Source organism: Plantactinospora sp. GCM10030261, from assembly GCF_042666615.1.
Lineage (GTDB): Bacteria > Actinomycetota > Actinomycetes > Mycobacteriales > Micromonosporaceae > KBS50.
Genome location: NZ_JBHTDD010000013.1, coordinates 114,279 through 168,869, shown reverse-complemented (window position 1 = coordinate 168,869; position 54,591 = coordinate 114,279). Strand labels below are relative to the sequence as shown.

General features: G+C 71.0%; 58 protein-coding genes (2 of these 58 running past the window's edge). 31 read left to right on the top strand and 27 right to left on the bottom strand.

The genetic code is table 11. The annotated features are described in order from the left end of the window. Positions 1-265, top strand: the 3' portion of a protein-coding gene (locus ACFQUZ_RS17530) for a YciI family protein (RefSeq protein WP_377443367.1). It extends 101 nt beyond the left edge of the window; 265 of the gene's 366 nt are visible here — the last part of the coding sequence; its start codon lies beyond the left edge, outside the window; it ends in the stop codon at positions 263-265. 592 nt (positions 266-857) lie between these two features. On the opposite strand, the gene ACFQUZ_RS17525 is transcribed toward ACFQUZ_RS17530, so the two are convergent. Further along, entirely contained in the window at positions 858-1,253 is a 396-nt protein-coding gene (locus ACFQUZ_RS17525) for a winged helix-turn-helix transcriptional regulator (RefSeq protein WP_377443365.1), read from the bottom strand. Between the two features lie 207 nt (positions 1,254-1,460). On the opposite strand from ACFQUZ_RS17525, the gene ACFQUZ_RS17520 reads away from it, so the two are divergent. After that, complete coding sequence (locus ACFQUZ_RS17520) at positions 1,461-2,300, top strand: NAD(P)H-binding protein (RefSeq protein WP_377443363.1); 840 nt, start codon at positions 1,461-1,463, stop codon at positions 2,298-2,300. A gap of 39 nt (positions 2,301-2,339) precedes the next feature. Beyond that, positions 2,340-2,822: a hypothetical protein gene (locus ACFQUZ_RS17515; RefSeq protein WP_377443361.1), complete on the top strand. Its 483-nt coding sequence runs from the start codon at positions 2,340-2,342 to the stop codon at positions 2,820-2,822. Between the two features lie 122 nt (positions 2,823-2,944). Here ACFQUZ_RS17515 and ACFQUZ_RS17510 read toward each other — a convergent pair whose 3' ends face one another. Continuing rightward, positions 2,945-7,429 (bottom strand): AAA domain-containing protein, encoded by a 4,485-nt coding sequence (locus tag ACFQUZ_RS17510; RefSeq protein ID WP_377443359.1) that lies wholly within the window; start codon positions 7,427-7,429, stop codon positions 2,945-2,947. Between the two features lie 259 nt (positions 7,430-7,688). Here ACFQUZ_RS17510 and ACFQUZ_RS17505 point away from each other — a divergent pair, with 259 nt between their 5' ends. The 4 genes from ACFQUZ_RS17505 (at position 7,689) to ACFQUZ_RS17490 (ending at position 11,140) form a co-directional block, all read left to right on the top strand. Further along, the gene (locus ACFQUZ_RS17505) at positions 7,689-8,654 is read left to right on the top strand and encodes an RNA polymerase subunit sigma-70 (protein ID WP_377443437.1); all 966 of its coding nucleotides are present in this window, start codon (positions 7,689-7,691) and stop codon (positions 8,652-8,654) included. Positions 8,655-8,770: 116 nt separating this feature from the next. Continuing rightward, the gene (locus tag ACFQUZ_RS17500; protein ID WP_377443357.1) at positions 8,771-9,652 is read left to right on the top strand and encodes a YybH family protein; all 882 of its coding nucleotides are present in this window, start codon (positions 8,771-8,773) and stop codon (positions 9,650-9,652) included. Between the two features lie 59 nt (positions 9,653-9,711). Next, positions 9,712-10,179: a GNAT family N-acetyltransferase gene (locus ACFQUZ_RS17495; RefSeq protein ID WP_377443355.1), complete on the top strand. Its 468-nt coding sequence runs from the start codon at positions 9,712-9,714 to the stop codon at positions 10,177-10,179. Between the two features lie 58 nt (positions 10,180-10,237). After that, complete coding sequence (locus ACFQUZ_RS17490; protein WP_377443353.1) at positions 10,238-11,140, top strand: DUF5996 family protein; 903 nt, start codon at positions 10,238-10,240, stop codon at positions 11,138-11,140. A 124-nt stretch (positions 11,141-11,264) separates the two neighbouring features. On the opposite strand, the gene ACFQUZ_RS17485 is transcribed toward ACFQUZ_RS17490, so the two are convergent. Beyond that, positions 11,265-12,170 (bottom strand): alpha/beta fold hydrolase, encoded by a 906-nt coding sequence (locus tag ACFQUZ_RS17485; protein ID WP_377443351.1) that lies wholly within the window; start codon positions 12,168-12,170, stop codon positions 11,265-11,267. 428 nt (positions 12,171-12,598) lie between these two features. Here ACFQUZ_RS17485 and ACFQUZ_RS17480 point away from each other — a divergent pair, with 428 nt between their 5' ends. Further along, the gene (locus tag ACFQUZ_RS17480) at positions 12,599-14,656 is read left to right on the top strand and encodes a cellulase family glycosylhydrolase (RefSeq protein ID WP_377443435.1); all 2,058 of its coding nucleotides are present in this window, start codon (positions 12,599-12,601) and stop codon (positions 14,654-14,656) included. A gap of 67 nt (positions 14,657-14,723) precedes the next feature. On the opposite strand, the gene ACFQUZ_RS17475 is transcribed toward ACFQUZ_RS17480, so the two are convergent. Continuing rightward, positions 14,724-15,107 carry a hypothetical protein gene (locus ACFQUZ_RS17475; protein ID WP_377443349.1) on the bottom strand — a complete coding sequence of 128 codons (384 nt, stop codon included), beginning with the start codon at positions 15,105-15,107 and terminating at the stop codon, positions 14,724-14,726. A gap of 508 nt (positions 15,108-15,615) precedes the next feature. Between ACFQUZ_RS17475 and ACFQUZ_RS17470 the strand changes: the two genes are divergently transcribed. From ACFQUZ_RS17470 to ACFQUZ_RS17455, 4 genes are all read left to right on the top strand, one after another. Beyond that, positions 15,616-16,155: a SigE family RNA polymerase sigma factor gene (locus ACFQUZ_RS17470; protein ID WP_377443433.1), complete on the top strand. Its 540-nt coding sequence runs from the start codon at positions 15,616-15,618 to the stop codon at positions 16,153-16,155. Further along, entirely contained in the window at positions 16,155-16,979 is an 825-nt protein-coding gene (locus ACFQUZ_RS17465) for a hypothetical protein (RefSeq protein WP_377443347.1), read from the top strand. The genes ACFQUZ_RS17470 and ACFQUZ_RS17465 overlap by 1 nt, the downstream gene beginning before the upstream one ends. A gap of 125 nt (positions 16,980-17,104) precedes the next feature. Next, entirely contained in the window at positions 17,105-17,458 is a 354-nt protein-coding gene (locus tag ACFQUZ_RS17460) for a VOC family protein (protein ID WP_377443345.1), read from the top strand. 367 nt (positions 17,459-17,825) lie between these two features. Beyond that, the gene (locus tag ACFQUZ_RS17455) at positions 17,826-18,155 is read left to right on the top strand and encodes a TraR/DksA family transcriptional regulator (RefSeq protein WP_377443343.1); all 330 of its coding nucleotides are present in this window, start codon (positions 17,826-17,828) and stop codon (positions 18,153-18,155) included. A 111-nt stretch (positions 18,156-18,266) separates the two neighbouring features. Here ACFQUZ_RS17455 and ACFQUZ_RS17450 read toward each other — a convergent pair whose 3' ends face one another. From ACFQUZ_RS17450 to ACFQUZ_RS17420, 7 genes are all read right to left on the bottom strand, one after another. Further along, entirely contained in the window at positions 18,267-18,923 is a 657-nt protein-coding gene (locus ACFQUZ_RS17450; protein WP_377443341.1) for a dihydrofolate reductase family protein, read from the bottom strand. A 62-nt stretch (positions 18,924-18,985) separates the two neighbouring features. Next, the gene (locus ACFQUZ_RS17445) at positions 18,986-19,312 is read right to left on the bottom strand and encodes a hypothetical protein (protein ID WP_377443339.1); all 327 of its coding nucleotides are present in this window, start codon (positions 19,310-19,312) and stop codon (positions 18,986-18,988) included. Between the two features lie 41 nt (positions 19,313-19,353). Continuing rightward, entirely contained in the window at positions 19,354-20,424 is a 1,071-nt protein-coding gene (locus ACFQUZ_RS17440; protein ID WP_377443337.1) for a hypothetical protein, read from the bottom strand. 275 nt (positions 20,425-20,699) lie between these two features. Continuing rightward, positions 20,700-22,076: a GH1 family beta-glucosidase gene (locus tag ACFQUZ_RS17435; protein WP_377443431.1), complete on the bottom strand. Its 1,377-nt coding sequence runs from the start codon at positions 22,074-22,076 to the stop codon at positions 20,700-20,702. 110 nt (positions 22,077-22,186) lie between these two features. After that, entirely contained in the window at positions 22,187-23,071 is an 885-nt protein-coding gene (locus ACFQUZ_RS17430; protein ID WP_377443429.1) for a carbohydrate ABC transporter permease, read from the bottom strand. Between the two features lie 16 nt (positions 23,072-23,087). Then, on the bottom strand, positions 23,088-24,107 hold the full coding sequence (locus tag ACFQUZ_RS17425) for a carbohydrate ABC transporter permease (protein WP_377443335.1): 1,020 nt from the start codon (positions 24,105-24,107) through the stop codon (positions 23,088-23,090). 70 nt (positions 24,108-24,177) lie between these two features. After that, a complete protein-coding gene (locus ACFQUZ_RS17420) occupies positions 24,178-25,476 on the bottom strand; it encodes an extracellular solute-binding protein (protein WP_377443333.1) in 1,299 nt (432 codons plus the stop codon). 560 nt (positions 25,477-26,036) lie between these two features. Between ACFQUZ_RS17420 and ACFQUZ_RS17415 the strand changes: the two genes are divergently transcribed. Further along, positions 26,037-27,047, top strand: coding sequence for a LacI family DNA-binding transcriptional regulator (locus ACFQUZ_RS17415; RefSeq protein WP_377443331.1), 1,011 nt, complete (start codon positions 26,037-26,039; stop codon positions 27,045-27,047). A 260-nt stretch (positions 27,048-27,307) separates the two neighbouring features. Beyond that, the gene (locus ACFQUZ_RS17410) at positions 27,308-30,280 is read left to right on the top strand and encodes a glycosyl hydrolase (protein ID WP_377443329.1); all 2,973 of its coding nucleotides are present in this window, start codon (positions 27,308-27,310) and stop codon (positions 30,278-30,280) included. Positions 30,281-30,398: 118 nt separating this feature from the next. On the opposite strand, the gene ACFQUZ_RS17405 is transcribed toward ACFQUZ_RS17410, so the two are convergent. Next, positions 30,399-31,157 (bottom strand): alpha/beta fold hydrolase, encoded by a 759-nt coding sequence (locus tag ACFQUZ_RS17405; RefSeq protein ID WP_377443327.1) that lies wholly within the window; start codon positions 31,155-31,157, stop codon positions 30,399-30,401. 108 nt (positions 31,158-31,265) lie between these two features. Between ACFQUZ_RS17405 and ACFQUZ_RS17400 the strand changes: the two genes are divergently transcribed. Then, positions 31,266-32,096 carry a metallophosphoesterase family protein gene (locus ACFQUZ_RS17400; RefSeq protein ID WP_377443325.1) on the top strand — a complete coding sequence of 277 codons (831 nt, stop codon included), beginning with the start codon at positions 31,266-31,268 and terminating at the stop codon, positions 32,094-32,096. Positions 32,097-32,104: 8 nt separating this feature from the next. Further along, a complete protein-coding gene (locus ACFQUZ_RS17395; protein ID WP_377443323.1) occupies positions 32,105-32,809 on the top strand; it encodes a 4'-phosphopantetheinyl transferase in 705 nt (234 codons plus the stop codon). 110 nt (positions 32,810-32,919) lie between these two features. On the opposite strand, the gene ACFQUZ_RS17390 is transcribed toward ACFQUZ_RS17395, so the two are convergent. The 4 genes from ACFQUZ_RS17390 to ACFQUZ_RS17375 form a co-directional block, all read right to left on the bottom strand. Further along, the gene (locus ACFQUZ_RS17390; RefSeq protein ID WP_377443321.1) at positions 32,920-33,138 is read right to left on the bottom strand and encodes a hypothetical protein; all 219 of its coding nucleotides are present in this window, start codon (positions 33,136-33,138) and stop codon (positions 32,920-32,922) included. Positions 33,139-33,263: 125 nt separating this feature from the next. Next, positions 33,264-33,620 carry a nuclear transport factor 2 family protein gene (locus ACFQUZ_RS17385; protein ID WP_377443319.1) on the bottom strand — a complete coding sequence of 119 codons (357 nt, stop codon included), beginning with the start codon at positions 33,618-33,620 and terminating at the stop codon, positions 33,264-33,266. A gap of 24 nt (positions 33,621-33,644) precedes the next feature. Continuing rightward, positions 33,645-34,082 (bottom strand): SRPBCC domain-containing protein, encoded by a 438-nt coding sequence (locus ACFQUZ_RS17380; protein ID WP_377443317.1) that lies wholly within the window; start codon positions 34,080-34,082, stop codon positions 33,645-33,647. Further along, complete coding sequence (locus ACFQUZ_RS17375) at positions 34,079-34,426, bottom strand: ArsR/SmtB family transcription factor (protein WP_377443315.1); 348 nt, start codon at positions 34,424-34,426, stop codon at positions 34,079-34,081. Before ACFQUZ_RS17375 ends, ACFQUZ_RS17380 begins: the two co-directional genes overlap by 4 nt. Positions 34,427-34,666: 240 nt before the next feature. On the opposite strand from ACFQUZ_RS17375, the gene ACFQUZ_RS17370 reads away from it, so the two are divergent. Continuing rightward, positions 34,667-35,443 (top strand): GAF and ANTAR domain-containing protein, encoded by a 777-nt coding sequence (locus ACFQUZ_RS17370; protein ID WP_377443313.1) that lies wholly within the window; start codon positions 34,667-34,669, stop codon positions 35,441-35,443. Here the strand turns inward: ACFQUZ_RS17370 and ACFQUZ_RS17365 are convergent. Further along, on the bottom strand, positions 35,428-35,835 hold the full coding sequence (locus ACFQUZ_RS17365; RefSeq protein WP_377443311.1) for an STAS domain-containing protein: 408 nt from the start codon (positions 35,833-35,835) through the stop codon (positions 35,428-35,430). The two genes, ACFQUZ_RS17370 and ACFQUZ_RS17365, sit on opposite strands and share 16 nt — an antisense overlap. A 202-nt stretch (positions 35,836-36,037) precedes the next feature. Between ACFQUZ_RS17365 and ACFQUZ_RS17360 the strand changes: the two genes are divergently transcribed. Beyond that, positions 36,038-36,256: a hypothetical protein gene (locus ACFQUZ_RS17360; protein ID WP_377443309.1), complete on the top strand. Its 219-nt coding sequence runs from the start codon at positions 36,038-36,040 to the stop codon at positions 36,254-36,256. Positions 36,257-36,363: 107 nt separating this feature from the next. Further along, the gene (locus tag ACFQUZ_RS17355; protein WP_377443307.1) at positions 36,364-36,675 is read left to right on the top strand and encodes a hypothetical protein; all 312 of its coding nucleotides are present in this window, start codon (positions 36,364-36,366) and stop codon (positions 36,673-36,675) included. A 112-nt stretch (positions 36,676-36,787) separates the two neighbouring features. Here ACFQUZ_RS17355 and ACFQUZ_RS17350 read toward each other — a convergent pair whose 3' ends face one another. Continuing rightward, positions 36,788-37,600, bottom strand: a complete 813-nt coding sequence (locus ACFQUZ_RS17350; RefSeq protein WP_377443305.1) for a D-Ala-D-Ala carboxypeptidase family metallohydrolase — start codon at positions 37,598-37,600, stop codon at positions 36,788-36,790. Positions 37,601-37,735: 135 nt separating this feature from the next. Further along, positions 37,736-38,917, bottom strand: coding sequence for a low temperature requirement protein A (locus ACFQUZ_RS17345; protein ID WP_377443303.1), 1,182 nt, complete (start codon positions 38,915-38,917; stop codon positions 37,736-37,738). 78 nt (positions 38,918-38,995) lie between these two features. Between ACFQUZ_RS17345 and ACFQUZ_RS17340 the strand changes: the two genes are divergently transcribed. Then, positions 38,996-39,751 (top strand): MerR family transcriptional regulator, encoded by a 756-nt coding sequence (locus tag ACFQUZ_RS17340; RefSeq protein ID WP_377443301.1) that lies wholly within the window; start codon positions 38,996-38,998, stop codon positions 39,749-39,751. 40 nt (positions 39,752-39,791) lie between these two features. Then, complete coding sequence (locus ACFQUZ_RS17335; RefSeq protein ID WP_377443299.1) at positions 39,792-40,802, top strand: hypothetical protein; 1,011 nt, start codon at positions 39,792-39,794, stop codon at positions 40,800-40,802. 49 nt (positions 40,803-40,851) lie between these two features. On the opposite strand, the gene ACFQUZ_RS17330 is transcribed toward ACFQUZ_RS17335, so the two are convergent. From ACFQUZ_RS17330 to ACFQUZ_RS17310, 5 genes are all read right to left on the bottom strand, one after another. Continuing rightward, positions 40,852-41,034: an antitoxin gene (locus tag ACFQUZ_RS17330; protein WP_377443297.1), complete on the bottom strand. Its 183-nt coding sequence runs from the start codon at positions 41,032-41,034 to the stop codon at positions 40,852-40,854. A gap of 129 nt (positions 41,035-41,163) precedes the next feature. After that, on the bottom strand, positions 41,164-41,346 hold the full coding sequence (locus ACFQUZ_RS17325) for an antitoxin (RefSeq protein WP_377443295.1): 183 nt from the start codon (positions 41,344-41,346) through the stop codon (positions 41,164-41,166). Between the two features lie 59 nt (positions 41,347-41,405). Beyond that, the gene (locus ACFQUZ_RS17320) at positions 41,406-42,113 is read right to left on the bottom strand and encodes a hypothetical protein (RefSeq protein WP_377443293.1); all 708 of its coding nucleotides are present in this window, start codon (positions 42,111-42,113) and stop codon (positions 41,406-41,408) included. Positions 42,114-42,115: 2 nt separating this feature from the next. Next, on the bottom strand, positions 42,116-42,913 hold the full coding sequence (locus ACFQUZ_RS17315) for an ABC transporter permease (RefSeq protein ID WP_377443291.1): 798 nt from the start codon (positions 42,911-42,913) through the stop codon (positions 42,116-42,118). Beyond that, the gene (locus tag ACFQUZ_RS17310; protein WP_377443289.1) at positions 42,910-43,809 is read right to left on the bottom strand and encodes an ABC transporter ATP-binding protein; all 900 of its coding nucleotides are present in this window, start codon (positions 43,807-43,809) and stop codon (positions 42,910-42,912) included. Before ACFQUZ_RS17310 ends, ACFQUZ_RS17315 begins: the two co-directional genes overlap by 4 nt. Before the next feature lie 131 nt (positions 43,810-43,940). Between ACFQUZ_RS17310 and ACFQUZ_RS17305 the strand changes: the two genes are divergently transcribed. From ACFQUZ_RS17305 to ACFQUZ_RS17290, 4 genes are all read left to right on the top strand, one after another. Beyond that, entirely contained in the window at positions 43,941-45,221 is a 1,281-nt protein-coding gene (locus tag ACFQUZ_RS17305) for a sensor histidine kinase (protein ID WP_377443287.1), read from the top strand. Next, on the top strand, positions 45,200-45,940 hold the full coding sequence (locus ACFQUZ_RS17300; RefSeq protein WP_377443427.1) for a response regulator: 741 nt from the start codon (positions 45,200-45,202) through the stop codon (positions 45,938-45,940). Before ACFQUZ_RS17305 ends, ACFQUZ_RS17300 begins: the two co-directional genes overlap by 22 nt. A gap of 74 nt (positions 45,941-46,014) precedes the next feature. Then, the gene (locus tag ACFQUZ_RS17295; protein WP_377443285.1) at positions 46,015-46,458 is read left to right on the top strand and encodes a nitroreductase family deazaflavin-dependent oxidoreductase; all 444 of its coding nucleotides are present in this window, start codon (positions 46,015-46,017) and stop codon (positions 46,456-46,458) included. A gap of 99 nt (positions 46,459-46,557) precedes the next feature. Next, on the top strand, positions 46,558-47,601 hold the full coding sequence (locus ACFQUZ_RS17290) for a hypothetical protein (RefSeq protein WP_377443283.1): 1,044 nt from the start codon (positions 46,558-46,560) through the stop codon (positions 47,599-47,601). Here the strand turns inward: ACFQUZ_RS17290 and ACFQUZ_RS17285 are convergent. Beyond that, a complete protein-coding gene (locus tag ACFQUZ_RS17285; protein WP_377443281.1) occupies positions 47,552-47,920 on the bottom strand; it encodes a cupin domain-containing protein in 369 nt (122 codons plus the stop codon). The two genes, ACFQUZ_RS17290 and ACFQUZ_RS17285, sit on opposite strands and share 50 nt — an antisense overlap. A 73-nt stretch (positions 47,921-47,993) precedes the next feature. On the opposite strand from ACFQUZ_RS17285, the gene ACFQUZ_RS17280 reads away from it, so the two are divergent. The 3 genes from ACFQUZ_RS17280 to ACFQUZ_RS17270 all read left to right on the top strand — a co-directional run bounded on the left by ACFQUZ_RS17280 (position 47,994) and on the right by ACFQUZ_RS17270 (position 49,260). Next, positions 47,994-48,476 carry a MarR family winged helix-turn-helix transcriptional regulator gene (locus tag ACFQUZ_RS17280; RefSeq protein ID WP_377443279.1) on the top strand — a complete coding sequence of 161 codons (483 nt, stop codon included), beginning with the start codon at positions 47,994-47,996 and terminating at the stop codon, positions 48,474-48,476. 209 nt (positions 48,477-48,685) lie between these two features. Then, positions 48,686-48,994 (top strand): DivIVA domain-containing protein, encoded by a 309-nt coding sequence (locus tag ACFQUZ_RS17275; protein ID WP_377443277.1) that lies wholly within the window; start codon positions 48,686-48,688, stop codon positions 48,992-48,994. Beyond that, a complete protein-coding gene (locus tag ACFQUZ_RS17270; protein ID WP_377443275.1) occupies positions 48,991-49,260 on the top strand; it encodes a hypothetical protein in 270 nt (89 codons plus the stop codon). Before ACFQUZ_RS17275 ends, ACFQUZ_RS17270 begins: the two co-directional genes overlap by 4 nt. A 119-nt stretch (positions 49,261-49,379) precedes the next feature. Here ACFQUZ_RS17270 and dacB read toward each other — a convergent pair whose 3' ends face one another. Beyond that, positions 49,380-50,963, bottom strand: a complete 1,584-nt coding sequence (dacB, locus tag ACFQUZ_RS17265; RefSeq protein WP_377443273.1) for a D-alanyl-D-alanine carboxypeptidase/D-alanyl-D-alanine-endopeptidase — start codon at positions 50,961-50,963, stop codon at positions 49,380-49,382. A gap of 84 nt (positions 50,964-51,047) precedes the next feature. Then, complete coding sequence (locus ACFQUZ_RS17260) at positions 51,048-52,664, bottom strand: helix-turn-helix domain-containing protein (protein WP_377443271.1); 1,617 nt, start codon at positions 52,662-52,664, stop codon at positions 51,048-51,050. Between the two features lie 241 nt (positions 52,665-52,905). Between ACFQUZ_RS17260 and ACFQUZ_RS17255 the strand changes: the two genes are divergently transcribed. The 3 genes from ACFQUZ_RS17255 to ACFQUZ_RS17245 all read left to right on the top strand — a co-directional run. Further along, positions 52,906-53,091 (top strand): hypothetical protein, encoded by a 186-nt coding sequence (locus tag ACFQUZ_RS17255; RefSeq protein WP_377443269.1) that lies wholly within the window; start codon positions 52,906-52,908, stop codon positions 53,089-53,091. A 91-nt stretch (positions 53,092-53,182) separates the two neighbouring features. Further along, on the top strand, positions 53,183-53,746 hold the full coding sequence (locus ACFQUZ_RS17250) for a TlpA family protein disulfide reductase (RefSeq protein WP_377443267.1): 564 nt from the start codon (positions 53,183-53,185) through the stop codon (positions 53,744-53,746). Between the two features lie 8 nt (positions 53,747-53,754). Further along, positions 53,755-54,591 carry the 5' end (the start) of an ABC transporter ATP-binding protein gene (locus ACFQUZ_RS17245; RefSeq protein ID WP_377443265.1) on the top strand. The gene runs 984 nt beyond the window's last position, so 837 of the gene's 1,821 nt are visible here — the first part of the coding sequence; its start codon is at positions 53,755-53,757; its stop codon lies beyond the right edge, outside the window.

The window sequence follows — 54,591 nt, the reverse complement described above, 5'->3', positions numbered from 1 at the left end:
GATGAACGCAGGGGTGCTGCTGGCGGCCGAGGGGTTGAGACCCACCTCGGAGGGCGCCTCCCGGATCACCGTCTCCGGTGGCAGGAAGACCGTCACCGATGGGCCGTTCATCGAAACCAAGGAGCTGATCGCCGGGTTCGCCATGATCCAGGTGCGGTCGCACGACGAGGCCGTGGAGTGGGCTCGTCGGTTTGCCGACCTGTTCGTCGGCTACATCGACGACATGGAAATCGACGTGCGCCGGCTCGCCGAACAGCCGGCCTGAGTCGCCACCGGCGCCGTGCCCCGGATGCACCAGGAAGGGCCGGTGAGGTGTGCACGATCGCAGTCCGGCCCCGGCCGGGCAACTCTCTGCCCGGCCGGGTTCCCCGTGGGACGGATCAGGGCTCGATGGGCCCGGCGGCCTCGTCGGCGCGCAGCCTGTGAACGGTGATGACATCGGCGATGTTGAGGCCCAGCCGGACCCGTCGATGTTCTGGCCCAGGTCGATCTCGTCGTTGCCGGCGACGGCGTTTGTCGGCTGCATTGCCATTCCACAACGGATGGTCAGGCAGCGAAGAATGGTTTATGAGCGTCTCCAGAAACGTCTTGATCTGCAAGGAATCGCGCGACGATCAGCACCGTGTCGCGGGCGTGATGACCCCCGCGACACGGCGATGACGTGCGGAAAGATCCCCCGTTGACTCTCCGCTGATGGCGGCCCGCCCCCGTCGGGCCGCCGAGCCAACAATTGATGTCGGCCTACCTATGGTTGGCGTGAACTGTGCGGTGAGTCAAGAAGCTTCAGGCGGTGGTAACTGTCGGGAGTCGGCCACAGTCAGTGAGGTCGACCGCCGTCGGCGGCTGCCGGGAAGTGGTCAGCGGACAGCTCCGGCGTCGTGGGCGTGGCGCGCCCGTTCGACCTTCGGCAGGTTGGTCGCGGCCCACTCGGCAAGCGTGGCGAACAGGGGTGCCAGGCTGCGGCCCAGTTCGCTGATCTCGTACTCCACCCGAGGTGGAACCTCGGGGTGGTAGGTGCGGGTGATCAAGCCGTCCCGTTCCAGCTGGCGTAGCCGCTGGGTCAGCACCTTCGGCGTGACGTTTGTGATTCGCCGCTCAAGCTCGACGAACCGCTGCCGGCCGTACTCGTGGAGGCTCCACAGGATCGGTGTCGTCCAGCGACTGAACACGATGTCCACAACGGGGGCGATCGGGCATGCCAACTCGGGATCGGTGGATCGGGTCGCCGCCGACCAGCTGACTTCCGCGCTCATCCGATCCCCTTCGGATAGTCACTTTCCCCTAGGTACCTACTATCTCCACGATGCTAGCTTCCCTCGCGTCGCGTGCACCGACCGGTGCGAGGCTCCTGGCCGACCCGTGCCAGGGTCTTGGCCGACCGTGCCAGGGTCTTGGCCGGCCGGTGTCCCGCGATCCAGGCCACCTATCCGGTGGCAACCGACGCGACCAGGGGAGTCGTTGTGATCGTTGTTGTGGGAGCCACCGGAAATGTCGGTGGGCCGCTGGTGGGGGCGCTCGCGGCGGCGGGTGCCCGGGTTACGGCCGTGTCGAGGGGAACCCCGGAGGTGCCGGTTCCGGACGGGGTTCAGCACCTTAGGGCGGACCTCGTCGAGCCGGCGAGCCTGCGGCCGGTGCTCGACGGCGCCGACGCCATGTACCTGATCGTCTCCGGAGCCGGTGCGCACCTCAGCCCGCCGGACATCATGGCCGTCGCGAGGGACGCCGGGGTCGGACGGATCGTCCTGCAGTCCTCCCAGGCGGCCGGAACGCGGCCGGATTCGCCGTCGCACGCGCCGCTTCGGACGCTGGAGGACGCCGTCCGCCAGTCCGGTCTGCGGTGGACCATTCTGCGGCCGGGCGGCTTCCACTCCAACGCGTACGCCTGGGTGGAGTCGATCCGAACCAGCCGCACGGCCGCCGCGCCGTTCGGCGATGTCGGGCTTCCCATGATCGACCCGGTCGACATCGCCGAGGTCGCCGCCGCCGTCCTGACCACGGACGGCCACGCTGGTCAGGTGTACGAGCTGACCGGTCCAGCACTCGTCTCGCCCCGGCAGCGGGCGGCGGCGATCGGTGATGCGCTCGGCGAGCCGGTGCGGTTCGTCGAGCAGACCCGGAACGAGGCGCGCGCGGACCTGCTGCGTTTCATGCCGGAGCCGGTGGCCGACGGCACGCTCGCGATCCTCGGCATGCCCAGCGAGGCCGAGCGGCGGGTCAGCCCCGACGTCGAGAAGGTGCTCGGCCGACCGCCACACGCGTTCGCCGACTGGGCGGTGCGCAACGTCGCAGCATTCCGTTAGATGATCCTCACCGGTGGCCGACGACGAGTAGGGGCGTCCATGGGATACACGCTGGAGGCGGTGATCGGCCGGGCCGACACGTTGCGGTCGGCCGTGCGCGGCCAGCCCACGGCGGTGCTGGTGCCGTTGGCGCTGGACGTGATGATGGTGCCGATGACCGATCGGCTATTCGACTCGGTGGGGGACGGCAGCCAGGACTCACCGCTGGGCTTCGGGGGCGTTCCCGGAGGATTCGACCGGGTGCTGGCAGCCTGGTCGGTGGCGGGACCGGTCGGGTACGTCGAGGCCGACTTCTTCGGTGGCATCGGCACCCAACGGGCGGCAATGTGGAACGGCGGCGAGTTGGTGGTGGGGCCCCTGTCGGTCGACGTGAACGAGCGGTTTCCGGCCGCCGGCAGCCCCATCTCCCAGATCCTCCGACGGCTCGGAGTGGTACGGGGAAGTCACCGGGACGAGTTCGACGCGGTGGGCCTCGGCCGCCATCGGGACACATCGGACTGGTTGCCGATGGCCGGCAACTGATCGACTCGATATCGGCGAAACAGGGGTGTCGAGGACGCCTCAACCCCCCCAACTTCGCCGACATCGAGTCGATCTAGGGTCCGGGGTCCGGGGCCGGCGATCCTGGCCCGGACTGCGTGGCGTCAGCGGGCTTCCGGACGGCGGGCGTCGGCGATGGCGGTCCGCAGGGCGGCGACAATCCGCGACCCGCGCTTGCGGAAGCCCAACTCACCGATCGCCTCAGTGAGGATCTCGTCTTCGGTGCGCAGCCGGCCGTCGCTCTCGATCCAGCGCACCAGGTCGGCCAACTCCCACCGGTGGTACTCGGTTATCGGCGAGCCCGGTGACAGCCGCGGCCGGGGCAGGGCCCGTTCCGGCTCCGGCGACGTCCGTTCCAGGTTCGGCGCCAGGTCCGGCAGCGGCAGCGTCCGTTCCAGGTCCGGCAGCGTCCGGTCCCGGTCCGGCAGCGTCCGGTCCCGGTCCGGCACCGACCGGTCCGGCTGTTCCGGCAGCGCCCGCGCCGGCTCGGGCAGCGCCGGCTGCTCCCGAACCGGCCGCGCCAAGGCCGGCCCCGCATCGCCGCCCGCGTCCGGCGAGGAGACAAAGACGTCCTCCTGGTCGGGACAGGTCGGGCGGGGCGTGGCGGTCCGGACCGCGTACCCGTGGTCCGCGTCGGCGATCGCGGCCTCGTACGCGGCCCGCACCCGGGCCACCTCGGCTTCGGCGTCCCGGAACCACGCGGTGGACCAGATCCGGTGGAACCGCCAGCCGAGCCGTTCCAGGTGCTCCTGGCGGAGCCGGTCACGGTCGCGGGCCGTCGGCGAGGAGTGGTACGACGCGCCGTCCGCCTCGATGGCGAGGACCATCTCACCGGGCCGGTGCGGGTGCGGCACGGCGAAGTCGATCCGGTAACCACTCGCGCCGTACTGCGGGACGACGGCGATTCCGGCCCCGGCGAGCCGGTCCCGGACGTCGGCCTCGAACGGGTTGAGCGGCGGCGCGGAGGACGGGTCGAGCCGCTCGCCGCGCAGTTCGGCGTACTCCAGGTAGGCGCGCAGCAGCTTCGCCCCGAACGCGCCCAGCCGACCCGGATCCAGGTCCCGGGCCGCGAACGAGCTGACCACTGTGGCCCGCCGCCGGGCCCGGGTGACCGCCACGTTGAGCCGGCGATGGCCACCGGCGTTGTTGATCGGTCCGAACCGGTAGAGCATCCGACCGTCCGGGGTCCTGCCGTAGCCGACGGACAGGATGATGGCGTCCCGCTCGTCACCCTGCACCCGCTCGATGCTCTTGACGAAGAACGGCTCGCCGGCCCGGTCGCGGAAGTACGGGTCGAGGTCCGGCCGGTCGGCCAAGGCATGCCGCAACGCCACGTCGACCCGCTCGGCGTGGGTGAGGCCCATGGTGATGACCCCGAGGGACTCGTCGGGGCGGTGCGTCGCGTGGTCGAGGACCAGCCGCACCACCCGGTCCACCTCGGCCGTCACCGACTCGGTGCCACCGCCACCGACACCGCCACCGGCACCGGCACCGGTGATCCGGCCGGTGCCGGACGCGTCGGCGCCGCCGCCCGCCGCGGGCGGGGTCAGGATGTGGTCGATGCAGTCGCCGGTCGCCGCCCCGGGGAAGGTGACCAGCTCGTTGCCGTTCGGCGCGTAGATGTGCCGGTTCGAGAACGCGATGAGCCGTTCGTCGCGGCTGCGGTAGTGCCACGCCAGGTGCTTGTTCTGGGTCAGCGGCAGGGCGGCCGCGAACGCCTGGAGCAGTGACTCCACGTCGTCGGTGAGCGCGCCCTCGTCGTCGTCCGTCGGGTCGTGGTCGCTGGCGAAGAACCGGGTGGGCGGGAGCTGATGCTCGTCCCCGGCCACCACGACCTGCCGTCCCCGCATGATCGAGGTGATGCCGTCCACCGGTTCCACCTGGCTGGCCTCGTCGAACACGACGACGTCGAACAGCCGCTGCGCCGGCAGCACCTGGCTCACCAACAACGGGCTCATCGCCCAGCAGGGCTTGACCGCGAGGAGCACCTCGGGCGCGTCGCGGAACAGTTCCCGTACCGGCCGGTGCCGGGCCTTCTTCGCGGCCTCCCGGCGTACCAGCTGCTGCTGGTCCGGATATCTGTCCAGAGTGGCCACCAGGTGGGCGGCGGCGGCCCGGCGGATCCGCGCGGGCGTCGCCGCGATGTGCGCCCGATCGGCCCGGCGGAACCCGGCGGCCGCGGTGGTCAGCACGTCCGGGTCGGCGGCCGCGTACCGGGCGTCGGTGAGCGCGATGTGATCGAGGATCGAGTGCAGCCAGGCGTACCGGACAAGGCGCTCTGCCTCGGCGTCGCCGGCGCGCCGCTGCGCCAGCTCGCCCAGCAGCGGCGTCAGGTGCCAGCCCACAAGCGTCGCCCGCAGCTCGTTGCGCCGGGCCACCCGACGCAACCCCCGCTGGTCGGCGGCGAGCGCCTCGACCTCGGTGGACAGCCGGTCCGGCGGGCCGTCGAGGTCGGGCAGCGCCGCGCGTACCGGTGCCAGCGTCCGCTCCAGGTCGGCGAGCGCGGCGGTGGCCGCCGGCAGGGTCGCCGCCGCCCGCGGTGGGCCGCCGTCCGCGGTCGCCCGCCGCCACCGGTCCCGTTGTTCCGCCGCCAGTCGCAGCGCCGCGTTCAGCTCCTCCCGGGTGGGCCGGTCGGTGCCGCGCCACAGCGCGCGGATCTCCTTGGTCGCCGCGCGGCGCTGCCACCAACCCAGCGACACGGTCGCCGAGCGGCGCGCCGGACGGTCCGCGGTGGCCGCGAGCCAGCGGTCCAGATCGCCGTCGAACACCGCCGGCGCGAACCGGCGCAGCGTCCCGGCAACGGCGTCGAGCAGGTCCATCCGGTCGCGCCACTCCCGCCGGTCGGCGGGCGGGCGCAGACCGACCTCCGCGAGTACGTCGTCCAGCGCACGTCGCGCCCGCGGCAGCACCTCGTACGCCGCCCGCCCGGCCGCCGTCAGCGCCTCCGGCACGTCCGACGGGTGGGCGATGGTGGCGGCCCGCCACGGCGTGTCCGGCAGGCTGCCGTCGAAGTCACCCAGCCGGGCCAGTTCACCAGCCGCTCCGACCACGTCCTCGACGGTGTCCGGGTCGAGGCCGTGCAACGTCGGCGCCTGCCAGCGGAAACCTGTCCCGGCCGGGCCGAGGGCCAGCAGGCTCTCCTGGATCTGGGACGCGGACAGTCCCCACGGCTGATGCCGGCGGTGCAGGGCGTCGTGGTGGCCGACCAGTTCCCCGCGCCGGTCGGTGAGCTGCCGGCCGAGGTCGGCGACATCGGGCTGCCGTTCCTGGGCGATGCGCTGCAACCGGCCCCCGAGGGCCTGGGCCAGTTCCCGCCGGCTCGTGCCGCCGCCGTGCAGGTTCATCACCAGGTCGTCCAGGCCGACCGAGGCGAGACGGTGCAGCACCGCCTCGATCGCCGCCCGTTTCTCGGCCACGAACAGGGTGGTGCGTCCCCGGGCGGCAAGCGCGGCGATGATGTTGGCGATGGTCTGGCTCTTGCCGGTGCCCGGCGGGCCCTTGACCACCAGATGTTGGCCGGCCACCACCGCGTTGACGACATAGTTCTGGGAGGAGTCGGCGTCCAGCACGAGGAACTCGTCCTCCGGCGGGACCGAGTCGGGGGCGTCCACCGGCACCGGTACGGGTGCGGCGAGCGCGGTGGCGGCGGCGACGTCGCCGGCCAGCGCGGCCACCACGTCGCTGCCGGCGAGCAGGTCGGCGTTGCGCTCGATGTCCTGCACCATGGGCAGCTTCTCGTAGACGAAGGTGCCGATGACGCGCGCCCGGCTGGTGCGGAACCCGTCGATCCGGCCGGTGGCCGCGGCCTGTAGCCGGTCCAGCAGGGGCCCCGGGTCGATGTCGCCTTCCGGCAACTCGGACAGCAACTCGTCCTCGGTCAGCCCCACCCGGTAGTCGCGGGCCAGCTTCACCAGCAACACCGGGTTGACGATCGGGGTGGGATCGACCCGCAGCCTGAAATCGGTCTCGGTGGCGGTGAGCGCCTCGATCCGCAGCGGATACAGCAGCACCGGCGCGTCGGGGTTGCCGGTGCTCTCCGGCTCGGGCCAGCTGGCGAACCCGGAGACCAGGTAGCCCGCGTCCAGACCGCGTTCCTCGGCCAGCTCCCGCATCCGGGCCCGAATGGTGCGTAGCCGCCGCCGCGCGTCCGCCTGCCGCTTCCCGCCGTCGGTGCCGTTCTCGTCGGTTCCGTTGCCACCGTGGTCGGGCTCGTCGCCGTGGATCGTGGCGCCGGGTGCTGGCTCGAACGCCGGCCGGTCCGGCGTCGGCCGCTCGATCGCTGTCGGGTGCCTCGGTCGATCGAGTGCCGACTGGCCCGGTACCGGCCGTGCGCGTGCCGGCTGGGCCGACGTCGTCGGTCGATCGGGTCCCGTGCGACGGGTCGGGAAAAGCTGGCCCAGCGTCTGCGACCGCCCGGCGAGCAGCCGGCCGACCGCCGCCTGGTCGGCCCCCGCCAGGTCCAGCGTGCCGGCTCGCAGGTGCCGGAAGAACAGCAGACGGTTGCTGCCGGAGGTGTCGACGAGCGACCGGGCCCAGCGTTCCGCCGCGTCGGCCACGCGTCGGCCGCGCTCCCCGTCCAGCATGGTCATCGGCTCCTCCGGCCCGGGACGAAACGGACCCGGATCCGCCACGATAACGAATTCCGATGGTCGGCGGGACGGACGTGCGGCACCACCGGGCCGGGCCGGTCCGCTCGCCCCCACCGACCACGGTTCTCGCCGGGTGCGCTCAACCGTCGGCACGACGACCCGTCGGGTCTCCGGTCGGCGCTGACGTAGCCTCGGTCGGGTGAGCGGTGATGGAGTGGCGACCGGAGAGCGTTCGGCGGACGTGCCCCCGGACGACCTGCTGGCGGCGGCCCGGGCCGGGGACGGAGCGGCGTTCGGCCGGCTGGTGGGTCCGCTCCAGGACGAGCTGCGGGCGCACTGCTACCGGATGCTCGGCTCGGTGCACGACGCGGAGGACGCCGTGCAGGACACCCTCGACCGGGCCTGGCGGGCGCTGGACCGGGTGGACGGCGAGGCCGCCCTCCGGCCCTGGCTCTACCGGATCGCCACCAACCGGGCGTTGACCCTCATCGAACGGCGCGGCCGACGGGAACTGCCCGCCGACCTGAGTCCCGGTGCGCCGCTTGTCGAGCGGGCGTGGCTGGAGCCGTACCCACAGCGGACGCTGGCCTGGACCGCGGAGCTGAGCCCGGAGGCGCGGGCCGTGGCGCGGGAGAGCGTGGAGTTGGCGTTCGTGGCCGCGGTGCAGCACCTGCCCGGCCGGCAGCGCGCCGCGCTGCTGCTCTGCGACGTCCTCGGCTATCCGGCGCGGGAGGCCGCCGAGATGCTGGAGACGACGGTGGCGGCGGTGAACAGCGGCGTGCAGCGGGCCCGCCGGACCCTGGCCGGGCTGCGGCCCGCGACCAGCCAGCGACGGGCGTTGGCCGAACTGGGCGAGACCGGGCAGCGGAGACTGGTACGCCGGTACGTGGCGGCGTGGGAGGCCGGCGACGTGGACGCCATCGTCGCGACGCTGACCCACGACGCGCGGTACTCGATGCCTCCGCTGACGCAGTGGTACGCGGGCCATGACGCGATCCGGGGCTTCCTCGTCGACGGGCCGCTGCGACAGCGGTGGCGGATGGTGCCGGTCCTCGCGAACGGGCAGCTCGCGGTCGGCACGTACCGGTGGGACACCGCCCGCGGGGTCTTCGTCCCGGGCGGGCTCGACCTGCTCCTGCTGTGCGGCGCCGAGATCGCCGAGGTGGTCTCGTTCCTCGACGCGCCCTTCCCGACACACGGACTGCCGGCGACCCTGGCGCCATGACCGGCCGTCCACCCGCAGCCGGGCAGAGCCGACCGGGTGGGCGTCGCGACGCTGAGCGATGACTTTCCGGCCCGGCCGGGGTTGTAGTGCCGACGGCACTCACCGAAGGGTTGACCATGAGCGACGACGAGAAACAGATCCGGGCGCTTGTCGAGCGTTGGACCGAGGCGGTGCACCGCGGCGACCTCGACACCGTCCTGGCCGACCACGCGCGGGACATCGTGATGTACGACGTACCGCCGCCGTACCAGGGGGTGCGGGGCATCGACGCGTACCGGGAGACCTGGCCGCCGTTCTTCCGCTGGCAGGCGTCCGGCGGGTCGTTCGAGATCGAGACGTTGGAGATAACCGCCGGGGTGGACGTCGCGTTCGCGAACGCGTTGCTGCGCTGCGGCACGCCGGCCGATTTCGCCGCCAACCCCGCCAACCGGTTGCGCCTGACGCTGGGGTTGCGCAAGGAGAACGGCCGCTGGGTGGTGGCCCACGAACACCACTCGTTCCCGCTGGTCGACGAGGATCCGGCCGGGGATTCCGGCACGGCTGACGGTCCCGGCGTGGCCGGCGATTCCGGCGCGGCCGAACGGGAGGTGCTCGGGGTGCACGAGCGGTGGTCCGCCGCCGCGGCGGCGAAGGACCTGGACGGGCTGATGTCCGTGATCGCCGACGATGTCGTCTCCTACGAGCACGAGGCTCCGCTAGAGTACGTCGGGGCCGAGACGGTCCGTGAGGTGTGTGCGCGCAACCTCGACGCCGGCGGCGCGGCCGTCACCTTCGACACGCCCGACCTGCGGGTCCTCGTCCAGGGGGACCTGGCGGTGAGCTGGGGTCTCAACCACGTCCGGGTCGTGCCGGCCGGGGGCGAGCCGGTCGACAACTGGTCCCGCGGCACCCGGGTGTTCCAGCGGCGCGACGGCCGGTGGTGGTTGATCCACCAACACGTCTCCGTCCCGCTCGATCGCAGCACCGGCGCGGCCCGCACCGACCTGCGACCCCGGTAACCGGCTGGCGGATGCCACCCGGCTCCGGCATCGTGTCCCGGGCTGGGGAAGGGACTGCGATGACGGACATGGTGGAGACGGTGACGGTCCGGCGGGCGGCTGCCGGCGACGTACCGGCGCTGGCGGACCTGCGGCGGGCCTGGACGGAGGAGACGGTCGGTCCGGTCGCGGACCCGGAGTTCGCCGACCGCTTCGCGGCCTGGTACGCGGCCGAGGCGCCGACCCGGTTGTTCTGGCTCGCGGAGATCGATGCCCGGCCGGTCGGCATGGTGAACCTGGTGGCGTTCACCCGGATGCCGCGGCCGGGTCGGGAGTCGAGCCGGTGGGGTTACCTGGGCAACGCGTTCGTGCTGGAAGAGCACCGCAACGCGGGGGTCGGGGCGAAACTGGTGACGGCGCTGCTGGCGTACACGGACGCCGAGGGCTTCGCTCGGGTGGTGCTCAGCCCGAGCGAAGCCTCCCGGCCCTTCTACGGTCGGGTCGGGTTCGGACCGGCCGACATGCTGCTGGCCCGGGTGCCGGGCTAACCAGCGCGGGCGGTGGCAGGATCGGATGTGACGGAATCCATCCGTCGGAGGAGGCCAGATGACACACCTGTTCCCGCCGATCCCGCTGTCCGAGTGGGCCGATTCGAAGGAGACGCTGCACCGGTTCACACAGATCGTGGGCAAGGTGCGGCTGGCCGTGGCGCCGCCGCGTAACCACTGGTGGCACGTGCCGTTCCACCTGACCGGTCGGGGCATCACCACCCGGCCGATGGGCTGGGACCCGGGATTCGCCATCGACTTCGACTTCGTCGACCACCGGCTCGTGGTAAACACGCTCGCCGGTGACACGGTGTCGTTCGGGTTGCCAGGGCTGTCCGTCGCCGCCTTCCACGAGAAGCTGTTCGCCGCGCTCGGGCAGTTCGGGATCGAGGCGCGCATCCTGGCGAAGCCGTTCGACCTGACCGACGAGGTGCCGTTCGCCGAGGACACCGCACACCGGTCGTACGACCCGTTCTGGGTGAACCGGTACTGGCAGGTGCTCAGCCAGGTGGCGCTGCTGCTGGAGGAGTACGCGGGCCGATGCAACGCCAAGGCGAGCCCGGTGCACCACTTCTGGCACACGTTCGACATCGCGGTCACCCGGTTCTCCGGTCGGGAGACGCCGCAGCCGGACACCGTCGACCCGGTGACCCGGGAGGCGTACTCGCACGAGGTGATCAGTGCCGGGTTCTGGTTCGGCGACGACAACATCGCCGAACCCGCGTTCTACTCGTACACCGCACCCGAGCCGGACGGGCTGACCGAGGAGCCGCTGCGGCCGGCGGCGGCGCGCTGGGTGCCGAGCCGGGGCGCGCACCTCGCGTTGCTGCGCTACGACGACGCCCGCGCCGCCGCCGACCCGCGCGGCACGGTGCTCGACTTCCTGGAGAGCGCGTACCAGGCCGGGGCCCGCCGGGCCGGCTGGCAGACCGACAAGCTCCGGACGCCGTACGCGCCCTGACGGCTAGGAGCCGTTGATTGCCTGCGTGGCACAGCCGCATCGGACGTTGCCAGCTCGGCTCCGTGAACTGCGGCCAGTCGACAGGGGAATGGTTGGGGGGAGCCATCCCCCAACCATTCCACATTCAGCTAAGCCGGGGCAGCGCGTCGAGGAAGGCGTCGACGGCCGCCCGGAACGGCGCCGGCAGCTCCACCCACGGGAAGTGCCCGCACTTGTCGATCACCACTGTGTCGGCGGCCGGGAAGAGCGTGGCCAGGGCCCGCACCGGGGCAACTCCCACGCTGCAGTCCGCCGCTCCCGCGATGACCAGGACGGGAGCGGTGACCGCGGCGAGGTGGGCCGCGAGGTCCGACGGCGGGTCGACGCTGAAGTACGCCCGGGCGGCCGCGAAGCTGTACCGGAACGCGGACGCGTGCGCCTGCTCGGCGTCGCCCCAGGACGCGTAGGCGAGCGGGGACGTCCGTTGCTGCCAGGCGTTGAACCCGGCGTCGTCCAGCACCTCGGGTCCGGCGTCCCGGGCGGCGACGGCATCATCGAACGCCGGCTCGCCACGCCTGCGGTCGATCATCGGCTGGGTGTCGGCGGGCTCGTCGACCAGGTAGGCGGCGGGCGGAGTGACAAGCACCAGGCCGCCGACGCGATCCGGGAACCGGGCCGCGTAGGCGATCGCCAGCCGGGTGCCGGCCGAGTGACCGAGCAGCAGGACCCGGTCCAGCCCGAGGTGGGTGCGCAGCCGTTCGATGTCCTCGGCCTGCCGCCAGTACGAGGCCACCTCGGCATCCGTCGGGAGTGGAGTGCTTCCCACGCCGCGCAGGTGCGGCACGATCAGGTGATGACTGCCGCCAAGCCCGGCCAGGTCGCCGAGGTAGTCGGGGTGCAGCGCGGCGCCGCCGGCGAGGACGATGATCGGCGTACCCAGGTGGTGGTGCCCGTCGTCGTTGCCCGCGCCGGGCAGGCGGTCGTCGCCCGCCGTGGCGGGCCGGTCTTCGTAGTGCAGCGTGGCCCCGTCTGAGCCGGAGTAGGTGGGCATGGCTGGATCCCTTCGTCGCTTCGGATTCGGCGCAGGGTGGCCACTGCCGATGCCACGTCCGGTGTGGACGGTTGGGGCACGTGGGTGATGTGTCCGACGACGCGGTGGGTGATGCCGTCGGGACGCCTCGGGGCGTCCCGGTCAGCGGGACCGTACGTGCGTGCCGGAGGGGAGCGCCCACCCTGCTGTTGCGGTAATGGGTCTCACCTCCTCGGGTCGGTCACGTGCCGCTGACGCTATCAAAGATCGATCCGCTCGGTGGTCCACCGCCTCGCGTCGATGCTTCCCCTCCGGCCATGACGCGTCGTAGTCTGTCGATGGAAGCGCTCCCATAGCGACGCCGAGTACGTCGGCCGTCGCGTACCCCACGCCACCATTTGCAGAGGAGCACCTCGATGCGTGTGTTGTCGAGAATGCGGGTCGCCGGCATGGCGGCCTGCGCCGTCCTCGGGATGACCGCCGTCGCCCCGGTCGCGGCCGCCGACGCCGCCGGCCCCGACTCCGCGGCCCGAACACCTCCGGCCAGCGCACCCGCCGGGTCAGCCCGCACGGCCGCGCCGGCCGATGGTCCGGCGTCGGCCGGGTCGTCGGTCACCGGATCGACCGCCGTCGCCGCCGCCCCGAACGACGACTGGCTGCACACCGACGGCAACAAGATCGTCGACGCGGCCGGCAACCAGGTCTGGCTCACCGGCGTCAACTGGTTCGGCTTCAACGCCAGCGAACGGGTGTTCCACGGGCTGTGGTCGGCCAACATCAGGACCATCACCCGGCAGATGGCCGAGCGTGGCATCAACACCGTCCGGGTGCCGATCTCCACCCAGCTTCTGCTGGAGTGGAAGGCCGGCCAGGCGGTGACGCCGAACGTCAACACGTACGTCAATCCGGAACTCGCCGGCCTGAACAACCTGCAGGTCTTCGACCACTGGCTCGGCCTGTGCGCGGAGTACGGACTGAAGGTGATGCTCGACGTGCACAGCGCCGAGGCGGACAACTCCGGGCACGTCTATCCGGTGTGGTGGAAGGGCACCATCACGTCCGAGCAGTTCTACCAGGGTTGGGAATGGGTGACCAACCGGTACCGCACCAACGACACCATCGTCGCGATGGACATCAAGAACGAACCGCACGGCACGCCGGACAGCGCGCCCCGGGCCAAGTGGGACGGCAGCACAGACCAGGACAACTTCAAGTACGCCTGCCAGACCGCCGGCCGTCGGATCCTGGCCATCAACCCCAACCTGCTCATCCTCTGCGAGGGCATCGAGGTCTATCCCCGCCCGGGGGAGACGTGGCAGTCGCCGAACACGGACCCGGACCGCAGCCCCAACTACTTCTACAACTGGTGGGGCGGCAACCTGCGCGGCGTCCGCGACCATCCGGTCGACCTGGGCGCGAACCAGGACCAGCTTGTCTACTCACCGCACGACTACGGTCCGCTGGTCTTCGAGCAGCCCTGGTTCCAGAAGGACTTCGACAAGGACACCCTCGCCAACGACGTGTGGCGGCCCAACTGGCTCTACCTCCACGAGGAGAACACCGCGCCGCTGCTGGTCGGCGAGTGGGGTGGCCGCCTCGGCCAGGACGCCCGGCAGGACAAGTGGCTGGAGGCGCTGCGCGACCTCATGAACGACTACAAGATCCACCACACGTTCTGGTGCCTGAACCCCAACTCGGGTGACACCGGTGGCCTGCTGCTCGACGACTGGCAAACCTGGGACGAGGCGAAGTACACCCGGATCCTCAAGCCGGTGCTCTGGCAGCACAACGGCAAGTTCGTCAGCCTCGACCACCAGGTGCGTCTGGGTGGGGCCAACTCCACCACCGGCATCAACCTCACCGAGCGGTACGCCGGCGGTGGCGAGAACGACACGACCACCCCGACCGCACCGGGCCGTCCCGTGGCCAGCGACCTCACCGCCACCGCCGTCACCCTCAGCTGGGCTGCTGCCAGCGACAACGTCGGCGTCACCTCGTACGACGTGCTCCGGGCGACCGGCAGCGGCCCGGCGGCGGTGGTGGGCACCGTCTCCGGCACCACCTTCCGGGCTGGTTCACTCACCCCGAGCACGACGTACACGTTCACGGTCCGGGCCCGGGACGCCGCCGGCAACGTCTCGGTGGCCTCGCCGGGGCTGACCGTCACCACACCGACCGGCGGCGGCGGGGAGGATCAGGGCTGTACGGCGACGTACACCCTGGTCAGTTCCTGGCCGGGAGGCTTCCAGGGCCAGATCGAGGTGAAGAACACCGGACCCAACGCGGTCGCCGGTTGGCGACTCACCTGGACCAATCCGACCGGCACGGCCATCGGGTCGCTGTGGAACGGCACCCTGACCACCTCCGGCGGGCGTAACACCGTGACGAACGTGCCGCACAACGGCGCGCTGGCGCCGGGCGCCACCACCACCGTTGGCTTTACCGGCACCGGCACCGGCACCGGAGCCGGCACCGCCCCGACCGACCTGAGCTGCGCCGCCTCCTGACCGGGACGCGGCCGTCCGACGCCAGCCAGCCTGGCGTCGGACGGCCCGGTGGACGGCCCTCCGGTAGTCAGCCCTCCGGCGCCGGAGTCGGGGCCGCGTCGACCGCCGGGCAGTCGGTCAGCCAGCACCGTTGCCGGTCGCGGTGCGACCACACCTGCTCGTACGTCGCCGCCACCACGATGATCTGGATGGGATGGGGCGTGGGCAGCCGCCCGATGCCGACATAGCCGTTCCAGGCGTGGTCGCGACTGCGCACCGCGTGCTCCAGCCTCGGGAAGAAGCCATGCAGGCCGTGCGACCTGTCCCGCCACTCCATCCGGAGCGAGTAGCCGGGCGCCTGCGGCTCCGGGTGCCGGCGGGCCGCGATCTCCTCGATGATCCGGTCGCGCACGGCGAGCGCCTCCGGACGGGACAGCCGGCTGCGCATCCGTTGCCAGTAGAACCTCAGCACGGCACGCCCTCCCCGGTTCGATCTCCCTCCATTGTCCGGACCGGTCTGACATTCCGCTGACCGGTCGAACGCTCACCGTGACCGGAAAGCTCGGCTCGATCCGGTCGTCCCACCGAAGACCGAGACGTCATCGGCGACCGCCACGGCCGGCTAGGCTGCCCGGCGACGCATCCTGGTACGACGGGATCGACGTCGACGCGCTCCGAGCCGTCGACGACCGCGGCAACCAGTATCCGACGCGCAACGCCGGGGGCCGGTCGGACGAGTTCCGGACCGAGGCGACGCTGAGGTGTGCCGTACCGCTGCATCCTGGCGCCGTAGCGCTTCGCCTACACCTACCCGAGCTGGTGTGGACCGTCGGTGCCGGGCCGCGCCAGGAGCCGATCCGGATTACTGGCCCGTTCGACGTCGTCTTTCCGCTCCGATGATTCTGCTCCACTTGTGGAACCTGCCGGCGCGCCCGCTCCGTGTCTCCTGACGAGAGGGAGGGAGCGATGTGAGGAGAAGCCTGTTCGGTGGTCCTGACGATCGCGACCGCGAATTCACGGAGTACTACGTGGCTCGCGGGAGCCGGCTGAGAGCCACCGCATACCTGCTGTGTGGTGACTGGCATCAGGCTGAGGATCTGACCCAGATCACCTTCGCCAAGCTGTACCGCAACTGGCGCCGGATCGCGCACCGCGAGGTGCTTGACGCGTACGCGCGGAAGGTGTTGTTACGCGCGTTCCTGGACGAACGGCGGCGGCCGTGGCGGCGCGAACACATCACCGGCCACGACAGCCCCGAACTGGACTACGCCGTCGACGCGGTCGACGTCGAGAGCCGGATGGTGCTGCGGGCTGCCCTCCTGGCGCTACCGGCGCGGCAGCGGGCGGTGCTGGTGCTGCGCTTCTGGGAGGACCTGCCGGTGCAGCAGGTGGCCGAACTGCTCGGGCTGGCCACCGGGACGGTCAAGAGCCTGAGCGCCCGGGGTCTGAACCGGTTACGGGCCGCCCTCGACACCGATGACGCCAATCAAGACCGAAGACTGCTGGAGGGACTCCGGTGATGGAAGCCAGGGAGATGTTCCACGACCTGCTGAGCGCGCCGAATCCGCCGATGACGCCACCCGCCGAGACGCTCGCCGCCGCACGGCGCAGCCAGCGTGCGCATCGGGTCCGGCTCGGGGCGTCGGGTGCCGTGACGGCGGCGGCCGTCGTGGTCGCGACGCTCGCCGCCGTGCCGGCCATCACCGGTTCGCCCGCGGACGACGGGGCCGCCACCGAGGGACTGGTCGCGGCGAGCCCGGCCGATTCCGCCGTACGGGTCAACGACGGTTCGGACCTGCTGGACGCGGTGAGTTCGGCGATACCGTCCGGCTACCTGCTCCGCGTCGGGGACAAGGCCGCGACCGTCGCGGACGTGGGGAGCCTGCGGCCCGGGCAGGGACTTGAGGGGGTCCGGCTCGTCCAGCTTGAGGCCAAGCTGTACGGCTCCGAACAGATCGATGATCTACAAATCTCGATCACGGACTCCACGGCGGCCGCCGACCCGATTCGTCGAACCGCCGCGCCGCCGACCGGTGACCTGTGTGCGCGGCGCCCGGCGCCCCCCGGCATGTCGAGCCAGCGTACGGGGAGCGGGCCGGAGGATTGCCGGACGGTGTTTGTCGGTGACGAACCGATCCGGACCCATACGGAACGTGTCCCGGCCGGTGCCGGTGTGGGTGGGACGGTGTCTCGTTGCTTCTTCGCCAGTCGGTTCGGTGCCGGCTTCGAGGTGAGCGCTCAGATTTGCCCGGAACCGGCCGCACCACGCGCCGGTGCCGAGTCGCCGATGCTCACTGTGGAGCAGCTTGCCGCGATCGCTGCCCGACCCGTCCCGGCGGGCTGAGCCGGCACTGATACCCCGCATCGGGCCGCGGTCGGTCCTCGCGCCACCCGACGACGGCCGCGGCTCGCCGCGACAGGACGCTGCGGCCTCCCGACATTGACGTACCGCCTCACTAGCATGCCGACATGGCTGTTGACCTGTTCGCCGGAATACCGGTCACCGACTACTCCGCTGCCCTGAGCTGGTACGAGAAGCTGCTCGGCCAGCCACCGTCATTCATCCCCCATGACACGGAGGCGGTGTGGGAACTCGCCGAACACCGGTACCTGTACATCGAACAGCTCCCCGAGCACGCCGGTCACGCCCGGCACACCGTCTTCGTTGACGATCTGGACGCCATCGTGACCGCGATCGCCCGCCGGGGCCTGGAGCCGGCGAAGCGGGAGACCTACTCGAACGGCGTACGGAAAGCCACGTACACCGACCCCGAAGGCAACGAGATCGGGTACGGCGGCGCCCCCGTCGGGAGCCCGGAATGACCGGCCGCCCGGGGCCACGGCGAGCGGTTGCCGGCGCAGGGCGTGCGGAGGACAGCGGCGGACTGGCAGGATATCGAACTCTTTCGAGGTGGCTTCCCCGCCGTGCTCGGCCTATGGTGGGCGGATGCCGATGGTGAGGTTCCGCCTGCCTGCCGTCACGAACGTGACGGCGATTCGGCCTGCCCACGGGCTGCCGAACCCGGCACCCGCCGGTCGCCGTAACCCGGCACCCGCCGGTCGCCGTAACCCGGCACCCGCCGGTCGCGGTCCACCGGCGGGCACCTCCATTCCAGGAACGACCGCCAGGGCGAAGCTTCACAGCTTCGGCCCTTTTTCTTTATCCCTCTGACGAGCACAGGACAGGAACATGACAGTAGACACGAACTCCGCCGCCCAGGGTTGGCTCGCCGACCTGCGGGCGTCGCTGGAGCAGGACCTCGCGGTCCAGACCGCCCGGCTCAAGGAACTCACGGAACTCACCGCGGACACCGGTGACCCGGGCGAGGCGCACACCCAGGCGGCGCTGCTGGCGGCCACCCGGCACAGTGTCGAACGGATCACCGGCGCCCTGCGGCGGATCGCCGAGGGTCGGTACGGTCGCTGTGAGCGTTGTGACGCCCAGATCCCGCCCGAACGGCTCGAGGTGCTGCCGCACGCCCGCTACTGCGTGCCCTGCCAGCAGAAGCACAACGGATAGGGCACGCGTATACCTCTGAGGCATTTCGATGCCTCAGAGGTATAACCGCCCAGGCGGGCCCACGTTAAGGGCCGGCTCGGTTCCGACGCCGAGATCACGGCTGCTGCCGGCTCATTCCACGATGGTGCCGAGGACCGGCGCGCCGGCGTTCTCGTAGGTCATCAGCGCCACTCCGCTGCCGGTGGTCCGGTTGTCCACCAGCTTGAGTCCGGCGGGCGGCACGCCATCGGCGAACAGCCGCCGGCCGCGGCCCAGCACCACCGGGAAGACCAACAGGTGGTACGCGTCGATCAGGCCGTCCGCCATCAGCGACCGGGCGAGCGCGCTGCTGCCGTGGATCTGTAGCTCGCGGCCGGGCTGGTTCTTGAGCTCGGTGACCGCCTTTACCACGTCTCCGTCCAGGCGTCGCGCGCCCGACCAGGTCAGCTCGTCGGTGCGGCTGGTGGCCACGTGCTTCGGCAGCCCGTTGAGCGCCGTCGCGACCGGATCCGCCGGGTCGGTCACCTGGGGCCACCAGGCGGCCATCAGGTCGTACGTGTGCCGGCCGAGCAGGAAGGCGTCGGCCCGCCCGAAGATCTCGCTGACGAACCCGCCGACGGCCTCGTCGAAGTGCGCCGGCAGCCAACCGCCCAGGTTGAAGCCGCCGCTCGGGTCTTCCTCGGGCGCGCCGGGGGACTGGGTGACGCCGTCGAGGGTGATGAAGTTGGTCAGGGTGAGTCGCATCGTCGTGCCTTTCGTCGGCTGGTCCGGCCCAGTGCCGGTCCTCACCGAGCCGACGGTCGGCCGGCCGGCGATTCGACAGCCACCCCATCGTAATAGTGTGATGTGGCTCACTTTTCTCGGCGTTTCGGGTGGTTCATGTTGATCACCGTGTGGGTGTCCCCCTCGCCGCCCTTGACAATGGTGCCGGTCCGCCAGGCCAGCAGTGGATGGAACGACCATCGCGGTTCGCGACGGCCGGCGTCGTCGGTTCGCGGTGCCGACCGGCGCGACAGCGCCGCCACGATCGTCCCGCCGGCGACCAGCAACGCCAGCAGGAACGCGGCCACGCTCGCGTACCGGTCGGCTCGTTCGAGCCCCTGCCGGGCGAGGAAGGCGATGGCACCGGCCAGGGCCAGCGCCAGCACGAGGATCGCGAACCAGGTGTGACGTCGCATCCGTTCCTCCTCATCGAGTGACCAGCGGATCAGCGGGGCCATCACAGGTCGTTGAAATCCACCCAGTCGATGCCGGGATGGTCCTTGACCGGGCTGGTCACGAAGCGCTCCGCCCACCGCCGGGCCGGCGGCTCCGGCACCTCTGGCGGTTCCGGTTCCGGCACGTCGGGCGCCTCCGGCGGTTCCGGCATCATGTCCAGCGGATCGAGCCAGGTCTGTCGACCGATGACCGGGGCAGCGAACTCGTGCAGATCGCTCAGATCGGCGAGGATGTCCTGCCTTCGCGGCACCGCCCGGTCGACCCGGGTGCGGATCTCGTGGGTGTTTCCCCTGCCCACCATCACGGTGGCCGCGTCGGTGACCCGGGCGGCCCCGAACAGGCTGAACAGGATGGTCGGCCGCCGGGGCAGGTCCGTGGCGTGGTCGAGCAGCGCCAACTCCTCGATGCGACCGCAGGCCGTCAATACCGCCCGCAGCAGCTCGGCGGTACGCGCGCCCGGCGTCGGCTCAAGGATGGCGTGCGCGAAGAGCCTGACGAGGTCGGCGTCGTGGGCCAGGACTTTCGCCGCCGGCAACTCGGTCCGGTTGACGACGTACTCGTTGGTGAGCGTGGTCGACGACCCGTCCGCACGCACCAGGGTGCCGGTGTCGCTCGCGGCGACCAGTCGGTTCGCCCGGACCGGCATGCTCACCTCGGTCGGCCCTCGCTCGTCCGGCGTGCCGACCACCCGGGACAGGGAATCCTGGAACGCGGCGATCCGCTGTCGGTCGTCGGGCGCGATCAGCAACTCGCGCAGGGCGTCCCGAACGTCGTCGTCCCGGATCACCTGGTCGAGAGGCAGTTCGACCCGCTCGACATGGTAGTGATCGATCTGCGTGAGGTGGCAGTCGTCGCCGTCCACCACGGCCGTGGCGCGGACGGTGTGGATGGTGTGCGCGGGAAAGAACCGCGCCAGGCCGGACGCGCTGACCAGGCCGAGCGACGGCGCCGTGACATCGAGAACCGGCACCGCCTTCGGTGCGACCCGGGATGCCGGGGCGTCCGGCGGTCTGGTCTCGAAGAAGCGCCGCTCGTCGCCGGGGCCTCCGAGTCGCTTGTCGATGCTCGGCACCTGGTCAGCGTGGCACACGATGTCCATCGCCGGCGCGTCTACTGGTGCGAGCCGTCCGTCTGAACGCGGTGAGGGGGCGGAGAGCGGGGTACGACTCTCCGCCCCCTCGGCCATCCCCCGGCTTATCAGCTCCACTCGAAGTCGCGGCGCATGTGCGGCCTCCTTCCGGTAAGGACAGACGATGATCGCCTATCACTACGAAAGTAGTATAGGAAGGTCGGCTACATGTAGGAAGTCTGCGTTAAGAGACGTGCCCCACAGCGGGGAGGCGACGGCTACCGGCCACCTCCGGCTTCCGGCAGCGCGTTCCGGGCAATGACGGACCGGTACCAGTGCGCGCTGTCCTTCGGCGTCCGGAGCTGCGTGCGGTAGTCGACGTGCACCAGGCCGAACCTCTTGTCGTATCCCCACGCCCACTCGAAGTTGTCCAGCAGCGACCAGACCAGGTAGCCGCGCACGTCGGCCCCGTCGGCCAGCGCACCGTGCACGGCCCGCAGATGACCGTCCAGGTAGGAAATGCGAGCGGCGTCGACGATGCGGCCGGCCACCATCCGGTCTTCGAAGGCGGCGCCGTTCTCGGTGACCCAGAGCGGGACGCCCGGGTAGTCGCGATGCAGCCGACGGAGCAGGTCACCCAACCCCGTCGGATCGATCTCCCAACCCATCGCGGTGGTCGGCCCGGCCGCCGGTCGGAACTCGATGCCCTCGGTGCCCGGGTAGGTGCCGCCACCACCCGGTGCGCCAGGTCGCGCGGCCACGTACGTCGGGTTGTAGTAGTTGACGCCGAGCAGGTCGATCGGCGCGGCGATGGTCTTCTCGTCGGTCTCGGCCAGCCAGGTCGGCTCGCCGAATCGACCGAGGTGCGCCAGCACATCGGGCGGGTATCCGTTGCCGAACACCGGATCCAGGAAGATCCGGTTGTGCAGTCCGTCGACGAGACGCACCGCTTCGGCGTCGGCGGCGCTGTCCGGGTCGGCCGGCCGTACCGCGACGGGATTGACCACCAGCCCGACGTTGCGCGCGCCACCCGCGCGCAGCGCCTGGGTGCCAAGGCCGTGCGCGAGCAGCAGGTGGTGGACGGCGGTGAAGGCCGCGGCCGGATCCGTGCGGCCGGGCGCGTGGATGCCGCTGCCGTAGCCGAGGTACGCCGAACACCACGGCTCGTTGAGGGTCACCCACTTGTCGACCCGGTCGCCGAGCCGGTCGTGCACGGCGGTGGCGTACTCGGCGAACGCCTCGGCGGTGGCCCGGTTGGTCCAACCACCACGGTCCTCCAGCGCCTGCGGCAGGTCCCAGTGATAGAGGGTGGGCATCGGGGTGATGCCGTGGGAGCGCAGTTCGTCGACGAGCCGGTCGTAGAAGTCGAGTCCGCGTTGATTGGTCGGCCCGACGCCGCCGGGCCGGACCCGGGGCCAGGCGACCGAGAACCGGTACGCCCGCAGGCCGAGGTCGGCCATCAGCGCCACGTCGTCGCGGTAGCGGTGATAGTGGTCGCAGGCGTGGTCACCGGTGTGACCACCGTCGACGGCTCCCGGCGTACGGCTGAACGTGTCCCAGATGGACGGACCGCGACCGTCCGCGTCAACCGCGCCCTCGATCTGGTACGCGGCGGTGGCCGCGCCCCAGACGAACCCTTCGGGAAACTGACTCATGCCGTGTCGGCTGGGCATGCGCTCATGGCCCTCGCTTCGCTCGGTGCGTTCGCTCATGCTGTGCTGGCTGGGCATGCGCTCATGGCCCTCGCTTCGCTCGGTGCGTTCGCTCATGCCTTCACGGCTCCTTCCATGATTCCGCCGATGATCTGCCGACCGAAGGCGACGAAGACCAGCAGCAACGGCAGTGTGGCGATGGCCGTGCCGGTGAAGATCTGGGACATGTCCTGGTAGTAGCCGTTCGACAGGGAACGCAGGGACAGTTGCACGGTGGGGTTGGCCGGGTCGTTGAGCACGGCGTACGGCCAGATGAAGTCGTTCCAGGTGGCCATGAAGGTGAGCAGGCCGAGGACGGCGGCGGCCGGTCGCAGCGCGGGCAGCACCACGTTCAGGTAGATCCGCAGCGAGCTGCATCCGTCGACCCTCGCGGCCTCGATCAGCTCGTCGGCGACGGCGTCGGCGGTGTACTGCCGCATGAGGAAGACACCGAAGCCGGTGACCAGGCAGGGCACGATCACCGCCTGGAGCTGGCCGGTCCAGCCGAACTTGCTCATCAGGATGTAGAGCGGAATGACGCCGAGCTGGGTGGGCACCGCCATCGTGGCGATGATGACCAGCAGCAGCTTGTTGCGGCCGCGGAAGCGTAGCTTCGCGAACGCGAACCCGGCGAGCGAGGAGAACAGCACCACCGAGACGGTCACGCAGGACGCCACGATTGTGGAGTTGACCAGGCCGGTGAGGAAGTTCGCGTCGGTGTTGGCGAACAGCCGGGCCACGTTCTCGGGCAGGTTGCTGCCGGGCAGCAACGGTGGCGGCAGCTGTCCCATGGCGTCGTTCGTGCGGGTCGCCACGACGATCATCCAGTAGATCGGGAAGATCGACAGGGCGCAGGCCAGCAGCAGCGTGAGGTAGGTGAGGCGACTCGCGCTCCACAACCCGGACCCGGTGCCTCCGGTACGGCCGCCGGCGCGCGACGTCCCGTCGCGCCGCGCCATCATCGGGTACGCCATGTCACTGTCCTCCCTTGGCGCCGCCGGTCCGACGGATGAGTGCCACATTGACGATGGCCACGACGATGATCAGCAGGAACAGCAGCCAGGCGATGGCCGAGCCGTAGCCGAAGTTGAAGTGCGGCGCGAATGCGTTCTCGAACATGTACATGGTGATGGTCTGCGATTCCCGGGTCGGTCCGCCGCGGATCGGGTTGACGCCCGAGTTGAACAGCAGCGGTTCGGTGAACAGTTGCAGCCCGCCGATGGTGGAGATGACCGTGCAGAAGATGATCGTCGGGCGGAGCAGCGGCACGGTGATCGACCAGAACTGGCGCGCCGGACGCGCCCCGTCGAGCGCCGCCGACTCGTACAGGTGGCGGGGGATGGCCTGCATGGCGGCCAGGAAGATCAGCGCGTTGTAGCCGGTCCACCGCCAGTCCACCATCGTGGAGATGGCGATCCAGGAGCCGATCCGGTTGGCGTGCCAGTCGACCGGACCGACGCCGACCAGGCCGAGCACCCAGTTCACCAGGCCGAAGTCGCGGCTGAACAACTGGCCGAAGACGATCGCCACCGCCGCGGTCGAGGTGATGTTGGGGATGACGACGCCCATCCGGAACGACGTACGCGCCCGCAGGCCCCGGTTGAGCAGGTTTGCCACCCACAGTGCCAGCAGGAGTTGCGGAACGGTGGAGATGACGAAGATGCCGAGGGTGTTCACCACGGCGTTCCAGAAGTCGCCGTCGCCCAGCACGGCGGTGTAGTTCGCGAACCCGACGAACGGATGGTCGGCGGCCATCAGGTCCCAGTCGTGCAGCGAGACCCAGGCGGTGTATCCGAGCGGATAGAGCCCGAATACCGCGAAGAGCAGGAAAAACGGGGCAATGTAGAGGTACGGGGCGTATCGGTTGTCGAACCGGTTGGTCCACGGCGCGAGCCGGCGCGGCGGTGGCGGAGCACCGGCCGCGCGGCCGGCGCGGGCGCCCGGGCCGCCCGCCGGCCCGGGCCGGCGGGGGCTGGTGTCGACCTGGAGACTCATCGGGCTCCTTGCGGGAGAAGTGGAGGGCCGGGCCCCCGGTCCCGACCGGAGCCGGGACCGGGGAGGTTTGCTACTTCTGCGCGGCGGACTTCGCCTTGTTGACCGCGTCGGTCCAGCCGTCGGCGGGACTGCGCTGGCCGAGTTCGACGGTGCGGACCGCGTTCTCCACCTCGGTGCGGACGGCCTGGTTCTTCGGTCCCATGTAGACCGGCTTGAGACTCCTGGCGCCGGCGCCGAAGATCTGACCGACGGGGGCGTCGCTGAAGTACGGGTTGGTGGCGTCCTTCACGGCCGGGTCGTCGAGCGCCTGCGGCGAGGACGGCAGGTTGCCCTTGGACTTGAAGGCGCCGATCTGGCCCTCGGGGCTGGTCAGGAACTTGAGCAGCTCGATGGCCTCCTTCTTGTGCTTGCTCTGCTTCGGCACCGCGAGCACCGAGCCGCCCCAGTTGCCGCCGTTGCCGGGCACGCTGGCGATGTCCCACTTGCCCTTCGCCTCCGGGCCCGCGTTGCCCTCGATGACGCCGGTCATCCAGGCCGGGCAGGCGATGGTGGCGAACTTGGCCTGCTTGAAGGCGGCGACCCACTCGTTCGACCAGGCCCCGAAGGCGCCGGACAGCTTGCTGTCGATGATCTTCACAGTGGTGTCGTACGCCTCCCGGACCGCCGGGTTGCTGTCCACCACCAGGTTGTCGGAGGTGTCGTAGTAGCTGTAGCCGGTGCTGTTGCCGGCGGTCTGCAGCAGGATGGTGTTGAACGTGTTGGTGGCCGCGTCGAGGAAGCTGGCCCCGGTGTTGGCGGCGGCGAACTTCTTCCCGGTCTCGATGTACGCCTCCCAGGTCGGCCAGAGTTTCGACACCTCAGCCCGGTCGGTGGGCAGCCCGGCCTTCTCGAAAAGGTCCTTGCGGTAGCACATCGCCATGCCGCCGACGTCGGTGCCGAGCCCCATCAGGTATTTGCCGTCCTCGGCGAGCCCCTGGTTCCACCGCCAGTCCAGGTAGTTGCCCTTGAGGTCACCGGCGCCGTGGTCGAACAGGTTGACGAAGTTGCCGGGGTTGGCCCGGTATTCGACAAGCAGACCCTCCTCGATGGCGACGACGTCTCCGGCTCCCGAGCCGGCGGCCAGCCACTGGGTCAGTTTGGGGGAGTACTCGTCGAGGTTCGTGCCGGTGCCCCGCTCCACGATCTTGATGTTCGGGTGGTCGGCCATGTACTGCTGGTACAGATCCTGGTAACCGAACTGGCTGAACACGTCGACGGTCAGCGTGATGGTGCCGTCGCCGGCTGACTCGTCGCCGCAGGCGGAAATGCCGGTAAGGGCCACGGTGGCCGCTAGCGCGGCCGCGGCCCAGCGGCGGGGACGGACTCTCATGAATTCGGACCCCTCTCAGGTCACGTCGATCGGTCTGCTGGATGGCGGTCGGTCGCGCCGGGTGGCGCGGGGCGTGGGCTGAGCCCGGTCGCCAGCCCGGTCGCGAGCCCGGTCGCGAGCCCGGTCATCCCGTGCCCGGTCCAGACGGGAGAGCGTTCTCAATGCTGTCTTAGCGTCACCGCAAGCGCGGTCTGCTGTCAAGAGAGCGCTCTCAGATTGGGGTTTTCGGGTACGCTGGTGCGCGTCGACAGGTGGTCGGGAGTGCGCCGCCGACAGCAGTGCCTGCTTGGCCGGGGACAGCGTCGGGGCGGGTCGGGTCGCCTCGACGTCCGCCCGGCGGACCCGGGGCCGGCGTGCGGCCCAGCCCGACCGGCGTGCGGGTCGCACGCTTATCAGCTCCGGCAAACTCCCTGATCGTCAGGCCGGTGGTGGAGAAATCGCGGGTTGGGCCCGTGGATACGATGGCGGTGGAGGTGGCCCGTGACCCGAGACAGCGGCCGGTATCCGTTCGGGCCGGTGTCCGCGGCGCCAGCCGTGCCGGCGTCCATGCCGGTCGGCCGATGACCACCGCGGGCGGACGGCCGACGTTGGAGGCCGTGGCGCGGCGCGCCGGCGTCTCCCGGGCCACGGTGTCCCGCGTGGTCAACGGCTCGCCGAAGGTGGCGGAGGAGATCCAGGCCAGGGTTCGGCGGGCGGTCGAGGAGATGGGGTACGTCCCGAACCAGGCCGCCCGAACACTCGTCACCCAGCGGACCGACTCCATCGCACTGGTCTTCACCGAGCAGGCCAACCGGGTTTTCTCCGACGACCAGTACTTCCCCGGGATCATCTTCGGGGTCAGCCAGGTGCTCGAGGACGCCGACAAGCAACTTGTCCTGCTGATGGCCCATTCGGACGCCGGACACGAGCGGATCGAGCGGTACACCACGGGCGGGCACGTCGACGGTGTCCTCATCGCCTCCATGCACGGCGCGGATCCGCTGCCCGCCGCCCTGGCACGGCACCGCCTCCCGGTGATCTGCGGTGGCCGCCCGCTCGCCCGAGCGAGCCTTCCGTACGTCGATGTCGACCAGACCGGCGGCGTCACCGCGGCGATCCGCTACCTGCTGCGCAGCGGCCGGCGCCGGATCGCCACCATTGCCGGACCGCAGGACATGGTCGCCGGCATCGAGCGGCTGGCGGCGTACCGCACCGCGCTTGACGACTCCGATCGCCGGTCGATCGTCGCGGTGGGCGACTTCACCCGGGCCTCGGGTGCGGCGGCGATGCGCCAGTTGCTGGCCGACGACCCGCATCTGGACGCCGTCTTCGTCGCGTCCGACCTGATGGCGCACGGTGCCCTGCGGACGTTACGCGAGGCGGGACGCCGGGTGCCGGAGGACGTCGCGGTGATCGGCTTCGACGACATCGAGATGGCGCAGTTCACCGATCCGCCGCTGACCACCGTGCGGCAACCGATCGTGGAGATGGGCCGGCGGATGGCCGAGCAGGTGCTCCGGCTGGTGTCCGGCGAGCCAGTCGAGCCGGTAGTCGTCCTGGACACCGAGCTGATCCGCCGCGACTCCGCCTGACCCCCGCCCCCTCTTCTCCCTCCCGCGATCTTGCGTTTTGGGCTGCCGTTCTGTGGGCTATTGACCCTTTTCTCGCAGCCACAAAAGCAAGATCGCGGGCCATGGGCGGGGTCCGGCAACACCGCGGAAATATTGACGACGCCCGAACTCGTGGTTACGCTGCCGGTACTTCTCGCTGAGAGAGCGCTCTCACAGCCGCCCTGAACCTCGACCCGGCGCCCCGGCGCAGCCGCCTCGGGATCCGCCGCCACGGAGGCATCATGAGACCGACCCCCTACCCCCGGCACCCCGCGCCGGCGCGTGCCGCCGCTTCCCCGAACCGCGTCCGCGGCGTCGCGTTGGCGCGTGAGCGTGCCACCGCGCTGTTCGCCGCCGGCACCGCGCTGGTGCTGCTGGTCGCCGGACTGACCCTGGTCACCGGCCCACCCGCGCAGGCGGCGCCGGTCGGCGCCGGCAGCTACACGACCACCCCGGTGGGTCCGCTGCCCGCCGGCTGCGGCCAGCAGTCGACAAACCCCCGGCAGTACGTCACGGCCAACGCCCCGACCGGTCCCGTCCCCACCAACGACTGGTGGTCGTCGCTGCTGTGGAAGCGCACGGACTGCGCGTACAGCGAACCGTTGCACGCTCACCCGCTGTCCTACGACACTTTCGGCGACGGCCTGGGCTTCTCCGCCACCTCCACACCCGTCATCACCGGCACCTCCACCGGCGTAGGGGAGTACCACTACCCGTACGCCGAGGACATCCGGGTTGGCGTCGCCGGGCTGGCCGCCCCGACCGTGAAGGTCGACGGGTGGAGCGACTGGACGGTCAGCCCGCACTGGAGCGACGGCACCCGTACCCTGCGCGCCACCATCGGCCACGGCCTACCGTTCGCGTATTTCCAGGCCACCGGCGGTGCCGCCCAGATCAGCGCTACCGGTACGCCACGGATCTGGGCCAACACCGGTTCCACAATCGGGTTCACGGTCGCCGGCCACGACTACGTCGGTTACGCCCCGACCGGTGCCAGCTGGACCGTCAGCGGTGGCCGGATCACCTCCACGCTGGCCGGCAGGGGCTATTTCTCCGTGGCGTTGCTGCCCGCCTCCGGCGGTGACACCGAACGCGTCAACCTGGCGACCAGCTATGGCCGGTACGCGCACGCGCACGTCACCGGCACCCGGGTCGGCTACGCGTACCAGCCCGCGACGAGCGCGCTGACCACCACGTACGCGTTCACCACCGTCGCCCGGGAGGGCACAGCCACACAGACCGTGACCGCCCTCTACCCGCACCAGTGGAAGTCGCTGACCGGCGCCACCCCGCTCGCCGAGACGTACCCGTCCGCGCGCGGACGGATGCGGGTGCTCACCGGTGTCGACCGGTTCACCACCTCGATGCGGTTCCACGGCGTACTGCCCGAACTGCCGGCCGTCGCCACCGGGGCCGGCGCCGACCTGGCCACCCTCCGTGACCACCTGGCCGCCACCCGGGGCAACCCGATGGACCAGCGCGGCGGCGACACGTACTGGACGGGCAAGGGCCTCGGCCGCGCCGCCCGGCTCGCCGAGGTCGCCGACCTGGTCGGCGACACCACCACCCGGGACGGCGCGCTGGCCGCCATCCGCGGCACGCTCACCGACTGGTTCACGGCCGCACCCGGCGAGGCCGCCCGGATCTTCTACTACGACGCCAACTGGGGCACGCTCATCGGTTACCCGGCCTCCTATGGATCCGACCAGGAGCTGAACGACCACCACTTCCATTACGGCTACTTCATCGCCGCCGCGGCGACGCTTGCCAAGTTCGACCCGGGCTGGGCGGCGACCAACCAGTACGGCGGCATGGTCGACCTGCTCATCCGGGACGCCAACAACTACGACCGCACCGACGGCCGGTTCCCGTACCTGCGGGACTTCGACATCTACGCCGGCCACGACTGGGCCTCCGGGCACGGCTCGTTCGGGGCCGGGAACAACCAGGAGTCCTCGTCCGAGGGGATGAACTTCGCCACCGCGCTCATCCAGTGGGGGCAGGTCACCGGTAACACCGCCGTCCGCGACGCGGGGATCTTCATCTACACCACGCAGGCCGCGGCCATCCAGGAGTACTGGTTCGACGTCAGCGACGAGAACTTCCCCACAGCGTTCGGCCACGCCACGGTGGGCATGGTCTGGGGTGACGGCGGCGCGTACGCCACCTGGTTCAGCGCCGAGCCGGAAATGATCCAGGGCATCAACCTGCTCCCGGTCACCGGTGGGCACCTCTACCTCGGCTACCACCCGGGGTACGTGCGCACCAACTACGCCGAGCTGGTCCGCAACAACGGCGGCCCGCCCACCGTGTGGCAGGACATCCTCTGGCAGTTCCAGGCGCTGGGCGATGGCGACGCGGCGCTGGCGAACCTCCGCGCCAATCCCGGATACACCCCCGAGGAGGGGGAGAGCCGCGCGCACACGTTCCACTGGATCCGCAACCTCGCGGCCCTCGGCACCGTCGACACCGGCGTCACGGCCAACCATCCACTGTCGGCCGTCTTCACCCGCGACGGCGCCCGCACCTACGTGGCGTCCAACATCACCGGTACGCCGATTACCGTCACCTTCTCGACCGGCACCACGCTGACCGTGCCGGCCGGTAAGACCGCCACCACCGGGGCGTACACCTGGAGCGGTGGAAACGCGGGCGGCGGCACCGACCCGGACCCCGACCCGACGGACCCGGATCCCGATCCGACGGACCCTGACCCGGACCCGACGGACCCGGATCCGACCGACCCGCCGGGCGACCCGGTCCGGCACCTGCTGCCCGGCGGCGGGCTCGGAGCGGCCGGCAGCGCCGGCACCGTCACCGTCGCGGCCGCGAACGGCAACCATGACGGTACGCCGACCAACCCCGAGGTGTTCACGGCAACCGGCCTCGACATGGGGTATCAGGGCGGCCAGACCACCTTCGACCTGCACCTGGACGCGGGCACGGCGGTCGGCAACGGGGTGCAGGTGCGGGTCTCCTACGACCTGAGCGGCAACGGGACCTGGGAGCGGGTGGAGACGTACCGCTACTTCGCCACCGACCCGATCCCCGGCTACGAGCACTACACGCAGCAGGCCGGGCTGCTCTCGGCCACCGGCGTGCTCGGTGACCTCGACGGCGGCACCGTGCGGGTCGAGGTCTGGTCGGCGATCGGCAACAACCCCACCACCCTGGCCGTAGGCAACACCTCCCTGCTCCGCCTCCCGCACGCCTAACTCCTCCCCGTTCCCCCCACCCCCGCGATCTTGTGCTTTGGGTTGTCGATTGGGGAGGCTTTAGCCCCTTTGCCGGAACCAAAAGTGCAAGATCGCGGGGAAGGGGGGTGGGGTTACTTCAGGGCTTGGTGGGGTGGAGGAAGTCGGTCAGCAGGGGGGTCACCGCGTCCGGTCGTTCCAGGCTCGGCAGGTGGCCCGCCCAGTCCAGCTCGACATGCCGGGCGCCCGGGATCCGCGTCGACAGGTCGGCGGCGATCTCGCGGAAGTCGGCGAGGTCGTGGGCGCCCGCGACCAGCAGGGTCGGGGCCGTGATGGTGGCCGGATCGGTGACCACCCGGATCGGCTCGAACTCCTCCTCGGCGGCCAACTGCACCTCGAACGCGTGCCGCTGCATCCGGCGGACCTTGTCCCGGGTCGCCTCGTCAGCGTGCGGCCCGAGCCAGGTCTCGACATTGAGTTCCGTGGCGCCGGCGACGTCGCCGGCCGCCAGCAGTTCGTCCTCGCGGTCACCGAAGGCCCGCAGCTCGGCACCGGGGTGGTGCCCGGCGAGCGCGGTGGCGAGCAGCGCCAACGCCGTCACCCGCGCCGGCCAGCGGGCGGCGAATTCCACAGCGACCTGCCCGCCGCCGGACGCCGCGACCAGCGCGGTCCGCTCGACGCCGAGCCGATCCAGCAGGTCCGCGACGTCCTGGGCGTCGTTGTGCGGCCGGTCCGGGACCGGCGTCTCGCCGTACCCCCGGAAGTCACAGCGCAGCACGCGCCAGCCGGCATCGACCAGGGCCGGCAGCTGCGGGTCCCACATCCGTCGGTCGCCGGCGGTGGAGTGCAGCAGGGTCACCGTCGGGCCGTCACCGACAACGTCATGCGCGAGTGTCATCGCCGTGACCGTACCGGTCCGGTACGCGGGGTGCCGCCGAATTACCCGGTTCGGCATAGGGTGGGGGCAGGGCCCGCGTGACGCCGACGACAGGGGGTGTACGGCGGGATGGCCGGCGCGACGTTGACCGCGGTGAGCGACCTGCACGTGTCCTATCCGGACAACCGGGCGGTGGTGGAGCGGATCAAGCCCCGCTCGCCCGACGACTGGTTGCTGGTGGCCGGGGACGTGGCCGAGCGTCCGGCCGACGTGGAATGGGCGTTGACGCTGCTGCGTCAGCGGTTCGCCGAGGTGATCTGGTCGCCCGGCAACCACGAGTTGTGGACCCTGCGGGACGATCCGGTCCAGCTGCGCGGCGAGGCCCGCTACCGGCACCTCGTGGCGCTGTGCCGACGCATCGGGGTGCACACCCCGGAGGACCCGTACCCGGTGTGGGAGGGCGAGGGCGGTCCGGTGACCGTGGCGCCGCTGTTCGTCGGCTACGACTACACGTTCCTCACCCCGGGCACGACGACCAAGGCGGAGTCGATGCGGGTCGCCCACGAGACCGGGGTGGTCTGCACCGACGAATACCTGCTGCATCCCGATCCGTACGGCAGCCGGGAGATCTGGTGCGAGCGACGCGTCGCGTACACCGAGCGGCGCCTCGCCGAATGCGACCCGGACATCCCGACCGTGCTGGTCAACCATTATCCGCTGGTCCGCGAGCCCACCCGGATCCTGCGATACCAGCAGTTCGCCCAGTGGTGCGGCACCGAACGCACAAGTGACTGGCATCTGCGCTTCCGCGCCGCGGTCGTGGTCTACGGACATCTGCACATCCCCCGGACCACCTGGCACGACGGCGTGCGCTTCGAAGAGGTCTCGCTCGGCTATCCGCGGGAATGGCGGCGCCGCGGCGCGGTCCCCGACCCGGTCCGTCCGGTGCTCGTTCCATGATCGAGGAAATGTTGCCGGCGACCGTGGCCTGGGCCGAGGCGTTCGACGACTCCGCACCGTGTCCGCTGTTCCCCGCCGAGGAGGCGGTGATCGCCCGCGCCGTGGAGAAGCGACGGCGGGAGTTCACCACGGGCCGTTGGTGTGCCCGGCAGGCCCTCGCCCAGCTGGGTCATGCGCCGGTCCCCATCGTGCCGGGCACCCGCGGCGCACCTACCTGGCCGCTCGGGTTGGTCGGCACTATCACCCACTGCACGGGCTACCGCGCCGCCGTCGTGGGTCGCTCCGCCACGGTGCTCACCGTCGGTGTGGACGCCGAGCCGGACGATCCGCTGCCGCCGGGCGTGCTGGACGCGATCGGGCTGCCCGAGGAACGCGACTGGATCGCCGAACGGTCCCGCGCCGAGCCCAAGATCAGCTGGGGGAAACTGCTGTTCAGCGCGAAGGAGTCGGTCTACAAGGCGTGGTATCCGCTGACCGGCCGATGGCTTGGTTTCGAGGAGGCACGGATCACCATCGACGCCACGGGAGACATGGCCGGCACCTTCACCGCGGACCTTCTGGTCGACGGGCCGGTGCTGCCCCAGCACGGTCCGCTGCGCGGTTTCGCCGGACGCTGGCTTGCCCAGCGCGGGCTCGTTGTGACAGCCATCGTCGTGCCGGCCGACGCCGATCGTCCCGGCTCGTCGGAACCCCACGCCGGCGCGCCGGCCTAGCCGCCCACGAACCGCGCCGCGAACCGCCGGACACGACGAACGGGCTGCTCAGAGCCGTGTGGCGTCCTCGCTAGCCCGTGTCGTCGCTGGTTAACGCCCGAGCGGGGCCGTCATGACGGGCGTCGCCGTTCGCGCCGCCTCGTCGCGTACGGCAGCACGAACAGGTACAGGCCGGTGAGCAGGAGCAGGGCGAGTGGCAGCAGCGGCACGTAGGACACCCATTCGACAGCGTCGTCCTGCGTCAGGACGACCACGGTGACGACGACGGTCACCGTGAACGTGACGGCCAGCCAGCGGTGGATCTGTCGGACCCACATGTTGCGGTTCATCGCGACCTCCTCGACGGTGCTCGATCCCGGCCGGTCTGCCGGGCGCGATGTCGACGGAGGTCACGCTATCCGCGGCGGGGTGCCAGGACTTCTCGAATCCTGACCGGTTCGGGTGCCGAGCGCGATCAGCGAAGCGGGACAATGTACGAGTCGACTCGGGCGATGAGTCCGTCCCGGAACGTGAACAGGTCGTTGAACGCGAAGCGGAACGGGCCGTCGCTGACGCTGACGCCGCGGCCCTCGCCCGTGGTGACCACGACCTGGCCGTCCTCGTGGATCCGCTGGACGTCGAGCGTCGGGCTGCCGGTGAAACCCGGATTCTCGATCTCGGTGTCGAACTCGGCCTTGCCGTGGGTGGTCCGGTGACCATGGATGACCCACTCGACGTCGTCGGTGAGAGTGGCGAGGATTCGCGGGTGGTCGCTCGTCCGAAATCCTTCGAGGTATTCCGCGACCAGGTCGCGCTGCGTCATGTCGTTCATGGCGTACTCCCATCTGGTGTTCCGTCAGGGCCGCAGGTGTGCGGCCAGGGCGTCGAGGATCGAGGCGAGTCCACCGGCCGCCTGGCCGGTGCGCAGCTCGGGGGGAAGCCGGCGCTGGTGGACGGTGAGGTGCGTGCCGTCGCCGGCGCGGTTGATGGTGACGGTCGTCCGGATCCCGGTGACCGGTTCGTCGAAGACGAGTTCGCGCGGTGCGGTGACGCTCACGTAGACGAACCGGAGCCGCCGGCAGGTGCCGTCCAGGGCGCGGGTGTCGAGCTCGAACTCCCCGCCGGGTCGCAGGTCGACGGTCACGGACTCCGGGGGCACGGTGGCGTGTGAACCACCCCAGAACGTCGCGATGCTCGCCGGCGAGGTGAAGGCGGACCACACTCGTTGAGGCTCCACCGGGAGGTGGCGTTGGGCGATGAGTTCGTCGCCGCGGAGTTCCGCGCCGGCGGTCACCGGTCCGCTCCGTCGTCGATGAGGTGCTGCTCAAGGGCGACGAGCCGGTCGTTCCAGGTGCGGCGCTGATCGTCGATCCACGTGCCGAGCAGCGACAGCCGGTCCACCCGCAGCCGGCAGGGGCGTCTGGTGCCCTCCCGACGCTGCTCGACGAGGCCACATCGCCGCAGCACGCCGATGTGGTGGGAGATTGCCTGCTGCGTCACGTCGAACGGTTCAGCCAGCTCACCCACCGTGGCGTCGCCGTGCGCGAGACGAGTCACCAGGGCCCGACGGACCGGGTCGCCGAGGGCGGCGAAGGCCGAGTCCAGTTCCGGACCGGGAGATTCCAGCGAGGTAGGCACGGCACCACCATAATACAAATGCTTCTTTTTGCAAACACTTTTTTGTTGAGGTGGTGACCGCGGGCCCGCAGTCACGGGTTTCCGCCTTTCGTCGGGACTGCGCACCACCTACTCAGTTCGGCCCGGCGTACCCGTGACCCGACGTCGAGTGAGAGCGGAAGGCATGGATCGGCGGCCGGGGGAGTCGCCGGTTGTCCGGTTGGGTAACCCGAATCTGTCCGCGACGGAAGGGCGGCAGACATGGCCGAGCAGGGCGGGGCGCGCGAGCGCGGGACACCGTCGGACAGCTTCACCGCCCAGGCCGACAAGCCCGACTGGCTGGCGGTCCGACTCGGTGAGCTGGCCCGTTCGCTGCAAGATCTGGACGACGCCCGGACCACCCTCGTCGGCATTGTCCGGGCGGCGGTGGAGACGATTCCGGGCGCCCAACACGCCGGGATCATGGAGGTGCGGCAGCGGCGCAAGCTTGTCACGTCCGCCGCGTCCAGCGACCTCGTGCGGCGGGTGGACCGGGCCCAGTACGACGTCGGCGAGGGACCCTGCCTCAGCGCGCTCTACGACCATCGCACCGTGCGGATGGCGGACGTCGACACCGAGCGGCGGTGGCCGCGGTTCACCCGGCGGGCTGCGGCCCTCGGCGTGGGGAGCATGCTTTCCTGTCAGCTCTACCTGGTGCGGGACGATCTCGGCGCGTTGAACCTGTACGCCGAGGAACCACACGCCTTCACCGACGAGTCCGAACACATCGCGCTGCTGTTCGCCGCCCACGCGGCGGTGGCGATGGCAGACGCACTCAGGCTCGACCAGATGTCCCGGGCGCTGGACATCCGGGACGTGATCGGTCAGGCCAAGGGCATCCTCATGGAGCGGTACCGGCTGACGGATCAGCGGGCGTTCGCCGTGCTCATGCGGACGAGCCAGAACGAGAACGTCAAGCTGGTCGACGTGGCGCGACATCTGGTCGAGACGCGTGAACTGCTCGGCCGGGGCGAGCCGACCGGTCAGTCGGGCGGATGATCCGCCGCCACCGAGCCAAGGAGCAGGTCGTCGACGCCGGCGATCTGCAAGACCCGACGGACCGTTCGGACGGGATTGTGGATCACCAGTCGGCAGCCCACCTCGGCGGCGCGCTCCCGGGCGCGCAGCAACGCCAGGATGCCGGCCGAGTCCAGGAACGGGACGGCGGCGAGATCGAGATCGAGATGGGTGGGTGGCCGTCCCTGGAGGATCGGTGTGATGGCGGACTCGACCTGGTGCGCGGAGGCCATGTCGAGTTCGCCGCTGAGGGCGACGCGGGTCCTGGGCCGTGCCGGCTCCCCGCCCGACAGGATCGGCCGCCGGTCTGGCGAGCCCGGCGCGGGCGAACGACGGCGTGCGTCGTCAACGTTACTCTCTGCGACCAATTGCATGCTCCGGTGCTGTGTTCCGGTGATAAGCCCTCGTATCAAAAGGCGGTGACCGGCGGTGTCATGTTACGTGCGCGCCCGTCGGCCTTTCGGAGGGTCCTGATCGGCCGATTGGACTCGTCACTGCCAGTAGTTGACCTTACCCATAGAGCAAGGTGAGATCGAAATATTCGTACCGCTCGCCCCTTCCGCTAACGTGGCCTCTGTGAGGATCGAGCGGCACTGGTGGAACGGCGATTCGGCGCGGAGGTCCCGGCGGGACGTCTTCGTGCGTACGGACGGGCAGTTGTGGCAGGTCGAAGCGCAAATGGGGGGAGCCGACGGGCGTTCCCGGGTGCAGGAGTGCCCGAGCCGGGCGTCCGCGCTCATCCTGGCCAACGCATGGCTCGGCGGCCGACCCGGCTGGCGCGAGGTCGCCCCGTAACTCCGTGGGCCGGTCGGCACCGCGCTTGAACTTCGGACACGTGGACTCCGTACCAACGGGTGGAGCGGGGCCGTCGGTTCCGCGACATCGGCAGCCAGGAGGCACGCGTGCACGTCGTGGAGCGAACGCCGGATCCGATCGGGAGAGTGCTGGGCGAGGTGCCGCTGCCGCGGTACGTGACAGCCGAAGACATCCGGATGGCCCTGCGGGCCGTCGTGGTGCACGCCGCCGAGCAGTGGCCGGCCGGTCCCAAGTGTCGTAACGACGGAGCGCCGTATCCGTGCCGGCTGCACCGCTGGGGGCGTCGGGTGCTGACCGGTCACGGCCTCAGCGACAGGCAGGTCGACGCGCTGGAACGGCACGGCAACCCCTTCGTGGAACTGCCGATCCGACAGATGCTGAGCCGCCGCGCGAGCTGAGCCGAATTCGTCGATCGCGGCGGGGCCGCGGGCCGGTTGTCGCCGTGCGGCATCGGGACCAGCCCGCGGCCGGTGACAGGCAGGACCATCCAGCCGGCGCCGAGTCCGGTCCTCACGGGTCCTGGCGTGGCGGGCTGCCGGCCGGGCTCAGGGGGCCGGTAAAGCCGCACGTCGGGGCGTACCAGTACCGCGACTCGCGGTTGGCCGGGTTCTCGGTGCCGGCGTCCAGGTGGACGTGCGTGCCATGGCCGGGGTATCCGGGCCCCAGGATCCCGCTGAAGCCATGGCTGCGTGCCTCCCGGGCGAGCGCGCAGAGCCCGATCCGTGGCGAGACGAGGTCCACGGCGAAGCCGTACAGGTGCTGACTGCGAGTGGCCCCGCCGACCCTGGCGTTGCACCACCTGCTGCGGAAGCCGCTCGTGACGAACAGCGGGTGATCTCCCAGCGACCGGCGCAGGGCCTCCAGCTTCCACATCATCCGCAACGCGTTGGCGCGGGTGGCGGAAGGCGAGAGCGGACCGCCGTCCCAGCCGGAGCCGCCGCACCCGTCGTCGAGTTCGAGATAGCTGAAATGGGCCGGCGTGCAGTCGTCGTCCTGCAACTCGTACAGCGTCCGGTAGGTCTGCCGGCCGGCGATCCCATCGACCCGCAGGCCGTACGCCGCCTGGAACCGGCCGACCGCGGCGGCCGTCCGCGGGCCGTATATCCCGTCGATGACGACGGTCCCACCGTAGCCGCCCCAGCCGGCGACCCTGATCTGCAACTGCCGTACGTCCGCGCCGGTCCGGCCTTCCCGGAGCGTCCGTTGCCAGGTGTAGCAGCCGTCGGCGGCGGCCGGGGTGGCGGTGCCGACGATCCCGGCCGCCGACAGCGCGGCGGTGGCCGCGACCGCGAGGACGGCACGTCGCCATCCGGGAACGCGCATGAGAACCTCCGTGATCGGGTTCGGGGGGTCGGCCGGATCGCTTTTGTCCGGATAAAGGCTTGTGTGCAAGTTTGCACCCTAAGTGGCCACATGTCGCGGACCTAGAGAACGACGCGCCCGAAGTGCGGGGTGGGTTCAGTGCGGTGGGTTCGGCTGCTCCGGGGGCCGCCCCCGGCTGCGCATCGTGTCGCGCGCCGCGATCCCACCCAGGATCAGCGCGACCGACAACGCGGTGAGCAGGGGAATGGTCCGAGGCAGCAACGCCGCCACGCCCAGCAGTGCCAGGCCGACGATCCGGTTCGGGGACACCCGGCCGAACACCTCGTACTCGAAGCGGGCCCGGCCGAGCAGGAACAACGCCGGGCCCCCGAGGACGATCGCCGCACGGGCCGGCGCGTTGTCCTGCCACGGATCGTGGATGAGCGCCGCGAAACCGGCGGCCATCAGGGCCACCCCGACCACCATGGCCATCTGGGTGATCGGGGCGGTGGCTACCAGCCGCTCCCGTCGTCTGGTCCGCTCGATCGCCCCGGACAGCACCTCGCCGGCCCGATGGACGTACAGCCGCCACAGCAGCGCCGTCACGGCGAACGACAGGACGAAGGCGAGAGTCTCCCCCAGATCGAGATCGGTACGGCTGTACGTGCCGCCGGTGACCAGGACGGCGTTGCCCAGGGCGATGATGAAGAACTGCTGGTAGCGCTCGGCCAGATGCTCGGCGGTCACGGTGTACTGACCGGGCGGAATGCGACCCATTCCGGGTACGGGATACCCCAACTTGCCGCCGGTGTAGTCGATCCCCAGGGCCAACGTCCAGAGCACGAGCTGCCACGGATGGTGCGCCACGACGCCGCCGATCAGCCACGCGGCCGCGCTCAGCGAGAACCAGAGCACGATCCTGCGGTGCCGGAGTTGGAGGTGCCGACCCCGCAGGGCGACCAACAGGTACGTGCCGCGGCCGAGATGGATGGCCACGTACACCGCGGCGAAGCCCAGCCCGAGCCGGTCGAAGGCCCTCGGGATGGTGGCGGCCAGGAGCAGGCTGCCGAAGGTGACGCCGATGGTCAGCCACTGCATCGCCGATCGGCGCGGGTCGTAGAAGTTGGTGACCAGGACGGTGATCCACCAGACCCACCAGATCGCCATCAGCAGGATGACCGCGTGTGCCACGCCGTCCCAGGAGATCCTCTGGGCCAGCCCGTCGGAGACCAGGGCCAGCGCCACGACGAAGACAAGATCGAAGAACAACTCCAGCAGCGTCACCCGGCGGGGGCCAGTGGGGTGACGCTCTGCCACGGTGAGTTTGCTCTCCGGCACGACGCACCGTATGCCCATTATTGGTTGACCCTCACGTAACGTGAGCTGACAGCCTGGCTTCCCGGAAGGGAGGGAACCATGGGCTACGCGGTAGGGCAGGTGGCCGCCTTCGCCGGGGTGACCGTGCGGACGCTGCACCACTACGACGAGATCGGGCTGCTGACGCCGAGCGGACGCACCAGCACCGGCTACCGCCGGTACGACGAGACCGACCTCACCCGGCTTCAGCAGATCCTGTTCTACCGGGAGCTGGGGTTCCCACTGGAAGAGATCGCCAAGATCCTCGACGATCCGGCGGCGGACCCGGTGACGCACCTGCGCCAGCAGCATGATCTGTTGACCGGCCGCATCAAGCGCCTCGAAGAGATGGTCCAGGCGATCGAATTCGCGATGGAGGCGAGGAAGATGAACATCCCGCTCACCCCGGAGGAGCGGTTCGAGGTCTTCGGTGACTTCAACCCCGACGATCACGCCGAGGAGGCCGAACGGCGCTGGGGAGGCACCGAGGCGTACCGCGAGTCGGCCCGCCGGACCAGGTCCTACAGCAAGGAGGACTGGCTGCGGAACAAGGCCGAGAACGAGGACTGGGGACGGCGGTTCGCCGCGGTCATGGACTCCGGTGCGGCGCCGGAGAGTCCCGAGGCGATGGAACTCGCCGAGGAGCACCGCCAGCTCATCAGCCGGTGGTTCTACGACTGCTCGTACGAGATCCACACCGGACTCGCCTGCCTGTACACCGAGGATCCGCGGTTCACGAAGTACTTCGAGGACCTCAAGCCCGGCATGGCCGCCTACCTGAGGGCGGCCATCCAGTCCAACGCTGTCCGCGCCTGAGGGGTCGCGTCCGTCGTCGCGGGCCGGCTAGTGTCCCGCCATGAAAAGCTGGCAGCCGATCGTCGGCGCCGCCGCAGCGGTCCTCGCGGCGGCGTTCTGGGCCGTCGGGCTCACCGAGTTGCAGGCGCTCACCGAGCCCCTCGGCCCATGGTCGGAGCGGCTCGCGAGCAACAACACCTACTGGGCCCGCGACCTGCGGTTCATGGCCATCGTCGCGGCACTCGCCGGGGTGGTCCTCGGCACCGGTGGCGACCGTCGGGTGGCGACCCTGGCCGCGCCGGCGGCCACGGTGTGGGTGGTCGTCGACCTGGTGCTGGACCGGCTGGACGTCGATGGCACGGCGACCACCGTCGGGTTGGCCTCAGGCGCCGCCCTGGTCATGCTCGCGGCGATCGGTACGGCGCACCGCTGGCCGGCCGGATCGACGCCGGCCGTCCTGATCGTCGTCGCGGCGGTCACGGCCGCCACCGCGCCCGTGGCCATGGCGATCGAGTCACCGACCTACACCGAGCCGGAACTCACCCCCGCCGCCGTCGCCGTGGCGGGTCTGCTCGCGGTTCTCGCGATCGGCTGCGCGGTGGCCGCGGCGCCCGAGCGGCGGCGAATCCGGTGGGCGGCGGCCGGCCTGCTGACCGGGGCGGCCGCCGCCGGCATCGCCCTCGGCCGGACGCAGCCGCCGGGCGGCCGGCTGCTCGGGATGCTGCTGCTGGCCATCGTGCTGCTGGTCGGCGTGCTGGTCCTCACCCGACCCGCGGCGGACGGCCGTCCCGACCTGCGGCGCCTGGCCCTGCTCGGGGTCGCCTCGCTCGGCTACCCGATCCTGCTGCACGTCCTGGTGATCGCGATGGCGGTCACGTCGGCGGGTGCGGGGTTCACCCGGCTCGCCGGCAACCCCGCGATAAACGCGGCCGACTCCGACGTTCTGCTGAGCCTGGCCGGCGTCGGCACGGGGCTGGTGTACGGACTCCTGCTGGTTGGCCTGTCCGGTCGACCCGCCGGGTCGGTCGGCGTTCGGTCCACCGACCCGGCGCCGTCGGCCATCTGGCGCTGAACCAGGCGCGATACCGGCTGTCCGGCATCGGCCCGGTCGCGACCACTCGCTACCTGTCGCTCTGGCGCTTCCCGGTGGCACGCTGTGCCTGCGAGACGGCCTTGTCCACCTTCTCGTCGTACTTGCCACCGGTCCGCCGGTTGATCTCGTCGCCGGCCTTGCGCATGCCCTGGTCGACCTTCTGTTCGTTCCGGTCGACGAATTCCTTGGCCTTCTTCATCATGTCGCCCATCGGGTCCACCTCCCAGGGTCGGTACGACCCGCGTTCCCCGCGAGGTGAACCGGAAACGGCCCGGTGGCGGGATCAAGAGAAGGGCCCCAAGCTACGCGAAATGCGATAGGAAGGGGCCCTTTCCTCTGGTCAGGGCTGCTGGTCACCGGCGCCGGTGCGCTGTTGCGCCGCGTCCACGCCCTTGTCGATCTGGTTGTCGTACTTGTCGTCGACCCGCTTGTCGACCTGGTCGCCGGCCTTCTCGATGCCCTGGTCGACCTGCTTGTCGTGCTTGTCGGCGAAGTCCTGCGCCTTGTCCATGAAGTCACTCATATCGGTACCTCCAGGATCGGTTGGCGACCAGGTTCCCCGGATCATCGTCGCAAAACCGGTCATGGACGGCTTGGCCGCCAGTACTGGCGCTTGTTCTCCTCGCGTACCACGACGCCCAGCCTGCCCAGCTCGGACCGCAGCTCGGCGGCGTCGTCGGCGTGCCCCCTGTCCAGGGCCCGCTGCCGGGCCCGCAGCACCGCGTCGGCGCCGGGCGGCAGTCCGGCACCGCCCGGGACCCACCGGCGGTACGCCGCGGCGTGCGGATCCGCATCGGTCCACCGGTAGCCGTGTACGGCGAACGCCGTGGCCAACCGGTCGCCCGGCAGGTCGCCCTTCTCCCGGACCAGTTCGGTGCCGTCGGTGCCGAGCAGGACGAACCGCCGGCCGTCCAGGAAACCCTGCCGGATGTCCGCGCGGTCGTACGCGGCGCGACGACCGGACCGGCTCACCGTCACGGCGAACCGGTCCACGGTGATGGCGAGCCGTTCCACGGTGCCGATCGTGGCAACCGCGAGCCCGAGCACCGCCCCGACAATGACCAGCCCGATCGTCGCCTGCGGATCCGGCAGGCCGTCCACCATCCGGAACAGGCCGCGCCACGGCACCCAGCGGGCGTCGACGGCCCAGCCGGCCACCACGGTGAGCAGCCAGCCGAGCGCCGCACCGGCGACCGGGAAGCCGCCCCACATGACGACCAGGTCCGACACCGGCTCGGTGACCACCACCGGCGCGCCGGAGGCGGACGGATCGCCCGACCCGCGGCGCATGGTCAGGAGACCTCGCGTCGCAGCGTGCGGATCAGCCCGGCGACGAGCGGCAGCACCAGCCAGAGCAGCAGGGAGACCGCCACCCGGCCCCACTGCCCGGCTGTGACGTCCGGAGTGAACAGTGGTTCCATCGTCTGCGCGGTGTCCAGCCACCGGGCCGGTTCGCGCAACGGCTCGATCATGCTGGTGAGGATCGTCCACACCATCGGCAGCAGCAGGTAGGTCACGATGGCCAGCGGGGTGTTGAGCAGCAGCAGTCCGAAGGCCGCGCCCATCAGGACGCTTGTCACCTGGACGACGCTCGCGTGCAGCAGCAGCGTTCCCTCGAACGCCCAACTGCCGGACCCGCCGGTAGCCCCCGCGATCGGGGTCGCGACGGCCGCGACCGCGAGGCTGGCCAGCACCGAGGCCAGCGCGGCCAGCACCGTCGCGCCGAGCTTCGCGATGATCACCAGCTCCCGCCGTGGCACCAACGCGAACGTCGTCAACGCGCTGCGCTGCGACCACTCGCTCGTGATCGACAGGATGCCCAGCACCGGCAGCAGTACCGACACCGGCAGCAGCGATGCCGTGAAGAACTCGGTGAACGACTGTGCCGCGTCGTCCGCCCAGATCAACTGGGCGGTGGCGACGAGGGCGGCGACCAGGCCGATCGTGAGGAGCAGCCAGAGCCCGGCCCGGGTGTCGACGAGCTTGCGCGACTCCACCCCGGTCAACCGGAGCAGCGACGGGCGGCGTACCGCCGGTCGGGGATCGGGGCCGGCGGAGCTGGCGGTGGGCTTGGCGGTCGTGGTGGTCATTTCCCTGCTTCCTTTGTCGAACCGTTCCCGGTGAGGGAGAGGAACAACTGCTCCAAGCCGGCGCTGCTGGCCGGCCGCAGTTCGGTGAGGACAATCCGGGCGTCCGCGGCCACCTGCCCGACCGCGCCGGGGTCGGCGGTCACCAGCAACCCCCCGTCGGCGCCACTGGTCACCTCGATCCCGGCCGCGGTGAGGGCGGACCGCAGGGCACCGGTGTCCCGGGCTCGGACCAGGGCGCCGGCGCCGGACAGCAGCTCGGCCTTGTCGCCCTGAGCCACGATCCGGCCGGCGCCGATCACGACGAGCCGATCGGCGACGACCTCGACCTCCCGCAGCAGGTGCGAGGAGAGCAGCACGGTCCCGCCCCGGTCGGCGAAGTCCCGCAGCAACCCGCGCATCCAGAAGATGCCCTCCGGGTCCAGGCCGTTGGCCGGCTCGTCGAGGATCAACACCCGGGGGTCACCCAGCAGCGCGTGAGCCAGGCCCAGCCGCTGCCGCATTCCCAGCGAGTACGCCCTCACCCGGCGTTTCGCCGCGGCCCGCGCCAACCCGACCTGGTGCAGCTTGTCGGCCACGGCGGACCGGCCCAACCCCATCGTCTGGGCCGCCAGCACGAGCGTTTCCCGCCCGGTTCGGCCACCGTGCTGCGCGGACGCGTCGAGCAGCACGCCGACCGTCCGGCCCGGGTTGGGCAGCAGCCGGTAGGGCCGCCCGTCCACCGTGGCGCTCCCGGCCGTCGGCGGGGTCAGGCCGCAGATCATCCGCATCGTGGTGGACTTGCCGGCTCCGTTCGGGCCGAGGAAGCCGGTGATGGTGCCCGGCTGGCAGGTGAATGAGACGTCGTGGACGGCCGCGTGCTGGCCGTACCGCTTGCTGAGCTGATGAACTTCGATCACGTCGTCGAGACTGCCGGGGCCACCCGGCCATCCGCTGCGGCCGGCGGTCGCCGGCCGGCCGACCTTGGTCTAGGCCCAGGTATCAACTTTGGTAGCTGGGCGGACGCCGGACCGCTTCGTACCATGGCGGCGTGACAAGCGTCGTCGTACCGGATCATCCCTGGCTGCTGCCCGGGATGCTGGCGGCGTCCCCGGACGACGAGCGGCGACGGCCGCGGCGGACCACCCGCGACTGGATCGTCGATGGCGTCTGCTTCCTGCTCGCCATCGGCTGGGTGGCGTTGGTCACCTGGGATGCGGGGCGACCCGATCCGCAGGTCACCACCCCGCTGCCGGCCACCTGGATGATCACTGCCGACGCGGTGCTCGGGGTGCTGGCCAGCCTCGCGCTGTGGTTCCGCCGCCGGTGGCCGGTCGGGCTGGCCATCGCGGTCCTGCCGCTGAGCATGTTCTCCTCAGCCTCGCTGGTCACCCAGGCGATCACCTTGTTCACCGTGGCGGTGCACCGCCGGTTCGCGACCACCGCCACGATCGCCGTCCTGAGCGGGCTCGGCACCAACTTCGTGTACGTCTGGTTGCGGCCGGAACCGGACATGTCGTACTGGCCGGCGGCGATCTGGGGGGTGCTGTTCACCGTCCTGATCGTGGGCTGGGGGATGTTCGTCCGGGCCCGCCGGCAGCTGGTCGTGTCGCTGCGGGAGCGGGCGCACCGCGCCGAGGCCGAGCAGCAGCTCCGGGTGGCACAGGCCCGGCACCTGGAACGCACCCGGATCGCCCGGGAGATGCATGACGTCCTGGCGCATCGGATCTCGCTGCTCAGCCTGCACGCCGGGGCGCTGGAGTTCCGGCCCGACGCGCCGCCCGCGGAGGTGGCGAAGGCGGCCGGCGTGATCCGCGGCAGCGCGCACGCCGTCCTTGAGGATCTGCGCGAGGTGATCGGGGTGTTGCGGGCCGACGGGGAGGGCGCCGCCGACCGGTCGGCCGCTCCGGAACGGCCGCAGCCCACCCTCGCCGACGTGCCGACCCTGGTGACCGAGTCGCGGGCGGCCGGCATGCGGTTGACCGTCCGGGACCTCGTGACCGAGCCCGCTTCCGCGCCGGCGGCGGTGGGCCGCAGCGCGTACCGGATCGCGCAGGAGGGGCTGACCAATGCCCGCAAGCACGCGCCGGGCGCGGCGGTGGAACTCGCCCTGTCCGGGGGGCCGGGTGACGGGCTCACCGTGGAGATCACCAATCGGTGGCCGGTGGGTGTCCCGGCCCAACCGGCCGGTCCGTCCGGCCCGGCGTTGCCGGGCGCCGGCACCGGCCTGGTCGGTATCGCCGAGCGGGTCCACCTGGCGGGTGGGCGACTGACCCACGGGCGGACCGGTGACTCCTTCCGGCTGGTCGCCTGGCTACCGTGGCCGGTATGAACAGCGACGGACCTGAGCCCCCCGGGCCGGCCGGGCCGGCCGGGTCCGCCAGACCGGTCCGGGTGCTGATCGTCGACGACGACGCGCTGGTCCGGGCCGGGTTGTCGATCATCCTCGGCGGGGTGCCGGACATCCTCGTGGTCGGCGAGGTGACCGACGGCGGCGAGGTGCTCGCCGGGGTCGCCGCGCACCTGCCGGATGTGGTGCTGATGGACATTCGGATGCCGCGCGTCGACGGGTTGGCCGCCACCGAGGCGTTGCGTGCCACCGCCCGCCCGCCGGAGGTGCTGATCCTCACCACGTTCGACGCCGACGACCACGTGCTCCGGGCGCTGCGCGCCGGTGCAGCCGGCTTCCTGCTCAAGGACACGCCACCGGCCGAGATCGTCGAGGCGGTGCGTCGGGTGGCAGCCGGCGAGGCCACCCTGTCACCGAGCGTCACCCGCCGGCTGATCGCGCATGTCACCGGCCCGGCCGGCGGCTCCGGCCCCGGGGACCCCCGGCGCGACCGGGCGCAGCGGCTACTGGCCGGGCTGAGCGAGCGGGAGCGGGAGGTGGCGGTCGCGCTGGGCCGGGGACACACCAACGCGCAGATCTCCGCCGAACTGTTCATGAGTGTGGCGACCGTCAAGGCGTACGTGTCCCGGCTGCTGGCCAAGCTGGAGTTGAACAACCGGGTGCAGGTGGCCCTGCTGGTACACGACGCCGAACTGGTCTGACCGTGCCGGGTTTGCCGCCGCCGGCTCGGGGTAGCAGCGGATGATCACGCCGGTGGCCACGCTGGGAGGCTCGGATGACGACCGACGAACAGGTGATCGACAGTCCGGCTGGGTGGGTCCGCGACCACATCCGGGAGTACGTCGAGAGTAACGGCGAGCGAGGTCACGAGTGGCGCCCCGGCGTCCACACGCTGCTGCTCACCACGCGTGGCCGCAGGTCAGGCCAGCTCCGGCGGACCGCCTTGATCTACGGCCGGGACGGTGACCGTTACCTCGTCGTCGCCTCCCATGGCGGCGACCCGCGGCATCCCACCTGGTATCTCAACCTGCTGGCCGATCCGCTGGTGCGGGTGCAGGTGGGAGCGGACGTCTTCGCGGCTCGCGCCCGCGCCGCCAAGCCGGACGAGAAGCCGGAGTTGTGGCGGACGATGGTCGCGATCTGGCCGGATTACGACGCGTACCAGGCCAGGACCGACCGGGACATCCCGGTGGTGATTCTGGAGCCGGTCGACGGCTGATCAACGGCCGGACCACCAGGCGTCGCTGTCCCCCGATCGGGGAGCCGGATCCCTCTCTCGGGCGAGGTGGTGAGCGGCCGGAGCGGGGATGGTCGAGCCATGTCGACCGATATCCGCGGCGAGCCGCTGGTTCCGCCCGGAAACGCTGCGGACGAGTCGGACGCCGGGACGTGGCCGGCACGCGTCCGCTGGTTGCCGCTGGTCGTCGTGGTCTGGGGCACGGGGTACGGCGGGCTGCGACTGATCTGGGCGGCCGGTGCCGCCCCGACGTTCCCCCCGCCTCACTCGGACGTCACGGCGACGCATGCCCTGGCGGGTGGGCTCGCGGTGGCGGCCGCCGCGATCGGGGTGGTGCTGTCCCGGATCCGCTCGTCGACGCCCGTGCTGGTCGCGGCGTGGCTGGTGGTCGTCGGCCTCGTCGCCACCGCCCCGATGCTGCTGCTGGACCTGGTCGGACGGGCGCTACCCGGATTGGGCCTACCGTGGCACGCCGGCGCGGCGGTGACCCGGCTGGGTGCCGTCGGCGGGGCGGGACTGCTCGGCCTTTTCCTCGTCGGCCAGCGGCCTCTGTGGCGGAGCGCCGGGTGTCGGTCCTGCCGGTCGTCGGCGCGTGGACCTGGCACGCCGTGGTGGGGTTGGATCGCCGGTTACCTGGCGGTCGCCGGTTGCCTGGTCCGGTTGGCTGCCCAACTCGCGGTGGAGTTCGGCCGTACCCCGTTCGCGGGCGGCGCCTCGGTCGTCGCGTTCGAGGTGGGGTTCCTGCTGGCGGGGGTGCTGTTGCCGCTGGCTCTGGTGCATACGTGGGGGCGGCGTTGGCCGCGTTGGGTGCGGCCGCTGGCCGGCCGCCGGGTCCCCCGGTGGCTGCCGCTGGGCCCGGCATTCGTCCTGTCGGCCGGTCTGGTCGTCTATTTCGGGGTGGGCATCGCGCAGCTGGCGGTCGAGACGGCGCGGGGCGAATCGCGGGGTCTCGGTCTGCCCCTGGCGTTCTTCTGGGTGGCGATGCCCGCGTACTGGATCTGGGGGTTCGGGCTGGGCGTCGCCGCGCTGGCCTACCGCGCGGCGACGCTGCCGCCGTGCCGGCGGTGTGCGGGGGCTACGCGGCCCACGGGAGCGGTCGGGACGCCGGCTCATCCGGCACGGTGACCCGGCCGGCGCTCGGCATGCAGACTAGCGCCTCGGCGGGGCCGTCGAGGACGGCGACCTGACGTTGCGCGCCGGCGGGCAGGATGGCCGTCGTGCCGGTGCCGACGGTCGTGGCGGTGCCCGCCACGGTGATGGTGAACGATCCGGCCAGCGGCATGAAGACCTGTTCGCGGTCGATGGTGTGCAGCGGGCCGCGCGCCCCGGCGGCCATCCGGACCCGCCACAGGCTCAGCTCTCGGCTGCCCACGCTCGGGGCGGCGAGGGTGGTCATCTGTCCGTTGGGGGTGGTGGTGGTCTGGGTGTCGGTGACGACGCGCACGGCGGCTCCTTAAGTCAACCTGCTTTACTTGCATGAGTAAAGGGGATTGATTCGCTCGTGTCAAGATGGTCGGGTGACCGCAGCCGATGACGACGACCCGTTGGCCGACGCCGAGCTGACCTTTCTGCTCGGGATGGGCTTCCAACTCGTGCTCGCCGAGTTCCTCCGCCGGATCGAGGCGGCCGGACACCGCGACCTGCGGCCCGTGCACGGACTGGCCTTCCAGGTGCTGCGCGGCGGCGGTGCCACAAGCTCCGAACTGGCCGACCGGCTCGGGGTGACCAAACAGGCCGCCGGGCAACTCGTCGACGAACTCGAGCGGCGCGGGTACGTCCGCCGGGAGCCGCACCCGTTGGGTGGCCGGCGCCGGCTGGTGGTGCTCACCGATCGGGCCCACGCGCATCTCGCCGTTGCCGGACAGGCCCTGCACGAGTTGGAGGCGGAGATCGCGGGGAGGCTGGGACCGGCCGTCGTGGCCGCGCTGCGGGTCGACCTGGCCGCACTGATCCGTGATCTCGCCGGCGACCGGCTGCCGCCACTGCGTCCGCTCTGGTGACCGGCCGGGCCGTCGGAAGGGTCGGCCGGTAGCCCGCCGGCCGACCGAACGTCCACTGGGGACCTCAAGTCCTGTCGATAGGACAGTTTGTCCGTCGTCGGAGTGGCGAACCTCCGTACCTTGCTGCTGGAGAAGATCGGTAAGGCACGGCGTCGGGGGTGGCGGTCGGTGAACCCGGACGCGCCCGGAAGAAGGGCGGTGAACCAGCGGTGATCGAGCGGAAGCGGCACGGCATGGGCGAGGGTCGGCCGCACGGCCGGCTCGACGTGTACGAGGTACGCCGGCCTCGGTTCCGGGCCCGGCCGTGGCGCCGGGGCGGCCTGGACCCGAGCGAGGTCTACGACTTCCTGGAACGGGCGGCCGACGAGATCGACCTACTGCACCGCGAACTCGTGGCCGGGCAGGCCGAGATCGAACGGTTGCGGGTCGCGCTGCACCACTGGCAGACCTGGCACCGACACTGCGGAATTCCCGACCTGCAATGGCCGATCAACCACGAGCCGGGGGAGTACCGGTGACCCCCCGGCACTGGGTGATCCACCTACCCACCCGACTGACCTCGTTCGACGCGGCGGCCCGCCTGGTCGAGCAGCTGCGGGACACAGTGGGCGGGCAGGTCTCCGCCGCCATCGACTTCACCGGGGCGACCCTCACCGAGAAGGACCGGTTGATGGTCCGGCACCCGGTCTTCTGCGACCGCCCGCTGCCTCGTGGGCACCGATGCGCCCTGCGCTACGACCACATCGGAGCCTGCCTGCCGCTACCCTGGCAGCGCGCCAGCTGAACCCTCGCATCCGGTGTCCCCGGCGAGGTCCGCCACCGGTGGCACCTGAGCCCAGGGACGGCGTGCCGCAGTCGAGGGCCCGACAGTCCCAACGAAGGCAGGGGCCTCTCGTCGCAAGATCAGCAGGATATCGGCTTGACCCAGGAACACTCCAGCCCATCGGGCGCCGCGGGAGCGGTGGGCGCCGCGGGAGGCGCCAGGCTCGTCGTGCCGCTCGCCGAGGCCGAGTACGTCGCCAGCGTGATCGCGATCGAGTCCTGCAACCCCGTGACCGAGGAGGCGAGGTAGTTGTTCATCAGGATCGAGAAGGCAAGCACATGTCCGTCGGCGTCGGTGACGTAGCCGGACAGCGAGGACACCCCGGTCAAGCTTCCCGTCTTGGCGTGCACGTTGTCCGCCGCGGGCGTTCCTCGCATCCGATTGCGCAGGGTGCCACCGACGAAGCGGTCCGCGTTACCGGCGATGGGCAACGCCGCGTACCAGGACTGGAACCATGGCTCCGCGCGCGCGGCGACCAGCAGGTCGGTGAACTCGGCGGGCGGCACGAGGCTGCGCCGGGACAGACCGGAGCCGTCGGCGAGCCGAAGGGTGGCGGTGTCCACGCCGACACTCGCGGCATAGTCGCGGATGCCGGTCAACCCGGCCGGCCAGGTGCCCGCGTCCGCGACCCGCCGCCCGATGGACTTGGTCAGCACTTCGGCGTGCCCGTTGTTGGACAGCTTGAGGAACGGCACCATCAGGTCGGTCAGCGGCATCGATCGATGCGTGGCGACCGGCGTCGCCCCCGCCGGGGTGGCCCGGCCCGGGACGGTGCCGCCCAGCACGCGGACGCCGTGGGCGGTGAGCGCCCGCCGGAAGACGTCGGCGGCCAGCCCGGTCGGTTCCCAGACGGAGATCCAGTCACTGCTCGCGCTCCCGTCGACCGCGAGCTGGCCGGTGACCACGATGGTGTTCGTGCCGTGCTGACGCTCGAACGAGATGGTGTCGCTGCCGGTGGCCACGGTCGAGGCGCGGTTCTCGATCTTCACGTACCCGTTGGGTGGGGTCATGGTGATCGTTGGCGGCGAGCCGGCGGTGACGCCCGGGGTGGCCGTCACGATCACGTTGCCGGCGTCGTAGTCGGTGTCCGGCGCGACGGTGAGCGCGGAGACCTGAGCGGCGTAGTACGCGGTCTCGTCGTCCCAGGCCCAGTCGGAACCGAGCCGGGTGGCGTCGAACCAGGTGTCGTCGGCGACCAGGTTGCCCATGACCGTCCGGATGCCAGCGGCCGAGACCTGGGCGGCCAACCGGTCGTAGTCGGCGGCCAGCATGGTCGGGTCACCGGTTCCACGCAGGTAGAGGTCACCGCGCAGAACCTTGCCGCGCCGGGGGCTGTTGACGCGGACCTCCGTGGTGAATCGGTGATCATCGCCGAGGATCTCCAGGGCGGCGGCGGAGGTGAGCAGCTTGGCGTTGGACGCCGGAAGCAGTCGACGGTCCCCGTTGCGGTTGTAGAGCACCCGGCCGGTGGAGGTGTCGACGACCACGACACCGGCCTGGGCGCCGGCCAACCGGCCGTCAGCGAGGATTCCGTCTATCGTGGCGGCCAGCCGGGTCTCGGCCGGCGTCGGCGCCTGTGCGGTGGCGGTGGGGGAGGCCGTGGTGCCGGCGAGCCCGACGAGCGCGGCAAGCGCGAGGCCCCGGATGAAGTGATGGCGATGCATGCGGTGATGCTGCCACGAAGGTGCTCTATGCACCATGTGCTGACCAGCAGGCCCTCATCAGGGCGCCCGCGGTCCGGCCGGTGCTCACCCGAGTAACGCGCGCAGTCTGTCGCGGTGTTCGTCAATGGCCATTGCCGCGTCTTCCAACCCCGCGTCCCGCAACACCCGCACCATGTCGGCCATCACCTCCCGCTCGGCGGCGAACCAGGCGACCGGATCGCGGGCCACCGTCACGGACACCCGCTCCGGACAGTGGACCGGCACCGCCTCGGTGACCGTCCCCCGGGCGGCGCGGGACAGCATTTCCGCCACGGCGACCCGGGCCAACACCAGCCACCCGTCGACCACGCGCTCCAGGGCGGCATGCCACGGCACCGTCCGGACCGCTGCCGGGTGGTGTTCCCGGGCGTAGAGCCGGACCACCGCCGGTAGCCGAAAGCGCGGCTGTCCGAGCACGTCGAGGCCGGCATCGCTGACCAACCGGGCGTCGAGCAGTTCCCGGAGCACGGCACCACCGGCCGGCCGGTCGAGGCCGACCAGTCGCGTCGACATCCACTCGGTGAAGCTGCTCAGCTCCAACCCGCCGAGCAGCCCGAACGCCGTGGCGGCGAGGGGAGACAGGGACCGGTGGGACTCGCGCAGCCGGGGCCGGATCGCCAGGTCGCCGTGGCTCAACTCGTCCAGCCTGTACCTTTCGTCGGCCAACCGGGCCAGCAACGCGCCGGCCGTCCAGCGTGGATGGACGGACAGCTTGGCGCCCAGGATCCGTACGGCGAGAGGCAGCCCCCCGCAGATCGCGACCAGTTCGCCCACGGCACCGAGGTCTTCGACGACACGTCGTTCCCCGGCGATGTTGCTCAGCAGGCGAATCGAATCCGGGACGGTCAGCGGAGGCAGGTCGACGGTGGTGACGCCGGGCAGTCCGGTCAGCGGCAACCGGCTGGTGACGATGACGGCCGAATCCGCGGTCGGCAGGAATGGCATCACCTGGGCGTGACCCACCGCTCCGTCGAGGACCAGCAGAAGCCGACGGCCGGCCAGCGTCGACCGCAGGAGCGCGGCTCGGGCGTGGGGATCGGGCGGGACCCGGGCCAGGCCCGGGTCGAGCGTGTGGAGTAACCGTCCTATCGCCTCGGCCGGATCCGCCGTGGCCGACCCGTCGAGTGCGACGAATACCTGACCGTCCGGAAACCACGACGCGACGGCGTGCGCCAGGTGCACCGCGAGCGCGCTCTTGCCGATTCCGGCCGGGCCGGAGATGGCGACGAACCGAGCCTCTCCGGCGGCGGGACTCAGCGCGGCGCGCAGGGTGCGCAGCTCACTCTCGCGGCCGACGAAGTCGGGCAGATCGCCTGGCAGTCCGCGGGGAGCCGGCACATCCGGTCGAGTCGCCGCGTCCGGTTCGGTCGCGCCGGACCGTGCCGGGGCGGCCGTGGGGCGGTCATTGACCGGGCCGCTGGCCCGGGTCACCCGGCCCGACCAGTGCTGGAGCAGCCCGATCTCCACGAACTCCGCCCGCGCGTCGCCGGCCAGTCGGAGCGCGACGGCCAACTGCTCGATGGTGCGGGGCCGCGGGCATCGTCGACCTCGTTCCATCTCGCCGATCGATCGGGAGCTGACACCGGCCTGCTCGGCGAGTGTTTCCTGAGTCATCCGCCGGGCCACCCGATGGTGCTTGAGTAAGTTCGCGAACCTATCCATGGACACCTCCCCGAATGGTGCGATCGGCAGCGTAACGGACGGCCGCCGGATTGCTTCGATCAATATCACCGGGCCGGCGCCGGACGGTGTCGACAACCGACGTGTCGGGTCCAACGTCCGGCCTGACGTCCGGTCGAAGGTCCAGATGAACGTCCTGCTCAACGTCGTGGTGAGGGGTTACCCATCCGATTTAGATGGGTGAATCGGTCGCATGGCGCGACCAGATACGGAGGAGGTTCCGGTGACTCGGATGGTGACGACGCTGGCCGACCGGATCGTGGGCATGGTCGTGCCCCGGATCGAGGCCCAGGCGGCAGACACGTGCTACGAGAAGTTCTGCTACTGCCGCGGCATCACGCTCTACACCCAGTACTGCTGCCCGGTATTCGGGTGCAAGTCGTGCCGGCGCGTCGGCGACGGCTGCTGATGCCCACCGGCCGCCGGAACCCGCGATCCAGCGGGTCCGGCGGCCAATCCCGCTCGACTTGATGCCAACCCGTCACGTGCCGAGGAGCCCGATGAACTATTCAGATGTTGTGAGCGCCCTGATCGGGCTGCTGGCCGCCGTCAATCTGCTCTTCACCTTCGGCGTTGTCAGGCGACTGCGGGAACACACCGAGGAACTGGCCACACTGCGCGGCAGAAATACCCGGGACGACAACATCGCCCTGCCCGCCGGAACGCGGGTCGACGGGTTTACCGCCGAGACCGTCGACGGACACCCGATCACCCTCGAATCGCTTGGCAGTCGCCCGTTGCTCGGCTTCTTCTCCCCGTCCTGCACCCCCTGCAAGGAGCGGCTGCCTCGCTTCGTCGCGTACGCGGCCAGCCGGCCCGGGGGCCGTAACGGTGTGCTGGCCGTCGTCTCCGGTACGCCGGAGGAGGCCAGCCCGCTCGTTGGCCAACTCCAGCCGGTAGCCACCGTGGTGGTGGAGGCAGATCAGGGCCCGGTGCAGCGGGCCTTCGCCGTCGAGGGCTTCCCGGCATTCGTCCTTGTGCAGGATGGCAGGGTCCAGGTGTCGGACTACGAGCTGTCGTCGATCACCGAGGTTGACAGTACGGCCGTGCCGGCGATCGGCTGAGCCGGACCATGGTCGTTCGGTCCGCGGCTCGCGCCGTGTCGCTTGCCCGCCGCGCCGCGCCCCACCACCTGACCGGCTACCTCGCCGTCCAGGTGGTGGGCGGGTTGACCCCGCTCGCCGCGGCCTGGCTGACAAAGGCGGTGGTGGACCGCCTCGCCGTGGCTCCGGTCCGGTGGGGGGACATCGTGGGACTCACCGTGGCACTCGCCGCGGTGGGCGTCACCGCCGCGCTCTCCCCACACGCCAACCGCTACCTGCGGTTGGAGCTGGAACGGCGGGTACGGCTGGAGTGCACGGGCCGGCTGTACGCCGCCGTGGACCGGTTCACCGGCCTTGACCGGTTCGAGGACCCCGCGTTCCTCGACCACCTGCAGACGGCCCAGTCCTCCGGGATCAACGGCCCGGGTGAAGTGGTCGACAGTGGCCTCGGCCTGCTGCGGTCGCTGATCGTCGTGCTCGGCTTCGCCGGCACGTTGCTCCTGCTCGGGCCGTGGGTGGCGGTGGTGGTGCTGGCCAGTGCCGCACCGGCGATGGTGGCCGAGGTCGCGGTGAGCCGGCGGCGGGCCGACATGATGGCGCGGATCGGGCCGGCGCAACGCCGGGAACTGTTCTTCGCAAGCCTGCTCACCAACGCGGACGCCGCCAAGGAGGTCCGGCTGCTGGGAGTGGGGCGGTACCTGTGGCGGCGGATGACCACGGAGATCCGCACCATCAACCGGGAACATCGCCGGGTCGACCGGCGCGAACTGACCGTGCAGGCCGCTCTGGCGCTGCTGAGCGCGTTGGTCACCGGCGGACTCCTGCTGTTCGCGGTCCGCTCGGCGGTGACCGGCGAGCTGTCCATC

What these genes read in the sequence shown, in the direction of transcription:
- ACFQUZ_RS17525 (WP_377443365.1), bottom strand. Translation starts at nt 1,253, where the DNA reads ATGAGCGCGGAAGTCAGCTGGTCGGCGGCGACCCGATCCACCGATCCC.
- ACFQUZ_RS17485 (WP_377443351.1), bottom strand. Translation starts at nt 12,170, where the DNA reads ATGCCCACCTACTCCGGCTCAGACGGGGCCACGCTGCACTACGAAGAC.
- ACFQUZ_RS17370 (WP_377443313.1), top strand. Translation starts at nt 34,667, where the DNA reads ATGGCCGAGCAGGGCGGGGCGCGCGAGCGCGGGACACCGTCGGACAGC.
- ACFQUZ_RS17425 (WP_377443335.1), bottom strand. Translation starts at nt 24,107, where the DNA reads ATGAGTCTCCAGGTCGACACCAGCCCCCGCCGGCCCGGGCCGGCGGGC.
- ACFQUZ_RS17250 (WP_377443267.1), top strand. Translation starts at nt 53,183, where the DNA reads ATGAACTATTCAGATGTTGTGAGCGCCCTGATCGGGCTGCTGGCCGCC.
- ACFQUZ_RS17320 (WP_377443293.1), bottom strand. Translation starts at nt 42,113, where the DNA reads ATGCGCCGCGGGTCGGGCGATCCGTCCGCCTCCGGCGCGCCGGTGGTG.
- ACFQUZ_RS17410 (WP_377443329.1), top strand. Translation starts at nt 27,308, where the DNA reads ATGAGACCGACCCCCTACCCCCGGCACCCCGCGCCGGCGCGTGCCGCC.
- ACFQUZ_RS17325 (WP_377443295.1), bottom strand. Translation starts at nt 41,346, where the DNA reads ATGAGTGACTTCATGGACAAGGCGCAGGACTTCGCCGACAAGCACGAC.
- ACFQUZ_RS17490 (WP_377443353.1), top strand. Translation starts at nt 10,238, where the DNA reads ATGACACACCTGTTCCCGCCGATCCCGCTGTCCGAGTGGGCCGATTCG.
- ACFQUZ_RS17400 (WP_377443325.1), top strand. Translation starts at nt 31,266, where the DNA reads ATGGCCGGCGCGACGTTGACCGCGGTGAGCGACCTGCACGTGTCCTAT.
- ACFQUZ_RS17315 (WP_377443291.1), bottom strand. Translation starts at nt 42,913, where the DNA reads ATGACCACCACGACCGCCAAGCCCACCGCCAGCTCCGCCGGCCCCGAT.
- ACFQUZ_RS17500 (WP_377443357.1), top strand. Translation starts at nt 8,771, where the DNA reads ATGAGCGACGACGAGAAACAGATCCGGGCGCTTGTCGAGCGTTGGACC.
- ACFQUZ_RS17445 (WP_377443339.1), bottom strand. Translation starts at nt 19,312, where the DNA reads ATGCGACGTCACACCTGGTTCGCGATCCTCGTGCTGGCGCTGGCCCTG.
- ACFQUZ_RS17295 (WP_377443285.1), top strand. Translation starts at nt 46,015, where the DNA reads ATGACGACCGACGAACAGGTGATCGACAGTCCGGCTGGGTGGGTCCGC.
- ACFQUZ_RS17495 (WP_377443355.1), top strand. Translation starts at nt 9,712, where the DNA reads ATGACGGACATGGTGGAGACGGTGACGGTCCGGCGGGCGGCTGCCGGC.
- ACFQUZ_RS17330 (WP_377443297.1), bottom strand. Translation starts at nt 41,034, where the DNA reads ATGGGCGACATGATGAAGAAGGCCAAGGAATTCGTCGACCGGAACGAA.
- dacB (WP_377443273.1), bottom strand. Translation starts at nt 50,963, where the DNA reads ATGCATCGCCATCACTTCATCCGGGGCCTCGCGCTTGCCGCGCTCGTC.
- ACFQUZ_RS17260 (WP_377443271.1), bottom strand. Translation starts at nt 52,664, where the DNA reads ATGGATAGGTTCGCGAACTTACTCAAGCACCATCGGGTGGCCCGGCGG.
- ACFQUZ_RS17420 (WP_377443333.1), bottom strand. Translation starts at nt 25,476, where the DNA reads ATGAGAGTCCGTCCCCGCCGCTGGGCCGCGGCCGCGCTAGCGGCCACC.
- ACFQUZ_RS17460 (WP_377443345.1), top strand. Translation starts at nt 17,105, where the DNA reads ATGGCTGTTGACCTGTTCGCCGGAATACCGGTCACCGACTACTCCGCT.
- ACFQUZ_RS17515 (WP_377443361.1), top strand. Translation starts at nt 2,340, where the DNA reads ATGGGATACACGCTGGAGGCGGTGATCGGCCGGGCCGACACGTTGCGG.
- ACFQUZ_RS17455 (WP_377443343.1), top strand. Translation starts at nt 17,826, where the DNA reads ATGACAGTAGACACGAACTCCGCCGCCCAGGGTTGGCTCGCCGACCTG.
- ACFQUZ_RS17430 (WP_377443429.1), bottom strand. Translation starts at nt 23,071, where the DNA reads ATGGCGCGGCGCGACGGGACGTCGCGCGCCGGCGGCCGTACCGGAGGC.
- ACFQUZ_RS17435 (WP_377443431.1), bottom strand. Translation starts at nt 22,076, where the DNA reads ATGAGTCAGTTTCCCGAAGGGTTCGTCTGGGGCGCGGCCACCGCCGCG.
- ACFQUZ_RS17480 (WP_377443435.1), top strand. Translation starts at nt 12,599, where the DNA reads ATGGCGGCCTGCGCCGTCCTCGGGATGACCGCCGTCGCCCCGGTCGCG.
- ACFQUZ_RS17395 (WP_377443323.1), top strand. Translation starts at nt 32,105, where the DNA reads ATGTTGCCGGCGACCGTGGCCTGGGCCGAGGCGTTCGACGACTCCGCA.
- ACFQUZ_RS17405 (WP_377443327.1), bottom strand. Translation starts at nt 31,157, where the DNA reads ATGACACTCGCGCATGACGTTGTCGGTGACGGCCCGACGGTGACCCTG.
- ACFQUZ_RS17350 (WP_377443305.1), bottom strand. Translation starts at nt 37,600, where the DNA reads ATGCGCGTTCCCGGATGGCGACGTGCCGTCCTCGCGGTCGCGGCCACC.
- ACFQUZ_RS17510 (WP_377443359.1), bottom strand. Translation starts at nt 7,429, where the DNA reads ATGACCATGCTGGACGGGGAGCGCGGCCGACGCGTGGCCGACGCGGCG.
- ACFQUZ_RS17415 (WP_377443331.1), top strand. Translation starts at nt 26,037, where the DNA reads ATGACCACCGCGGGCGGACGGCCGACGTTGGAGGCCGTGGCGCGGCGC.
- ACFQUZ_RS17385 (WP_377443319.1), bottom strand. Translation starts at nt 33,620, where the DNA reads ATGAACGACATGACGCAGCGCGACCTGGTCGCGGAATACCTCGAAGGA.
- ACFQUZ_RS17465 (WP_377443347.1), top strand. Translation starts at nt 16,155, where the DNA reads ATGGAAGCCAGGGAGATGTTCCACGACCTGCTGAGCGCGCCGAATCCG.
- ACFQUZ_RS17365 (WP_377443311.1), bottom strand. Translation starts at nt 35,835, where the DNA reads ATGCAATTGGTCGCAGAGAGTAACGTTGACGACGCACGCCGTCGTTCG.
- ACFQUZ_RS17390 (WP_377443321.1), bottom strand. Translation starts at nt 33,138, where the DNA reads ATGAACCGCAACATGTGGGTCCGACAGATCCACCGCTGGCTGGCCGTC.
- ACFQUZ_RS17335 (WP_377443299.1), top strand. Translation starts at nt 39,792, where the DNA reads ATGAAAAGCTGGCAGCCGATCGTCGGCGCCGCCGCAGCGGTCCTCGCG.
- ACFQUZ_RS17340 (WP_377443301.1), top strand. Translation starts at nt 38,996, where the DNA reads ATGGGCTACGCGGTAGGGCAGGTGGCCGCCTTCGCCGGGGTGACCGTG.
- ACFQUZ_RS17290 (WP_377443283.1), top strand. Translation starts at nt 46,558, where the DNA reads ATGTCGACCGATATCCGCGGCGAGCCGCTGGTTCCGCCCGGAAACGCT.